Origin of the sequence: Rhodococcus sp. HNM0563, assembly GCF_012726195.1 — a bacterium.
GTDB lineage: Bacteria > Actinomycetota > Actinomycetes > Mycobacteriales > Mycobacteriaceae > Rhodococcus.
In genome coordinates, this window is sequence record NZ_JAASAF010000006.1 from 1 (window position 1) to 57,671 (window position 57,671).

The 57,671-nt window shown below is 65.9% G+C and carries 57 protein-coding genes (1 of these 57 running past the window's edge); 23 read left to right on the plus strand and 34 right to left on the minus strand.

Going from position 1 to position 57,671, the window contains the following annotated elements; all coding sequences use genetic code 11:
- Positions 1-401: CoA transferase subunit A (locus tag HCA61_RS14670; RefSeq protein WP_169688942.1), on the minus strand; the 401-nt coding region annotated here is incomplete at its 3' end.
- Positions 402-599: 198 nt separating this feature from the next.
- Here HCA61_RS14670 and HCA61_RS14675 point away from each other — a divergent pair.
- Positions 600-1,382: an IclR family transcriptional regulator gene (locus HCA61_RS14675; protein ID WP_169688943.1), complete on the plus strand. Its 783-nt coding sequence runs from the start codon at positions 600-602 to the stop codon at positions 1,380-1,382.
- A 29-nt stretch (positions 1,383-1,411) separates the two neighbouring features.
- Here the strand turns inward: HCA61_RS14675 and HCA61_RS14680 are convergent, their stop codons facing one another.
- The 5 genes from HCA61_RS14680 to HCA61_RS14700 are packed head-to-tail and all read right to left on the minus strand — an operon-like array spanning position 1,412 to position 7,497.
- On the minus strand, positions 1,412-2,230 hold the full coding sequence (locus HCA61_RS14680; protein ID WP_169688944.1) for a CoA ester lyase: 819 nt from the start codon (positions 2,228-2,230) through the stop codon (positions 1,412-1,414).
- On the minus strand, positions 2,227-2,709 hold the full coding sequence (locus HCA61_RS14685; protein ID WP_169688945.1) for a MaoC family dehydratase: 483 nt from the start codon (positions 2,707-2,709) through the stop codon (positions 2,227-2,229). Before HCA61_RS14685 ends, HCA61_RS14680 begins: the two co-directional genes overlap by 4 nt.
- Positions 2,706-3,893 carry an acyl-CoA dehydrogenase family protein gene (locus HCA61_RS14690; protein WP_169688946.1) on the minus strand — a complete coding sequence of 396 codons (1,188 nt, stop codon included), beginning with the start codon at positions 3,891-3,893 and terminating at the stop codon, positions 2,706-2,708. The genes HCA61_RS14685 and HCA61_RS14690 overlap by 4 nt, the downstream gene beginning before the upstream one ends.
- A complete protein-coding gene (locus HCA61_RS14695; RefSeq protein ID WP_169688947.1) occupies positions 3,890-5,896 on the minus strand; it encodes an acetyl/propionyl/methylcrotonyl-CoA carboxylase subunit alpha in 2,007 nt (668 codons plus the stop codon). Before HCA61_RS14695 ends, HCA61_RS14690 begins: the two co-directional genes overlap by 4 nt.
- Positions 5,897-5,901: 5 nt before the next feature.
- Complete coding sequence (locus HCA61_RS14700; RefSeq protein WP_169688948.1) at positions 5,902-7,497, minus strand: carboxyl transferase domain-containing protein; 1,596 nt, start codon at positions 7,495-7,497, stop codon at positions 5,902-5,904.
- A gap of 92 nt (positions 7,498-7,589) precedes the next feature.
- Between HCA61_RS14700 and HCA61_RS14705 the strand changes: the two genes are divergently transcribed.
- From HCA61_RS14705 to HCA61_RS14730, 6 genes are all read left to right on the plus strand, one after another.
- The gene (locus HCA61_RS14705; protein WP_169688949.1) at positions 7,590-8,210 is read left to right on the plus strand and encodes a TetR/AcrR family transcriptional regulator; all 621 of its coding nucleotides are present in this window, start codon (positions 7,590-7,592) and stop codon (positions 8,208-8,210) included.
- 16 nt (positions 8,211-8,226) lie between these two features.
- Complete coding sequence (locus tag HCA61_RS14710; RefSeq protein WP_169688950.1) at positions 8,227-8,997, plus strand: thioesterase family protein; 771 nt, start codon at positions 8,227-8,229, stop codon at positions 8,995-8,997.
- A gap of 71 nt (positions 8,998-9,068) precedes the next feature.
- Positions 9,069-9,851, plus strand: a complete 783-nt coding sequence (locus HCA61_RS14715; protein ID WP_169688951.1) for a type II CAAX endopeptidase family protein — start codon at positions 9,069-9,071, stop codon at positions 9,849-9,851.
- Between the two features lie 86 nt (positions 9,852-9,937).
- Positions 9,938-10,822, plus strand: a complete 885-nt coding sequence (locus HCA61_RS14720; protein ID WP_169689316.1) for a MoxR family ATPase — start codon at positions 9,938-9,940, stop codon at positions 10,820-10,822.
- 4 nt (positions 10,823-10,826) lie between these two features.
- On the plus strand, positions 10,827-11,930 hold the full coding sequence (locus HCA61_RS14725) for a VWA domain-containing protein (protein ID WP_169688952.1): 1,104 nt from the start codon (positions 10,827-10,829) through the stop codon (positions 11,928-11,930).
- Positions 11,923-13,044 (plus strand): XdhC family protein, encoded by a 1,122-nt coding sequence (locus HCA61_RS14730; RefSeq protein WP_169688953.1) that lies wholly within the window; start codon positions 11,923-11,925, stop codon positions 13,042-13,044. The genes HCA61_RS14725 and HCA61_RS14730 overlap by 8 nt, the downstream gene beginning before the upstream one ends.
- A 70-nt stretch (positions 13,045-13,114) precedes the next feature.
- Here the strand turns inward: HCA61_RS14730 and HCA61_RS14735 are convergent, their stop codons facing one another.
- A complete protein-coding gene (locus HCA61_RS14735; protein ID WP_169688954.1) occupies positions 13,115-13,927 on the minus strand; it encodes a mycofactocin-coupled SDR family oxidoreductase in 813 nt (270 codons plus the stop codon).
- A 158-nt stretch (positions 13,928-14,085) separates the two neighbouring features.
- Here HCA61_RS14735 and HCA61_RS14740 point away from each other — a divergent pair, with 158 nt between their 5' ends.
- The 4 genes from HCA61_RS14740 to HCA61_RS14755 are packed head-to-tail and all read left to right on the plus strand — an operon-like array spanning position 14,086 to position 18,542.
- The gene (locus HCA61_RS14740; protein WP_169688955.1) at positions 14,086-14,571 is read left to right on the plus strand and encodes a (2Fe-2S)-binding protein; all 486 of its coding nucleotides are present in this window, start codon (positions 14,086-14,088) and stop codon (positions 14,569-14,571) included.
- Positions 14,568-16,961, plus strand: coding sequence for a xanthine dehydrogenase family protein molybdopterin-binding subunit (locus HCA61_RS14745; RefSeq protein ID WP_169688956.1), 2,394 nt, complete (start codon positions 14,568-14,570; stop codon positions 16,959-16,961). Before HCA61_RS14740 ends, HCA61_RS14745 begins: the two co-directional genes overlap by 4 nt.
- Positions 16,958-17,812 carry a xanthine dehydrogenase family protein subunit M gene (locus tag HCA61_RS14750; protein ID WP_169688957.1) on the plus strand — a complete coding sequence of 285 codons (855 nt, stop codon included), beginning with the start codon at positions 16,958-16,960 and terminating at the stop codon, positions 17,810-17,812. Before HCA61_RS14745 ends, HCA61_RS14750 begins: the two co-directional genes overlap by 4 nt.
- A 31-nt stretch (positions 17,813-17,843) precedes the next feature.
- On the plus strand, positions 17,844-18,542 hold the full coding sequence (locus HCA61_RS14755) for an SRPBCC family protein (protein WP_169688958.1): 699 nt from the start codon (positions 17,844-17,846) through the stop codon (positions 18,540-18,542).
- 36 nt (positions 18,543-18,578) lie between these two features.
- On the opposite strand, the gene HCA61_RS14760 is transcribed toward HCA61_RS14755, so the two are convergent.
- Positions 18,579-19,532, minus strand: coding sequence for a LysR family transcriptional regulator (locus HCA61_RS14760; RefSeq protein ID WP_169688959.1), 954 nt, complete (start codon positions 19,530-19,532; stop codon positions 18,579-18,581).
- A gap of 264 nt (positions 19,533-19,796) precedes the next feature.
- Here HCA61_RS14760 and HCA61_RS14765 point away from each other — a divergent pair, with 264 nt between their 5' ends.
- A complete protein-coding gene (locus HCA61_RS14765) occupies positions 19,797-22,106 on the plus strand; it encodes an ATP-binding protein (protein WP_169688960.1) in 2,310 nt (769 codons plus the stop codon).
- 392 nt (positions 22,107-22,498) lie between these two features.
- Here the strand turns inward: HCA61_RS14765 and crcB are convergent, their stop codons facing one another.
- From crcB to HCA61_RS14785, 4 genes are all read right to left on the minus strand, one after another.
- On the minus strand, positions 22,499-22,867 hold the full coding sequence (gene crcB / locus HCA61_RS14770) for a fluoride efflux transporter CrcB (protein ID WP_206040139.1): 369 nt from the start codon (positions 22,865-22,867) through the stop codon (positions 22,499-22,501).
- A complete protein-coding gene (locus HCA61_RS14775) occupies positions 22,867-23,301 on the minus strand; it encodes a CrcB family protein (protein ID WP_169688962.1) in 435 nt (144 codons plus the stop codon). Before HCA61_RS14775 ends, crcB begins: the two co-directional genes overlap by 1 nt.
- A 43-nt stretch (positions 23,302-23,344) precedes the next feature.
- Entirely contained in the window at positions 23,345-23,524 is a 180-nt protein-coding gene (locus HCA61_RS14780) for a hypothetical protein (RefSeq protein ID WP_169688963.1), read from the minus strand.
- Between the two features lie 252 nt (positions 23,525-23,776).
- Complete coding sequence (locus HCA61_RS14785; RefSeq protein WP_240959568.1) at positions 23,777-24,634, minus strand: alpha/beta hydrolase; 858 nt, start codon at positions 24,632-24,634, stop codon at positions 23,777-23,779.
- A gap of 288 nt (positions 24,635-24,922) precedes the next feature.
- Between HCA61_RS14785 and HCA61_RS14790 the strand changes: the two genes are divergently transcribed.
- Entirely contained in the window at positions 24,923-25,753 is an 831-nt protein-coding gene (locus HCA61_RS14790) for an SDR family oxidoreductase (RefSeq protein ID WP_169689318.1), read from the plus strand.
- A gap of 4 nt (positions 25,754-25,757) precedes the next feature.
- Here the strand turns inward: HCA61_RS14790 and HCA61_RS14795 are convergent, their stop codons facing one another.
- The 4 genes from HCA61_RS14795 to HCA61_RS14810 all read right to left on the minus strand — a co-directional run bounded on the left by HCA61_RS14795 (position 25,758) and on the right by HCA61_RS14810 (position 31,609).
- The gene (locus HCA61_RS14795; RefSeq protein WP_169688964.1) at positions 25,758-27,056 is read right to left on the minus strand and encodes a glutaminase; all 1,299 of its coding nucleotides are present in this window, start codon (positions 27,054-27,056) and stop codon (positions 25,758-25,760) included.
- Between the two features lie 67 nt (positions 27,057-27,123).
- Entirely contained in the window at positions 27,124-30,306 is a 3,183-nt protein-coding gene (locus HCA61_RS14800; RefSeq protein ID WP_169689319.1) for an arabinosyltransferase domain-containing protein, read from the minus strand.
- Positions 30,307-30,430: 124 nt separating this feature from the next.
- The gene (locus tag HCA61_RS14805; RefSeq protein WP_206040140.1) at positions 30,431-30,574 is read right to left on the minus strand and encodes a hypothetical protein; all 144 of its coding nucleotides are present in this window, start codon (positions 30,572-30,574) and stop codon (positions 30,431-30,433) included.
- Between the two features lie 69 nt (positions 30,575-30,643).
- Entirely contained in the window at positions 30,644-31,609 is a 966-nt protein-coding gene (locus HCA61_RS14810; RefSeq protein ID WP_169688965.1) for a pirin family protein, read from the minus strand.
- A 250-nt stretch (positions 31,610-31,859) separates the two neighbouring features.
- Here HCA61_RS14810 and HCA61_RS14815 point away from each other — a divergent pair, with 250 nt between their 5' ends.
- On the plus strand, positions 31,860-33,422 hold the full coding sequence (locus tag HCA61_RS14815; RefSeq protein WP_169688966.1) for a hypothetical protein: 1,563 nt from the start codon (positions 31,860-31,862) through the stop codon (positions 33,420-33,422).
- A complete protein-coding gene (locus HCA61_RS14820) occupies positions 33,422-34,033 on the plus strand; it encodes a DUF305 domain-containing protein (protein ID WP_169688967.1) in 612 nt (203 codons plus the stop codon). The genes HCA61_RS14815 and HCA61_RS14820 overlap by 1 nt, the downstream gene beginning before the upstream one ends.
- 9 nt (positions 34,034-34,042) lie before the next feature.
- Here HCA61_RS14820 and HCA61_RS14825 read toward each other — a convergent pair whose 3' ends face one another.
- Positions 34,043-35,041 carry a 2-dehydropantoate 2-reductase gene (locus tag HCA61_RS14825; RefSeq protein ID WP_169688968.1) on the minus strand — a complete coding sequence of 333 codons (999 nt, stop codon included), beginning with the start codon at positions 35,039-35,041 and terminating at the stop codon, positions 34,043-34,045.
- Between the two features lie 15 nt (positions 35,042-35,056).
- Positions 35,057-36,364 carry an alpha-hydroxy-acid oxidizing protein gene (locus HCA61_RS14830; protein WP_169688969.1) on the minus strand — a complete coding sequence of 436 codons (1,308 nt, stop codon included), beginning with the start codon at positions 36,362-36,364 and terminating at the stop codon, positions 35,057-35,059.
- A 196-nt stretch (positions 36,365-36,560) separates the two neighbouring features.
- Here HCA61_RS14830 and HCA61_RS14835 point away from each other — a divergent pair, with 196 nt between their 5' ends.
- Entirely contained in the window at positions 36,561-36,971 is a 411-nt protein-coding gene (locus HCA61_RS14835; RefSeq protein ID WP_169688970.1) for an SRPBCC family protein, read from the plus strand.
- Positions 36,972-36,986: 15 nt separating this feature from the next.
- Here HCA61_RS14835 and HCA61_RS14840 read toward each other — a convergent pair whose 3' ends face one another.
- Complete coding sequence (locus HCA61_RS14840; protein WP_206040141.1) at positions 36,987-38,162, minus strand: macrolide family glycosyltransferase; 1,176 nt, start codon at positions 38,160-38,162, stop codon at positions 36,987-36,989.
- Between the two features lie 117 nt (positions 38,163-38,279).
- Here HCA61_RS14840 and HCA61_RS14845 point away from each other — a divergent pair, with 117 nt between their 5' ends.
- Complete coding sequence (locus HCA61_RS14845; RefSeq protein WP_169688971.1) at positions 38,280-39,221, plus strand: alpha/beta hydrolase; 942 nt, start codon at positions 38,280-38,282, stop codon at positions 39,219-39,221.
- 33 nt (positions 39,222-39,254) lie between these two features.
- Here the strand turns inward: HCA61_RS14845 and lipB are convergent, their stop codons facing one another.
- From lipB to HCA61_RS26355, 3 genes are all read right to left on the minus strand, one after another.
- Complete coding sequence (lipB, locus tag HCA61_RS14850; RefSeq protein ID WP_169688972.1) at positions 39,255-39,923, minus strand: lipoyl(octanoyl) transferase LipB; 669 nt, start codon at positions 39,921-39,923, stop codon at positions 39,255-39,257.
- 76 nt (positions 39,924-39,999) lie between these two features.
- Positions 40,000-40,602: a phosphoribosylanthranilate isomerase gene (locus HCA61_RS14855; RefSeq protein WP_169688973.1), complete on the minus strand. Its 603-nt coding sequence runs from the start codon at positions 40,600-40,602 to the stop codon at positions 40,000-40,002.
- Between the two features lie 10 nt (positions 40,603-40,612).
- Positions 40,613-41,305, minus strand: a complete 693-nt coding sequence (locus HCA61_RS26355; protein ID WP_169688974.1) for a TetR/AcrR family transcriptional regulator C-terminal domain-containing protein — start codon at positions 41,303-41,305, stop codon at positions 40,613-40,615.
- A gap of 250 nt (positions 41,306-41,555) precedes the next feature.
- Here HCA61_RS26355 and HCA61_RS14865 point away from each other — a divergent pair, with 250 nt between their 5' ends.
- A complete protein-coding gene (locus HCA61_RS14865) occupies positions 41,556-42,824 on the plus strand; it encodes a cytochrome P450 (RefSeq protein ID WP_206040142.1) in 1,269 nt (422 codons plus the stop codon).
- Between the two features lie 82 nt (positions 42,825-42,906).
- Positions 42,907-43,101: a ferredoxin gene (locus tag HCA61_RS14870; protein WP_169688975.1), complete on the plus strand. Its 195-nt coding sequence runs from the start codon at positions 42,907-42,909 to the stop codon at positions 43,099-43,101.
- 15 nt (positions 43,102-43,116) lie between these two features.
- On the opposite strand, the gene HCA61_RS14875 is transcribed toward HCA61_RS14870, so the two are convergent.
- The 8 genes from HCA61_RS14875 to HCA61_RS14910 form a co-directional block, all read right to left on the minus strand.
- Positions 43,117-43,728, minus strand: coding sequence for an AAA family ATPase (locus HCA61_RS14875; RefSeq protein ID WP_169688976.1), 612 nt, complete (start codon positions 43,726-43,728; stop codon positions 43,117-43,119).
- 147 nt (positions 43,729-43,875) lie between these two features.
- Positions 43,876-44,673 (minus strand): TetR family transcriptional regulator, encoded by a 798-nt coding sequence (locus HCA61_RS14880; RefSeq protein WP_346777564.1) that lies wholly within the window; start codon positions 44,671-44,673, stop codon positions 43,876-43,878.
- A complete protein-coding gene (locus tag HCA61_RS14885) occupies positions 44,670-45,536 on the minus strand; it encodes a hypothetical protein (RefSeq protein WP_169688977.1) in 867 nt (288 codons plus the stop codon). Before HCA61_RS14885 ends, HCA61_RS14880 begins: the two co-directional genes overlap by 4 nt.
- Entirely contained in the window at positions 45,530-46,501 is a 972-nt protein-coding gene (locus tag HCA61_RS14890) for an LLM class flavin-dependent oxidoreductase (RefSeq protein ID WP_206040143.1), read from the minus strand. The genes HCA61_RS14885 and HCA61_RS14890 overlap by 7 nt, the downstream gene beginning before the upstream one ends.
- Positions 46,498-47,037, minus strand: a complete 540-nt coding sequence (locus HCA61_RS14895) for a hypothetical protein (protein ID WP_206040144.1) — start codon at positions 47,035-47,037, stop codon at positions 46,498-46,500. The genes HCA61_RS14890 and HCA61_RS14895 overlap by 4 nt, the downstream gene beginning before the upstream one ends.
- Positions 47,034-47,231, minus strand: coding sequence for a hypothetical protein (locus tag HCA61_RS14900; RefSeq protein WP_169688978.1), 198 nt, complete (start codon positions 47,229-47,231; stop codon positions 47,034-47,036). Before HCA61_RS14900 ends, HCA61_RS14895 begins: the two co-directional genes overlap by 4 nt.
- Positions 47,232-47,265: 34 nt before the next feature.
- Positions 47,266-47,889, minus strand: coding sequence for an HD domain-containing protein (locus HCA61_RS14905; protein ID WP_169688979.1), 624 nt, complete (start codon positions 47,887-47,889; stop codon positions 47,266-47,268).
- 48 nt (positions 47,890-47,937) lie between these two features.
- Positions 47,938-49,311 carry an MFS transporter gene (locus HCA61_RS14910; RefSeq protein WP_240959576.1) on the minus strand — a complete coding sequence of 458 codons (1,374 nt, stop codon included), beginning with the start codon at positions 49,309-49,311 and terminating at the stop codon, positions 47,938-47,940.
- Positions 49,312-49,740: 429 nt separating this feature from the next.
- Between HCA61_RS14910 and HCA61_RS14915 the strand changes: the two genes are divergently transcribed.
- Together HCA61_RS14915 and HCA61_RS14920 are read left to right on the plus strand one after the other, a co-directional pair.
- Positions 49,741-50,484: a class II aldolase/adducin family protein gene (locus HCA61_RS14915; RefSeq protein ID WP_169689325.1), complete on the plus strand. Its 744-nt coding sequence runs from the start codon at positions 49,741-49,743 to the stop codon at positions 50,482-50,484.
- A gap of 84 nt (positions 50,485-50,568) precedes the next feature.
- Positions 50,569-51,819, plus strand: coding sequence for an amidohydrolase family protein (locus HCA61_RS14920; protein ID WP_169688980.1), 1,251 nt, complete (start codon positions 50,569-50,571; stop codon positions 51,817-51,819).
- 35 nt (positions 51,820-51,854) lie between these two features.
- Here HCA61_RS14920 and HCA61_RS14925 read toward each other — a convergent pair whose 3' ends face one another.
- From HCA61_RS14925 to HCA61_RS14935, 3 genes are all read right to left on the minus strand, one after another.
- Entirely contained in the window at positions 51,855-52,706 is an 852-nt protein-coding gene (locus HCA61_RS14925; protein ID WP_240959588.1) for a GntR family transcriptional regulator, read from the minus strand.
- Positions 52,707-52,819: 113 nt separating this feature from the next.
- Complete coding sequence (locus HCA61_RS14930) at positions 52,820-53,722, minus strand: 2-hydroxyacid dehydrogenase (RefSeq protein ID WP_346777565.1); 903 nt, start codon at positions 53,720-53,722, stop codon at positions 52,820-52,822.
- 81 nt (positions 53,723-53,803) lie between these two features.
- A complete protein-coding gene (locus HCA61_RS14935; RefSeq protein ID WP_169688982.1) occupies positions 53,804-54,907 on the minus strand; it encodes an MFS transporter in 1,104 nt (367 codons plus the stop codon).
- Between HCA61_RS14935 and HCA61_RS14940 the strand changes: the two genes are divergently transcribed.
- Both HCA61_RS14940 and HCA61_RS14945 read left to right on the plus strand, forming a co-directional pair.
- Positions 54,906-55,094, plus strand: coding sequence for a hypothetical protein (locus HCA61_RS14940; RefSeq protein WP_169688983.1), 189 nt, complete (start codon positions 54,906-54,908; stop codon positions 55,092-55,094). The genes HCA61_RS14935 and HCA61_RS14940 overlap by 2 nt on opposite strands.
- Before the next feature lie 112 nt (positions 55,095-55,206).
- On the plus strand, positions 55,207-55,794 hold the full coding sequence (locus HCA61_RS14945) for an HD domain-containing protein (protein ID WP_346777566.1): 588 nt from the start codon (positions 55,207-55,209) through the stop codon (positions 55,792-55,794).
- Positions 55,795-56,403: 609 nt separating this feature from the next.
- On the opposite strand, the gene HCA61_RS14950 is transcribed toward HCA61_RS14945, so the two are convergent.
- Positions 56,404-57,671, minus strand: the 3' portion of a protein-coding gene (locus HCA61_RS14950) for a non-ribosomal peptide synthetase (RefSeq protein ID WP_169688984.1). 583 nt of this gene lie beyond the right edge of the window; 1,268 of the gene's 1,851 nt are visible here — the last part of the coding sequence; the start codon falls outside the window, past its right edge; the stop codon is at positions 56,404-56,406.

The window sequence follows — 57,671 nt, forward strand, 5'->3', positions numbered from 1 at the left end:
GGCAACCCGCCCTCGGAGATCGGGGTACCCACACCCGCGGGGGTGAAGAACGCCGGAATCCCGGCGCCACCGGCGCGGAGCTTCTCCGCGAGGGTGCCCTGCGGTGTCAACTCCACCTCGAGCTCACCGGAGAGGTACTGGCGTGCGAATTCCTTGTTCTCACCGACGTACGACGCGGTGACCCTCCGGATCCGTTTCTCACCGAGAAGAATCCCGAGTCCGTGCCCGTCGACACCGCAATTGTTGGAAAACACCTCGAAATCGGTGGCGTCGCCCGCGGCGATCGCCTTGATCAACTCGTCGGGGATACCGCACAGACCGAAACCGCCGACGGCGAGCAGCGCACCCGACGGAATGTCCGCAACGGCGGCCTCGGGCGTCTCGAATACCTTGGAAGCCAAATCCAATACCTCTCCGGTCCATGGGACACATCGCCACCGGGCAGATGTGTCCGCTGAGTGAACACGCCTTCTTTGCTGTGTACCAATTAATAGTGTGGGTGATCACATTGCAAGGGCATCGCGGGCTGAAATTGCACATTGGTCGCTGAACGAACACGCCATCGGAGAGTGTTCACTCAGTGGACGTATGCTGAGCCTGTGACATCAGGCGCTCAGGGACAGTTGGTCGGGAGGGTTGCAGCACTCCTGCGGGCCGTCTCCGCCCACGAACCGGCCGGAGTGTCGACGTCCGACCTCGCACGCGAGACCGATCTTGCCAGGCCGACGGTCCACCGCCTGCTCGCCACGCTCGCCGACGAAGGACTGGTCGACAGGCACCGCGACAACGGGCGATGGACATTGGGCCCGGAGTTGTATCTGCTCGGTTCACTCGCAGCCGCGCGCTACGACATCGCGGAACTCGCAGGGGACGTCCTACGCGACCTCGCCCGGGAAACCGGGGAGAGCGCCTATCTTTCCGCACGGCGTGGTGACGAGACCGTGTGCCTGGCCGTCGAGGAAGGCAGCTTTCCGCTGCGTTCGCATGTGCTGCACATCGGGATCCGGTTCCCGCTGGGCGTGGCGTCGGCGGGGCTGGCGATCCTGTCGCATCTACCCGACCGGGACATCGACGCGTATCTGTCGAGAACCGATCTCTCAACGGAGTGGGGGCCCGACCACGCGAGAGGTGATATCGAGAAGCGCATCGCCGCTACCCGTTTGGCCGGGTACTCGGTCAATCCGGCGCTCATCGTCGAGGGCAGTTGGGGGATGGGCGCGGCGGTGTTCGACACACGCGACACCCCGACGTGGGCGCTCAGCATCACCGGCGTCGAAAGCCGTTTCCGCGACGACCGCCGCGCCGGCCTCGGCGAGTCACTGCTGAACCAGGCGCACCGGCTCACTCAACTGCTACGACGACGGCCGCAGCCGGGCCACTGACCCTTGCGGGATCAGCGGCCCGGCGAGTGTCAGTCCGCGCGGCTCGGGACCCGCTGAAGGAGCCGCTCGGCGTGCTTCAGAATCGGGCCGTCGACCATCTTGCCCTCGAAATCGAAGACGCCTCGCTGGCTTTGCGCGGCGGCAAGCACGCGCCGTGCCCAGTCGGCTTCTTCCTCGGTGGGCGCGAACGCACGGCGGATCACCTCGATCTGAGCGGGGTGAATCGCGACCTTGATGTCGAATCCGACAGCCACCGTGTCGAGGGATTCCTCGTACAACCCATCGGTGTCCTTGATGTCGAGGTATACCGAGTCCAGCGCCCAGCAGGCATGACCTTTCGCGGCGAGCAGCGACACCGACCGAGCATGCTGCGCGACAGCCCGGTAGGTTCCATCGGCGTGTCGGCTCGAGTTGCCGCCGAGCCCCGCGACAAGGTCTTCGGCACCCCACATGACACCGATCGTGTTGTCCGCCTTCGCGATCTCCTCGACGGCGAGCACTCCCAGCGGCGACTCGATCAGAGCAACGACCTCGAGCAGTTCGAGGGAGCGCACTTCGTCGGCGCTTTCACACTTCGGGAGCATCACCCGGGTGTAGGACGTGCGACGCAGCGCTTCGAGGTCGAGTTCGTGATCGGCGGTTCCCACCGGGTTGACCCGCACGACTGTGCGTTCCGGGTCGAGCGGGGTGGCGACGAGTGCGTCGCGGGCGGCCTGCTTGTCGCCGGCCGACACGGCGTCCTCGAGGTCGATGATGACGACGTCGGAGCGGTCGGCTGCCTTGGCGTAGCGTTCGGGACGGTCGGCCGGTACGAAAAGCCATGCGGGGCCGGGTAGTTCCCAAGTCATGAGGTGGGCCTCTTCTGTACGAGTGTTTTACGGACCGCGATGCCGACGACATCGCCGTGCTGGTTGCGGCCCGTGTGCTCGAGGGTGACGATGCCTTCGCCTGGGCGACTCTTCGACTCACGCTTGTCGAGGATCTTCGTCTCGACGTAGAGGGTGTCGCCGTGGAACAGCGGCTTCGGGAACGACACTTCGGAGAACCCGAGGTTTGCGACGATCGTGCCCTGCGTGAGCTGCGCGACGGACAGGCCGATCATCGTGGACAGGGTGAACATCGAGTTCACCAGTCGCTCACCGAAACTCGTCCCCGCAGCGTACGCGGCATCGAGGTGCAGGGCCTGCGTGTTCATCGTCTGCGTCGTGAACAGCGTGTTGTCGGCCTCGGTGATGGTGCGGCCCGGCCGATGCTCGTAGATCGCGCCGAGCTCGTACTCTTCGAACCACAGACCACGCTGAGTAATTCGCTTTTCGGTCTCGCTCACAGTCCCAGCCCCCGTGCGATGAGCATCAGCTGCACCTCGGTGGTGCCCTCACCGATTTCGAGGATCTTGCTGTCGCGGTAGTGCCGGGCCACGGCGTATTCGTTCATGAACCCGTAACCGCCGTGGATCTGCGTGGCGTCGCGCGCGTTGTCCATGGCCGCCTCGGAGGCAACGAGTTTCGCGATGGACGCCTGCTTCTTGAACGGCTTTCCGGCGAGCATGGCAGCCGCGGCGTCGTAGTAGGCGGTACGAGCGGTATGGGCACGCGCTTCCATCCGCGCGATCTTGAATGCGATGGCCTGGTTGTTGCCGATCGCGGTGCCGAACGCTTCGCGCTCCTTGGCGTACTTGATCGATTCGTCGACGCAGCCCTGCGCGGCACCGACCGACAGCGCCGCGATCGCGATGCGGCCCTCGTCGAGAATGCGCAGGAAGTTCGCGTAGCCGCGACCACGCTGCCCGAGGAGGTTCGCTTCGGGGACGCGCACATCGGCGAAGGTCAGCGGGTGGGTGTCGGAGGCATTCCAGCCGACCTTGTTGTAGGCGGGTTCCGCGGTGAATCCGGGGGTATCGGCGGGCACGAGGATCGTCGAGATCTCCTTCTTCCCGTTCGCGTCGGCCCCGGTGACCGCGGTGACCGTGACGAGAGAGGTGATGTCGGTGCCGGAGTTGGTGATGAACTGCTTGTTGCCGTTGATCACCCAGTGCCCGTCCTCGAGCTTCGCGGTGGTCTTGGTACCTCCTGCATCGCTACCGGCGCCGGGCTCGGTCAGGCCGAACGCCGCGAGGTTGCGGCCACTCGTGAGCTGCGGCAGCCATTCCTGCTTCTGCTCCTCGGTGCCGAAGCGGTAGACCGGCATCGCGCCGAGCGAGACGCCCGCCTCGAGGGTGATGGCGACCGACTGATCGACCTTGCCGAGTTCCTCGAGTGCGAGGCAGAGGGCGAAATAGTCGCCGCCCATTCCGCCGTACTCCTCGGGGAAGGGAAGACCGAACAGACCCATATCCGCCATTCCCTGCACCACTTCGTACGGGAACGAATGCTCGGCGTCGTGCTTGGCCGCGACCGGCGCGACGACGGTGCGCGCGAAGTCAGCGACGGACTTCTTCAGCTGTTCGTATTCGTCGGGGAGTTGGCCGGTGGCCAGGTACGACGGGGAACCGTGGTTTGTCGGCTCGGTCATGCCACATCTTCTTTCGTGTCGGCGTGCGGAGTGATGCGTGCGAGCAGTTGATCGACCTTGACCTGTTCGCCTGCGGCAGCGAACAGTTCGACGACGCCGTCGATCGGGGCGGTGAGCGCGTGCTCCATCTTCATGGCTTCGACGATTGCGATCGTCTGGCCCGCGGTGACCTCGGCGCCTGCGTCTACGGGAACGGCAATGACGGAACCCGGCATCGGGCTCGTGATATCGGCGTCGCCGGCCTGATCGTCGCCGCCACGCACGCTGGCCTCGCGGACCTCACGGACCGCGACGGCGCCGTGTCCGTCGGCGAGCCAGATCGCGTCGTCGACCTCCGCGACCCGGAACACCTGACGGCGGCCGTCGAGCACGACCGCGAGGACCGAACCGTCCAGGGTCGCGGACAGCGAATACTCTTTGCCATCTTCGACATTCACGATTCCGGAGACGGGGGTCCCGGTGAGCCGCACGTGCGCGGTGCGATCACCGGACGCAAGGCGATAACTCGTGGGCACATGCGGGCCCACGCGCCATCCGTCGGGAATGTCCCACGGGTCGGAGGTGTCGTCGGGCCAGTGCTGCAACCAGCGAAGCACGGCCGCAGCGACCAGGGCGGCATCGGAGGTCTGCGGTGCGGTGTAGTCGCCGAGCCGCCGATCGAGCAGGCCGGTGTCCAGTGCGCCTGCCACTACCTCGGGATCGGCCAGCAGGAACCGCGCGAAGTCGATATTGGTCACCACACCGAGCACCGCGGTATCGGCGAGCGCGCGATCGAGGCGCCGCAGCGCTCCGGCACGATCGTCGGCGTGCGCGATGACCTTGGCGAGCATCGGGTCGTAATCACTGCCGACGACGGTTCCCGGCTGCAGACCGGAGTCGACGCGCACTCCGGGACCGGACGCTTCGACCACGTCGGCGACGGTGCCGCCGGTGGGCAGGAACCCGCGACCGGGATCCTCGGCGTACACGCGGGCTTCGATGGCGTGACCGGTGAGGGCGATGTCGTCCTGGGTGAATCCGAGGGGCTCCCCGGCGGCGACACGCACCTGCCACTCGACGAGGTCGAGGCCGGTGACCATCTCGGTGACGGGATGCTCGACCTGCAGGCGGGTGTTCATCTCCATGAAGAAGAACTCGTCGGGGGCGTCGGCCGAGACGATGAACTCGACGGTGCCAGCGCCGGTGTAGTCGACGCTCCGCGCGGTGTTGCAGGCCGCTTCACCGATACGAGCGCGGGTGGCCTCGTCGAGCAGCGGTGACGGCGCTTCCTCGATGACCTTCTGGTGGCGACGCTGCAGGCTGCATTCGCGCTCGCCGAGGTGGACGACGTTGCCGTGGGTGTCGGCGAGGATCTGCACCTCGATGTGTCGCGGTCGCAGTACGAATCGCTCGAGGAAGAGTGTGTCGTCGCCGAACGACGACGCGGCCTCGCGACGCGCGGAGACCAGGGCGTCGGGAAGATCGGCGGGATCGTGCACCAGCCGCATGCCCTTGCCGCCACCTCCGGCCGACGGCTTGACCAGCACCGGGTAGCCGACTTCGGCGGCGCCGGCGATCAACTCGTCGTCGGTCAGGCCCGGTCGTGAGATACCCGGGACGACGGGGACATCGAACTCCGAGACCGCGCCCTTGGCCGTGATCTTGTCGCCCATGGTCTCGATCGCGTGGGCGGACGGGCCGAGGAATGCGATACCCGCCGTGGCGCACGCGGAAGCGAAAGCCGAGTTCTCCGACAGGAATCCGTAGCCCGGGTGGATCGCCTGCGCACCGGTTTCGACTGCCGCGGCGATGACCTTGTCGATCACCAGGTAGCTCTCGCGGGCCGCGGCGGGCCCGAGGAGTACAGCGGTGTCGGCTTCGCGCACGTGCCGGGCGTCGCGGTCGGCCTCACTGAACACTGCGACTGAGCGGATGCCCATCGACCGCAGCGTGCGGATGACGCGGACGGCGATCTCTCCGCGGTTGGCTACCAGTACTGTATCGATGCGTTTCGTGTCACTCATCTCGCTCACATCCGGAAGACGCCGTAGGAGACCGGCTCGAGCGGCGCGTTCGCACACGTCGAGAGTGCCAGTCCGAGAACTTTTCTGGTGTCGGCGGGGTCGATGATGCCGTCGTCCCACAACCGAGCGGTGGAGTAGTAGGGGTTGCCCTGGTCTTCGTACTGTTCACGGATCGGGGCCTTGAACGCTTCTTCGTCGTCGGCCGACCACGGCTTGCCCGATGCGTCGAGCTGATCCGAACGCACGGTCGCGAGGACCGATGCGGCCTGCTCGCCACCCATCACCGAGATGCGGGCATTGGGCCACATCCACAGGAAGCGAGGCGAATACGCGCGCCCGCACATCGAGTAGTTGCCGGCGCCGTAGGAACCGCCGACGACGACGGTGAGCTTGGGAACGCGGGCGCACGCGACGGCGGTGACCATCTTCGCGCCGTGCTTGGCGATCCCGGCGGCCTCGTAGTCGCGGCCGACCATGAATCCGGAGATGTTCTGAAGGAACAGCAGCGGAACGGAGCGCTTGTCGCACAACTCGATGAAATGTGCGCCCTTGAGCGCAGATTCACCGAAGAGCACACCGTTGTTGGCGATGATGCCGACGGGGTGGCCGTGGATGCGCGCGAATCCGGTGACCAGGGTCTTGCCGTATTCGGCCTTGAACTCGTGGAACGAGGAGCCGTCGACCACCCGGGAGATGACCTCGCGCACGTCGTACGGGGTGCGCGAATCGGTGGGGACCACGTCGTAGAGTTCGGCCGGGTCGGCGTCGGGTTCGGCGGTCGGTGCGACGTCCCACGGGCGCGGGGTGCGCGGTCCGAGGGTCGAGACGATGTTGCGCACGATGCGCAGGGCGTCGCGGTCATCTTCGGCGAGGTGGTCGGTGACGCCGGAAACCTTCGAATGCAGGTCGCCGCCACCGAGCTCTTCGGCCGTGACGACCTCACCGGTCGCGGCCTTCACCAGCGGCGGGCCGCCGAGGAAGATGGTGCCCTGGTTACGGACGATGACGGCCTCGTCGCTCATCGCGGGCACGTAGGCGCCGCCGGCGGTGCACGAACCGAGGACCGCCGCGATCTGCGGGATCCCCTGCGCGCTCATCGTCGCCTGGTTGTAGAAGATGCGGCCGAAATGCTCGCGATCGGGGAAGACCTCGTCCTGCCGGGGCAGGAAGGCGCCACCGGAGTCGACGAGGTAGATGCACGGCAGCTTGTTCTGCAACGCGACTTCCTGCGCGCGCAGATGCTTCTTGACGGTGATCGGGTAGTAGGTGCCGCCCTTGACCGTGGCGTCGTTCGCGACGATCACGCACTCGCGACCGGCGACGCGGCCGATCCCGGTGATGACTCCGGCGCCGGGGCACTCGTCGTCGTACATGCCGTTCGCCGCGAGCGGGGACAGCTCGAGGAACGGGCTTCCGGTGTCGAGAAGCTCGTCGACGCGGTCGCGGGGGAGCAGCTTCCCTCGCGCGACGTGGCGTTCGCGGGATTTCTCGCTGCCCCCGAGGGCTGCAGCAGCAAGCTTCTCCCGGAGTTCCCTGACCAATTGTTCGTGCTGGTCACGGCTAGTTTTCGAGAGAGCGTGAGCGGTTGTCACGGTCACCATCCTCGGTTGTTTGACCTAATCACCATTAACTGAAAGACTAGGTTAGTCATGATTAACCGAGTTGTCCACACCACATCGAGTGGAGTTTCCGCATGAACCAGGCCACCGACGTGGATCAGGCCACGCTCACGCCGCGGTCACTCGCGAAAGCCGAGCGGCGACGGCAACTACTGGTGGCCGCTGCGAGACTGATCGCCGAGCGCGGCTTCACCGGCGTGCGGCTCGAAGATCTCGGGGCGGCCGTCGGCATCAGCGGACCAGCGGTCTACCGGCACTTTCCCAACAAGGACGCACTGCTTGTCGAGATACTCGTCGACATCAGCCGACGCCTGTTCGCCGGCGGCACTGCGGTCGAGGAGCGCACCTCCGATCCCCGCGAGACACTCGAGGGCCTCGTCGACTTCCACCTCGACTTCGCGCTGGGAGAACAGGACCTCATCCGCGTCCAGGACCGCGAACTGCACTCACTCACCGAAGAGGGACGACGCCAGGTCCGTACCCTGCAGCGCCGCTACGTCGAGATCTGGGTGGGCGTGCTGTGCCGTATCGATCCGGCACTCGCCGAATCCGACGCCCGCACCATGGCGCATGCGACCTTCGGGCTCATCAACTCCACACCACACAGCGCCGACCCTCGGTCACCGCGCAGCACCCGCACCGTGCTGCGACGGATGGCACTCGCAGCACTCGACTCCACACGTGTGGATAAGTAGGACAAGGAGATCGGTCATGAGCTACTTCGAACGCACCGGGAAGCACTCTTTCCGCGCAACCGAGCATGTGGGTGGCGCATGGAACATCACGGAACAGCACATCGCGCCCGCCTTCGGACTGCTCGCGCACGTCGTCGAATGCGACCGCGACGCACGGCGCAACGACGGCCTGGTGATCGGCCGCCTCTCCTACGACATCCTCGGGGTCCTTCCGATCGGCGATATGGATGCCGAGGTGACGGTGCTGCGTCCGGGCCGCACCATCGAACTCGTCGAGGCCGTGCTCAGCCACGGCGGACGTGCCGCTGTGCGACTGCGGGCGTGGCTCATGGCTCCGGGTGCCACCGATGCACTCGAGGGCACATCGCTACCCCGGATCGTCTCGCCGGACGAGATGAAACCCTGGGACGCCTCGCAGGTGTGGCCGGGCGGGTTCATCGAATCTGCGGAGGTCCGGCGAGATCAGGTAGAGCCTGGACGAGCCTCGTTCTGGGTGCGTACCCCGATTCCGCTGCTCGCCGATGAGAAGGTCAGCGACCTCGCCCACGCTGTCCGGCTCTTCGACATCTCCAACGGCATGACCGTGCGCGCCGACCCGAAGGCCGTCGCCTTCCCCAACCTCGATCTGACCGCCCATCTGTTCAGGCAGCCGCAGGGTGACTGGGTCGGCTTCGACACCACCGTCTCGTTCGGGGCCGACGGCATCGGCCTGACCAGCAGCGTCCTGCACGACACCGCCGGACCGGTCGGCACGATGTCGCAGATCCTCACGGTGCGCCCCAACTGAACTCTGCTCCACACCACCGATTCCCGTACCGTCGGGTCGACGATCCTGTACGACGCGACAAGGAGAATCGGGTGAGCAGGACCGCGGTACACGACATCTCGCGCCCCCTGCTGTGGCGTGCAGTCCTGCTCTGGATCGTCGTGTGGGCAGTGTGTGGGCTCGCCGCCCCGATCGTGCAGGACGCGACCGGCCTGTCCACGGATGTGCTGGCGCTGGTCATGCTTGCGCCTGCCCTCGCGTCGGCCGTCGTGTGGCTCGCAGTGCGACGCGACCTTCCGGCGCCGTGGCCGCCAGTGGCCACCCGCGCGATCGTGTGGCCCACCGTGCTCGCCCTCGTGTGGATTGCAGTGTTCACCGCGGGACTCGTCGCAGCCGGCTTCTCGTTCGGCTCCGGAATCGGTGTCGCCGGAGTTCCGCTCGCGGTGGTGCTGGTGGCGCAAGCCGTCGGGGCCCTCGGCGAGGAGATCGGGTGGCGCGGCACGCTGCAGCATCTCGCCGAATCACGGATGTCCCGATGGGTAGCTGCCCTGCTTCTCGGCGCAGTGTTCGGCGCGACCCATGTCGGCTACTGGTCGGAAGGCCCCCTGTTCGTCGCGGGATTTTCCCTCTCGACGGCACTGATGGGGCTCGCAATGGTGCTGATCGCCCGGGGCAGTTTCGCGCAGCGCATGATCCCGGCGACGCTCATCCACCTCGGCCTGAACCTGGTGACCGCCGACGCCGGCGGCTTCGACGACCCGTGGCTCCTCATCGCACCGGCCGCAGCAGCAACCGCGGTCGTTCTCATCGCCACGCGGATGACGAATTACGATCCGGCGCGCATCCCGCGGCCCGCATCCGTCCCAACCGAGTGAGTGAGGTCCTAGGCTCCCCACCGAGTGAACGAGGTTCTAGGCTCCCCACCGAGCGAACGAGGTTCTAGGCTCACAGAATGGCAGACATGACGGTGGATATTCGATCCCTCGAGGACCTGACGGCCGCACTCGAATCGACCGGTTACCTCGCCGACGAGGGTGTCGCGATGTCGGCGTTCCTCGCGCTCCGCATGGGCAGGCCTCTGTTCTGTGAAGGAGAGCCCGGCACGGGAAAGACCTCCCTGGCCGTCGCACTTGCAGAAGCACTGAACCTGCCGTTGATCCGGCTGCAGTGCCACGAGGGCATCGATGCGTCGCAAGCACTGTACGACTGGGATTTCCCCCGGCAATTGCTGCACCTACGCACGCTCGAAGCCGCCAGCGAAGGAAGCTTCGACGCCGACACCGCCGAACGCTCCCTCTACACCGAACGATTCCTGCTCGCGCGTCCACTCCTGCAGGCACTCACCGACGCGCCATGTGTGCTGCTCGTCGACGAAATCGACCGCGCCGACGACGAATTCGAAGCCTTCCTGCTGCAGATTCTCGACGAGAACTCCGTGACCATCCCCGAACTCGGTGAGATCCGGGCAAGCGTTCCGCCCCTCGTCGTACTCACGTCCAACCGCACTCGTGAGGTGCACGACGCGCTCAAACGACGCTGCCTCTACCACTGGGTCGAGCACCCCGGCCTCGATCGCGAGATCGGGATCCTGCGTAGACGTCTGCCCGGAATCGATGCGGCACTCGCTGAACAGATCGCCCGTGCCGTTCACGCTCTCCGCGACGCGGATCTGCTCAAACCCCCGGGTGTCGCCGAATCCCTCGACTGGGCACGGGCGCTGATCGAACTCGACCGCGACGTGCTCGACACCGCGACGGCTGCCGCAACCCTCGGCGCTGTCCTGAAGTATCGCGAAGACCTCGAACGGGTCGCGCGCGCCGGACTCGACCGGATCCTGGCAGGCTGAACACATGGGCGACGGTGCGCTCGTCGGCGTTGCAGGGTTCGCGCGAGCCCTCGAAGAAGCCGGCCTCCCGGTCACACTCGACGCCACGCACGCCTACGTTCGTGCCCTACTCGAAGTGGATGCGAGCAACCCGGCGCACGTGTACTGGACGGGTCGCACGACCCTCTGCCGCGACCCCGACGACATCCCCCGCTACGACCTCGCGTTCGAAGCGTGGTTCGGCGGCGACCTGCCCGTCATCTCCCGCACCACCGGACAGCAGCAGCGCACCGCCACGGTTGCCGCGCTCACCTCGCCGGGTGGGTCCGACAGCGAAGGCGACGACTCGCCACGACTCCAGGTCGCCGCCGACGACACCGAGATCCTGCGGCACCGCGACATCGCCGAGCTCACCCCGGCCGAACGCGCCCACCTCGACGAGATGCTCACGCTGCTCGAACCCCGCCCACCGAGACGACCCGCAGCGCGCCTGCGGCCGTCGCGACGCGGCACCGTCGACCCGCGGCGCACCCTGCGTGCCATGCTCGCCGCGGGCGGTGAAGCAGTGCGGCCTGCCCGGCATAGTCGCGCGACCCGCCCGCGCCGGGTGGTACTGCTCATCGACGTGTCCGGCTCCATGAGCCCCTACGCAGATGCACTCCTGCGTTTCGCGCACGTCGTCACCCGCAGCAACCCTGCTGCCACCGAAGTGTTCTCCCTCGGCACACGCATGACCCGCCTGTCGCGTGCGATGCGTGCCCGCGACCCCGAACGCGCGCTGGCCGCGGCATCGAGCACCGTTCCCGATTGGGCAGGCGGCACCCGGCTCGGCGACACGTTGCGTGCGTTCCTCGACCGTTGGGGCCGACGAGGCATCGCCCGGGGCGCTGTCGTCGTCGTCTTCTCCGACGGCTGGGAACGCGGCGACACGTCTCTGCTCGCCGAACAGATGGCACAACTGCGCCGGCTCGCCCACGCCGTACTGTGGGTCAACCCCCATGCGGGCGCCGACGGCTACGAACCCATCCAGTCCGGGATCTCGGCCGCACTCCCGCACCTCGACCGACTGCTCGCCGGGCACAGCCTTGCGACGTTGGAGGAACTGCTGAAGGAGGTCCATCGTGCGTGATGTTCTCGACGAACTCGAGCGCCGCTACCGCGCAGGAGAAACCGTCGCATTGGGCACCGTCGTCTCGACGTTCCGGTCCGCGCCACGCGAGGCCGGCGCATCGATGCTCGTCGCGGGCGACGGCACCGTCACGGGCAGCGTGTCCGGCGGATGCGTCGAGGGCGCGGTCTACGAATTGGGCCGAGACGTCATCGGCGACGGCAACGCCGTGCTGCAGCGATACGGGGTGTCCGACGACGACGCCTTCGCGGTCGGCCTGACCTGCGGCGGCATCATCGACGTCTTCGTCGAACGCATCGACCCCGCGGAGTTCACCGCGCTCGGCGACGTCATCGACTCGATCCACGCGAGCGAACCCGTCGCGGTCGCCACCGTCACCGAACATCCCGACCCTACCGTGATCGGGCGCCGCATGGTGGTGTGGCCGGACCGGTCCGACGGCGAACTGCCGTCTGCCCGCATGACGGACGCGATCACCGACGATGCGCGCGGCCTGCTCGATGTGGGCCGTTCCGGGACCCTGCACTACGGACCCGATGGTCAGCGACGCGGTGAAGGTATGTCCGTGTTCGTCAACGCATTCCAGCCGCGACCCCGGCTACTGGTGTTCGGGGCAATCGATTTCGCGGCCGCGATGGCCACGCTCGGTGCCTTTCTCGGCTATCGGGTGACGGTGTGCGACGCGCGCGGTGTGTTCGCGACCCCCGCACGTTTCCCGTCGGCCGACGAGGTGGTCGTCGAGTGGCCGCACCGCTATCTCGCCGCCGAACACGAAGCGGGCCGGGTCGACAAGCGCACGGTGATCGCGGTGCTCACCCACGACCCGAAGTTCGACGTACCGCTTCTCGAAGTGGCGCTACGAATCGATGTCGCCTACGTGGGAGCGATGGGCTCACGCCGCACGCACGACGACAGGCTCGCCCGCCTGCGCGAGATCGGTATCACCGACGAAGAGATCGCCAAGCTGAGCTCGCCGATCGGCCTCGATCTCGGGGCCCGCACCCCCGAAGAGACCGCGGTGTCGATCGGCGCCGAGATCATCGCGCTGCGGTGGGGCGGACAGGGGCAACGCCTCGCGGACCGGCAAGGGCCGATCCACACACACGACAGCTGATGACCGAATGTCACCTTCGTACAGTCGACGTGACTGAAGGTGACATTCGGCCGTCGGCCGAAAGCCGTTCTCAGAAGTACTGGGCTCCGCCGTCGATCGCCAGACTCTGCGCGGTGACGAACGCCGATTCGTCGGAGGCCAGGAACGCGACCATGTTCGAGATCTCGTCGGCCTCCGCCATGTACTTGTTCAGGAACGGCATCGTCATACCGCCGAGGCGCGGATTGGACTCCGCGGTCTGCGCGATGCGTTCACGCATACTTCCCGACCCCATCGGGGTGTTCACCGCGCCGGGATGGATGCTGTTGACGCGGATGTCGTGTTGCCCGAGCTCTGCCGCGAAAGCGCGGGCCATGCCGACGAGCGCGTGCTTGCTGGTGGTGTAGTGCACCATGAACGGCTGCAGCTTCACCCCGGCCAGTGAGCTGGTGACGACGATCGACCCGCCGCCGCGGGTGATCAGGTGCGGCGTGGTCGCGGTGATCGTGTTCCACACACCGGTGACGTTGATGTCGAGGGTGTCGCGGAAGCTCTCGGGCGTGACCTCGTCCCACGTCTGCGGAATGCAGATACCGGCGTTGGCGACCACCACATCGAGACCGCCGAACTGCGCGACTCCCTCCTCGACCACCGCTTTCATACCGTCGAGATCGCGGACGTCGCACTGCTTCAGCTGCGCCTTCGCACCTTCCGACTCGACGAGCCGCCGCGTTTCCTCCAGGTCGTCGAGGGTGGCGGAATCGTAGGGGACGCCGGGTAGCGGGCCTGCGAGATCGATTCCGACGATCTGCGCGCCCTCACGGGCCAGCCGTACGGCGTGGGCGCGGCCCTGGCCACGGGCAACTCCGGTGATGAACGCGATCTTGTTGTCGAGCCGGGCCATGTGCAGTTCCTCTCGCGGTCGGAGCTTCGGCCGCCGGCGCTGCTGCGGCCGAGAGATTTCCGTCAATCACCTCCTTTCTACGCGCGGGATACAGGAAGCTGGCAGTGACTCATATCACTGGCATACACACGGGATTGCGGAAAGCACTGGGAGGTCCGATGCGCATCGTGGTCACGGTCGACGGAGCGGTCTACACCGACGACGTCGAACCCCGGCTCCTTCTCGTCCACTACCTGCGGGAACGACTCGGCAAGGTGGGCACTGTCGTGGGATGCGACACCAGCAACTGCGGTGCGTGCACCGTCCTGCTGGACGGCAAGAGCGTCAAGTCCTGCTCGGTGCTCGCCGTGCAGGCCGACGACAGGGCTGTCACGACGGTCGAAGGCCTCGCGAAGGACGGCGCGCTCCACCCCGTCCAAGAAGCCTTCCGCGAGAAACACGCGCTGCAGTGCGGGTACTGCACGCCCGGCATGATCATGGCGACCGTCGACCTGCTGAACGAGAACCCCGACCCCGACGAGGAGCAGGTCCGGCTCGGCCTCGAAGGAAACCTCTGTCGTTGCACGGGATATCAGAACATCGTGGCCGCCGCGCAGGACGCTGCCCGGCGTATGCAGGGAACCCGGACGGAGGATGCCCGATGACCACCACCGAATCACGCAGCGCCAGCGGGGTGGAGCCCGAGATCGGGCAGTCCCGTCGCCGCAAGGAGGACGAGCATCTCCTCACCGGCCGGACCCGCTGGACGGACAACATCGTTCTCCCCGGCATGCTGCATGCCGCGATCCTGCGCAGTCCCTTCTCCCACGCCCGCATCACCGGCATCGATGTGGAGGGGGCGAAGACACTGCCCGGCGTCATCGCCGTGTACACGGGCGCCGACCTCGCCGAAGAGCAGGGGAGCCTGCCGTGTGCGTGGCCGATCACCGAGGACCAGCTGGCTCCGCCCGCGCCGTCACTGGCCGTCGACACCGTCAACTTCGCCGGTGAGGCAGTCGCAGTCGTGGTGGCACGCACCGCCTACGAGGCACACGACGCACTCGATTCCATCGACGTCGACTACGAGGACCTACCGGTGGTGCTCGACCTCACCGACGCGGCAGCCGATACCGAACTGGTGCACCCCGACCTCGGTACCAACCGCAGCGCCACATGGACATTCGACTCCGCCGAAGCAGGCAGCGGGGGCAATGTCGAGGACGCGATCCGCGACGCGGAAGTTCTCATCGAACGCACCTTTCGTCAGCAACGCCTGATTCCTGCGTTCATGGAACCCCGATCGGTGGTCGTCGATCCGACTGCCACGCAGATCACCATGTGGTCGGCCACCCAGGTGCCACACGTGCTCAAGCTGATGCTGGCGATGTCGCTCGGCATTCCCGAGCACAAGTTGCGGGTGATCGCACCCGATGTGGGCGGCGGCTTCGGTGGCAAGCTGCAGGTGACTCCGGAAGAAGTACTCACGCTGCTCATCGCGCGCAGACTCCACAAGCCGGTCAAGTACACCGAGTCGCGTAGCGAGTCGATGGTCGCGGCGCATCACGGCCGCGACCAGGTTCAGAAACTTACGCTCGCCGCCCGGCGCGACGGCACCGTCACCGGTTTCAAGGTCGAGCTGCTCGCCGACATGGGCGCCTACCTGCGTCTCGTCACGCCCGGGGTGCCGATCCTCGGCGCGTTCATGTTCACCGGAATCTACAAGTTCGACTCCTACCGCTTCACCTGCACGAACGTGTTCACCAACAAGGTGCCCACCGACGCATACCGCGGTGCGGGGCGCCCCGAGGCGACGTTCGCGATCGAAAGGATGATGGACGAACTCGCCGTCGAACTGTCAATGGACCCGATCGAAGTACGTGAGAAGAACTGGATCAAGCACGAAGAGTTCCCGTTCGATTCGGTGGCGGGCCTGACCTACGACTCGGGCAACTACGAAGCGGCCACTGCGAAGGCCCTGGAACTGTTCGACTACGACGGCCTGCGCCGTGAGCAGGCGCAACGGCGTGAATCGAAGGATCCGATTCAGCTCGGCATCGGGGTGTCGACGTTCACCGAGATGTGCGGTCTGGCACCGTCTCGAGTCCTCGGATCGCTGTCGTACGGAGCAGGCGGGTGGGAGCACGCGGCTGTCCGCATGCTGCCCACAGGGAAGGTCGAAGTGGTCACCGGGTCGTCGGCCCACGGCCAGGGACACGAGACCGCGTGGAGCCAGATCGTCGCCGATCAGCTGGGAATTCCGTTCGACGATATCGAGATCCTGCACGGCGACACCCAGTCGTCGCCCCGTGGACTCGACACCTACGGGTCACGCTCGCTCGCTGTCGGTGGTATCGCCGTGGTCAAGGCTGCCGAGAAAGTCGTGGCGAAGGCGCGGCCGATCGCGGCGCACCTGATGGAATGTGCGGAAGACGATCTCGAATTCACCGGCGGCCGGTTCAAGGTGAAGGGCACCGAGAAGTCCGTTGCGCTGACCGACGTCGCACTCGCCGTGTTCGCCGCGCACGACCTACCCGACGGCGTCGAGCCGAATCTCGATTCCGAAGCGACGTACGATCCGGACAACTTTTCGTTCCCGCACGGCACACACCTGTGTGCGGTGGAGATCGACACCGAGACGGGGCACGTACGCATCCGCAAGTACGTATGCGTCGACGACATCGGGCACGTTGTGAACCCGCTCATCGTGGAGGGTCAGGTGCACGGTGGTCTGGCCCAGGGGATCTCTCAGGCGTTGTACGAGGAGGCCGTCCACGACGAGTCCGGAACACTGCTCAGCGGCTCGTTCGCCGAATATCTGCTGCCGACGGCGGTGGATCTCCCGAGTTTCGTCACCGACCGCACCAACACACCGGCTCCAGGAAACCCGCTAGGAGTCAAGGGAGTCGGTGAAGCAGGCACGATCGCGTCGACACCCGCCGTGGTCAACTCCGTACTCGACGCGCTCCGGCCCTTCGGGGTTCGTTCCATCGACATGCCGTGCACGCCCATGCGGGTCTGGCACGCCCTCCGTTCCGCCGAGGAGACAAACCGATGATTCCCGCTGAATTCGAGTACGCCGCTCCCACCACACTCGACGAGGCCGTCTCGGCACTGAACGAAGCCGGTGAAGACGCCAAGGTGCTGGCCGGAGGCCAGAGCCTGATGCCGGTACTGCGGCTCCGGATGGCAGCACCGACCACCATCATCGACCTCGGTCGCGTCTCTGACCTGCGCGGTATCCGCGAGGACGGCGATACCCTGGTGATCGGCGCGACCACTACGCACTACGAGGTGCTGCACGATCCGCTCGTCGCCCGGCATGCACAGTTGCTGGCGGAGGCCACCGCCACCGTCGCCGATCCGCAGATCCGCCACCGCGGAACGTTGGGCGGTGCGCTCGTGCATGCCGATCCCGCAGGGGACCTGTCGGCTCCTGCTCTGGCGCTCGACGCGGAATTCGTCGTCGTCGGCGCGTCCGGTACACGCACCGTCACGGCGTCGGACTTCTTCGAGGACTACTTCACGACCGCAGTTCGGCCCGGTGAAATCCTTGCGGAGATCCGCATTCCCAAGCACACGGGGTGGCAGGCACGCTATGAGAAGTTCCATCGTGCAGCGCAACAATGGTCGATCGTGGGTGTCGCAGCGACAATCGACATCGACAATGGCACGATCCGACAAGCGAAGGTCGCCCTGACGAACATGGCGGCGGTGCCCGTACGGGCCCGCGCGGTCGAAGAAGCACTCGTCGGGCAAGCGGCCACCGCCGACACGATCGCGTCAGCCGCCGAACACGCGGCAGACGGGACCGATCCGATGACCGACGGCAATGCCGACGCCGAGTATCGAAGCCACCTGGCGACGGTCCTCGCCCGGCGAGCCGTGACGACCGCGGCGGGACTCTGAGTAGCCCCGCAGAAACGACGCAGGAGAATCGATGCAACTCGAACACCAGCTGTCCGTACCGGCACCCGTCGACGAGGTGTGGGCCGCGCTGCTCGACCCGGAGAAGGTCGCTCCCTGCATGCCCGGGGCAACACTGACCGGTGTGGACGGTGACACCTTCACCGGCACAGTGAAGGTCAAGCTGGGCCCGGTCGCGCTCACGTACAAGGGCACCGGCGTCTACGTCGAGAAGGACGAGTCGGCCAGGCGAGCAGTCATCGAAGCGAACGCGAAGGACGCGAGGGGCAACGGAACCGTCAGCGCCACCATCACCATCGTGCTCACCGGCGAGGGCGACCACACCGACGGCACCGTGACCACCGACATGACCATCACGGGCAAGCCGGCGCAGTTCGGCCGCGGCATGATCTCGGACGTCGGCGGCAAGATCCTCGAACAGTTCGCAGCGTGCCTGTCCGAGAAGCTCGGCCCGGGAGCAGCCGAGCCCGAGGAGGCTCCTGCCGCAGGCGCGAGCGCTTCCACTCCGGCGACTGCTGCTCCGTCGACCGCTCCTTCGGCACCGGCGAGCGCACCGAAGCCGCAGGCACCGGCGGCGCAGCCCGAAGCCGAGCCGCTCGACCTCATGCACTATGCGAGCGGTTCCGCCGTGCAACGCATCGCGCCGGTCGTGGGGATCGCCGCAATTCTCGCGGTGATCCTCGTGGTGATCCTCCGCAAGCGCTCGAACTGACCGCACCGCTCGCTCTCCGCGGTGACCGGAAGACCTTCAGGTCACCGCGGAGAGGCGTGTGGTGTGGAGTCCGGCAGCCAGATCGGGTGTGGCGATCACCGACAATTCGGTGCGCAGCCAGCGGTGGCCCGGGTCGTCGTCGAACTCCTCGTGCCACACCGCCCACTCACGGACGGCGGGCAGCGAGAAGTTCGGTTCGAGGATCCGTAGCTGCGCCACACCGGCGATCCGCCGTGCCATGCGCTCGGGAATGATCGTCACGAGGTCGGTCATCTCGAGCACGTACGGCAACACCGCGATGTTGGTGGTCGTCGCGGACGGCCTCGTACCGATCCCGGCCCGGGACAGGGTTCGGCTCAGGCTCTTGTCGCCGCCGTACTGCAGATAGGACAGCAGCGGGTAGCCGGCGAGCACATCCGCGGTGAGTTCGATACCTGCGTACGGATGTCCGCTCCACACGACCCCGACGTATCGGTCGTGGAGGACGACCCGGCGACGGCACTGTTCGAATTCGGATGTGGCGAGAAGTTGTTCCGGCACCACGGCGAGGTCGACCTCGTGGCTGTGGAATGCCTCGATCCCGGCCATCGACAGTGGGTGCATGTCGAACCTGATGCCGTGTGATCGGTACCGATTCCGTCTCAGGAGATTCCGGAGCAGCGTCACCTCCGAGTAGTCCCCGGTCAAGAGCGTGAAGGCACGCTCGGCTGTCGCGGGATCGAACTCGGGGACAGTGAGGATCGAGCGTTCCACGGTGGACAGCACGCGGCGGAGCGGTTCGGCGAGGGCGAGTGCACGCGGCGTCGGCCGCAGTGTTCGTCCGCTCTTGACGAGAAGTGGGTCGTCGAACTGCTTGCGCAGGCGCGCAAGCGCGGTGCTGGTGGCGGGTTGCGACATGTTCAGTCGGCGTGCAGCCTTCGTCACATTGCATTCGGTGAGGAGGACATCGAGGACGACGAGCAGATTCAGATCGACTCGACGCAGTTCCACCGCATTTCTCCTCTTCATGGGGGATTGCTCGGCCTGGGGGATCCTATCCCAGTCGCCCGTTACATACTGAACGTCCGGTATCTGTTACATCGAATACCTGATATCCAAATCGGACATGCAATTTGTATAAACGCATGACACGGCCCTAATCTGGCCCAGATCTCACTGGTTGAGTGTTAGATTGCCGATCTTTTGTCAGGGGAAGGTCCCGATTTCGGCCCGGCCGGTGTGAGACACGGATCAGAAAGGCCAGACCCACCCCCCATGAGCCTCTTCCGCAACCTACGGCTGCCGACACCGGACAACTGGCGCCTGTGGCAGAAGGTCACGGCGGTTGTCGCTGTGCCCCTCATCGCAGCCTCGCTCTACGGCGGACTGCGCGTGTACGACACCGTCCAAGAGGCGACGCACTACTCCGAGCAGGCCGAGCGGGTGACGATCATCCCCACATTGGCACAGTGGAGCATGGGCGTCGCAGGCGCTGCGCTGGCAAACATGATCCACCTGCCCACCGACAACGCCGCGGCGATCATCTCCGAGAACGAGCCGGCGCTCGACGCGTTCCTCGCCGACAACGAGCTGGATCCCAAGATCATGGGCGCAGTGTCGCGCGCTGTCCAGGAAGGCGAGGCCCTCTACCAGAGCGCCACTCAAGGCGGAGTATCGCGTGAGGCTCTCCACGAACAGGTCCAGGGATTCGTCTCCCGGATCACGCTGGTATTCCGCACCATCGTCGACTCGACCGGTGACTCCCAGGTGCTCGACGATGCCGGCCTGCTCCTCTCCACCTGGGACACCCAGTGGGAGATCATCGACCAGATCGTCGCGTTCGGGGCGCTCATGGACGGGTCCGAGGCGGCGAGCCTCATGTTCACCAACGCGCAGGCCGCCGAGGCGGGCAAGCTCGCGCTGTTCCTCGAGAGCGTCAATGATCCCGAGCTGGCGAGCCAGCTCAATGGACTGATGGACCAGCGACGAGCCCTCATCGCGGGTATCGACGACGCGTCCACCGACGTCTCTGCACTGCGCAACTCCATCTTCGCGACCCTGACCATGTACCAGGAGGTCGTCGACGGGGCAGGTACCCGCATCGTCGCGACCCTCGACGATCTCGCGTCCACGGCCAAGCGCGACGCCTGGGGAACGGCCATCGGCGTGACGGTCATCCTCACGCTTGCCCTCGCCCTCGCCCTGCTTGTTGCCGCTTCTCTGATCCGGCCGCTACGACGCCTCCGCAACGACACCCTCCGTGCTGCCGAAGTCGGCCTGCCGGAAGCGATCGCGACGATCAAGAACGGCGCCGACATCGAAACGGTCAATCTCGATCCGGTCCGCGTCACCACGCGTGAGGAGATCGGTGAGGTCGCCCGCGCGGTCGACAACATGGGTGCGGGTGCGCTCCGCCTCGCAGGTGAGCAGGCAGCACTTCGCCGTCAGGTCAACGAGATGCTCGAAACCCTTGCGCGGCGGAACAAGACCCTCGTCGAGCAGCAGCTCACGCTCATCGACTCGCTCGAGCACGAAGAACGCGACCCCACACGACTCCAGAACCTGTTCGCGCTCGACCACCTTGCAGCACGTATGCGACGCACCGGCGATTCGCTGCTCGTGCTCGCAGGCACCCGTCAGCGCATGGGACGCGTGCCCGACACCCCGTTGAGCGACGTGCTCCGCGCCGCGGTCTCCCAGGTCGAGAACTACCAGCGTGTCGATTTCGGTAACGCACCGGAAGGCAGCCTGCTCGGCAGCTCCGTGACCGACATCGTGCACCTCGTCGCCGAACTCCTCGACAACGCGCTCCGCGCCTCCCCACCGGACAGCACTGTCGCATTCGCGTTCTCCCGCGCGGTCGACGGTGGGCTGCTGCTCGAGATCGCCGACCGCGGAATCGGCATCCCGAGCGAGGAACTGATCGACGTCAACGATCGACTCTCGAGCGACGACGAGGGCAGCTGGGGCGCCGCCCGACGCATGGGTCTGTTCGTGGTCGCGCGCCTCGCTGCGCGTAACGGGATCACGGTGCGCCTGCGCCCGACATTCGACTCCACGACCAACGCCGGCATCACCGCGAGCGTCTATCTGCCCATCCGACTGCTCAAGGGCGTGGGCAACTCTGTCAGCGACACGTACCAGATCGACCGTCCGCGGCGGCTGCAGCGATCGGCGACCGAGACCGAGCATGCGATCAACCCGTACCCGCTCGCACAGGAGATTTCCGAACGGCCCGCAGGACAGCAGCCGCCGAGGAATTCGTTCTCCGAGAACACAGGGCAGTACGACTCGAGCCCGCAGTACGACCCTGAGGCTCAGTTCGATCCTGAGGCGCAGTTCGATCCTGAGCCCCAGTACGGCTCCGACTCTCAGTACAACTACAACTCCGAGGCCCAGTACTTGCCGGAACCCCAGTACGGTCAGGGCCCACAGCACGGGCAGCCGTACGAGGGTGGTCAGGGGCAAGACGTCGACGGTGAGTGGCAGCAGGATCCAGCACCGCGCTCGCAGAACTCCGGCACGAGCCCGACCATCCAGCGCGGCCGCCTCCACGAGCGGTGGCCGAGCAGGCGCGAGGACTGAGCCCGGGCTCACCGCGAGCCACCGATACCGACATACGTGCGGCTGACGACATTGTCGTCGGCCGCACGTATGTCTACAGCGTCCGACTCGGTCCGACATGCCCCTCCGGATCGTGATCTTCTCGCAATCATCACCGAAAAAAGTGACGGCAGACACTTATTTCAAAGAATACCGTTCGGTCTCCCGGTTGCCGGATTCCAACTCCTACCAGCAGAAATAGTGGCGGACCCCGTAGCCTGCACCGGAAATGGCCGCAATGAAGACGTGACCTTTCCGTTATATTCGCCTACGGTCGTGGTAATCCCGGCAACGGGAGTAACAGACCAGCGGCGCCGGGCCGAAACGCACCCGTCGGGGGTGGCCCGGCGTCGCGCCCCTCAGGGCGCTCGCCGTCACGACATGAGCCGGACGGCTCCGAATCCAGCGGCCGCTGCCACCACCGCGAGGACAAGGGTCCCCAGGGCCCCGAAAAACGCAGCGCGGTACCTGCCCTCCTCGAGCAGCCGCACCGTTTCTACGCTCACCGTGCTGAATGTGGTGTATCCGCCGCAGAATCCGACGCCGAGGACGACTTCGAGTCGCCGATCCGCGTCGTGGAGCAAGACGAGGCCCATCAGAATCCCGAGCAACAACGATCCCGACACGTTGACCACGAGCGTCGACCATGGGAACTGCAGGCTCCGACGATTGCGAATCTCCCCGTCCACCACGAATCGCGCCAGCGCGCCGAGGCTTCCCGCAAGAGCCACCCACAGGGACATCACGACGCGCCACGCCGGCCAAGGCGCGCACCCACCGCAATGCCCATACCCGCCGCACAGACGCCCAGAATCACCGAGAGAACCGCGTAGGACGCAGCGAGCACGAGATTGCCGTCACGCCCGAACGTCGTCACTTCGACGGCGAAGGTGCTGTATGTCGTGAATGCGCCGAGCAGGCCCGTCCCCGCGGCAAGGCGAAGCAGGTATCGACGACCCGTATCAGGCCCTGTTCGCAGCAGAGCCTCGAGCAACAAACCGAGAGCAAAGGCTCCCACGACATTGACCGCGAACGTGGCGGTCGGCCAGCCGTGCGGCGAGGAAGGAAACACGAGGCCGGCGTAGTAACGACCGAGCGTCCCGAGCGCACCGCCGACGGCGACCGCCGCGAGCGCGGACGGGCGGCGATATGCGGCGGCACCTCGGTCGTCGACCACAGGTCAGTTCCTTCCCGTGAGAAGTAGGAACCTACCGCCGAAACTATGAAGCGGCCACTCGCGCAGCTCGGGCCTCGAGCTCGTCAGCGTCGACCTCTGCACCCCACGCCCGCAGCGCCGACGCGGTCACGCGCAGCGACTCCGCCGACGGCGTCGTGGACGACACTGCCGGTGCGGGACGACTCTTGCGTCCGGCCAGGGGGAACATCGCGCTGAAGAGCATGCTTGACCTTTCGTGCGGATCTGCCAGATAGTGCGCACGGCCGAGCGCCCACGACGGAGCTCCCGAACACACAGGTTGTCCGTTACGGGTCTACCACCGAGTAACTTGGATGTGAATGCGAAGTGAGTCACATCGCCGCGCGCGGCAGCGGACCCGACAGGTCACCGCGTGGGGCACACGACCCCGATACCCATGAGTGAGCGAAATCATGACGTTCACACAGGGATCCGCGCGTCCAGCACACTGCCCGACTCATCGGATCGGCGCGAACATCTCCTCGGCAAGCAGCGCCGGCGCCTCGAGCGGGAGCAGGCGGCCCGCACCCTGCACGACCTCGACAGTTGCGCCGATCTCGCTCGCGATCTTCCTCAGCGGGGCGACCTGCACGAGCGGGTCCTGATCTCCCACCACGAGCTCCACAGCGCGGCCGTTCCACCGCTGCCACAGCGACCGGCCGATACGAGGCATCCCCGCCAGCGACGTGCAGTACGCACCGACGCGGCACGACCACCGCAGTGTGGCCTCGTCCGGCTCGAAGCCCGAACCCGCGAGAGCGCGGAGGTAACGCTCGGTGTTCTCGAAGTTCGGCTCATTGCGCCATTGGAGGCCCGGAATCAGTGCGCGGTGCCAACGCGCACGCGGTACCAGTCCGAGGGGCGCGGCGAGGACGAGTTTCTCGACCCGCTCCACGTCGGTGATCGCAGCAGCAACCGACGCAGCCCATCCGAGCCCCAGGATCGGTGCCACGCCGATCTCCAGCAGATCGAGGATCTCCGTGAGCCATCGGCCGTACGCGGCGTGGACGTTGCCCTCAGGGCGGGTGCATGCGCTGGCCCCCGGCAAGCCGGGCAGGTCGACGAGCAGCACTCGCCGGGACGGATCGAACGAGTCGGCCAGATCGCGCAGGCCCGCAGCAGGGAGGTCACCTCCCGCAAGGACGACGATCGGATGCCCCGTCGCGGGCCCGACGCTGAGCACGTGGGTCTCTCCGAGGGACGTACGTGCTACCTGCTCGTCGACGGGCCTCGGCCAGTGCGACAGCATTCCTGCACACGCGTGATGGATGACGCTGTCATCGCCGGGACAACGGTACGGGGACTTGGTGAGCATTCCCAGTCACCCACCGATCCGGACCAGAGCTGCATCTTCACAGGTGAACGGCATGTTTGGATCTTCTCTCGTACGTACGACACATCTCTCGCCGACCAGACTTCCGGCACACCGCAGGACACCGTAGCTCACTGTTCGGCACTCACGCCAGCAGGGCTTCTCAGAGCACGCACACCAGTACCAATCTCCCCATCAGCACCATCGGCGAGTATCGTTCCGATCACGTTGTGGCCTCTGCCACAGCACCGTACGGTCTTGACCTTCAGCAGATCTCGCGAAAGGAACATGATGGACATCGACGTACTGGTCGTCATCGGCGTCGGCGGAATGGGACTCGCGATTGCGCGGCGACTCGGCGCAGGCCGCACCGTTCTACTGGCAGACTTCGACGAGGAAACCCTCGGCAACGCCGCAACTACCCTCCACGGCGAGGGCCACACCGTGAAGACGCACGTCGTCGACGTGTCCGATCACAATTCGGTTGCCTCGCTCGCCGATTCTGCGGCCGGACTCGGACGCGTCACTCACGTTGCACACACCGCCGGGGTGTCGCCCGAGCAGGCGCCCATCGACACAGTCCTGAAAGTGGATCTCCTGGGTGTCGCACTCGTCCTCGACGAGTTCGCCCGGGTCATCGCTCCGCGCGGGGCCGGCGTCGTGATCGCCAGCATGGCCGGCCACATGGGAGCCCTACCTTCCGAACACGAGACGGCGCTCGCTGTCACGCCGGCAGCCGAACTACTCGACCTTCCCTTCCTCGACCCCGAGAAGCTGGGACACCCCGGAATCGCGTACACCGTCGCGAAACGTGGAAATGCCCTGCGGGTGCAGGCAGCGGCGGCCGCATGGGGAAAGCGCGGGGCGCGAATCAATTCCATCAGCCCCGGCGTCATCTCCACTCCCATGGGCAGGCAGGAACTCTCCGGTGAATCCGGGCAGCGCATGCAATCGATGGTGGACATGTCGGCAACCGGCAGACTCGGCACCCCCGATGACATCGCAGGTGCAGCTGCGTTCCTCCTCGACCCGCAGGCCGGTTTCATCACCGGCACAGACCTTCTGGTCGACGGTGGCGTGGTCGCCGCGGTCCGTGCTGTTCAGCAGGCAGGAACGAACTGACCGGTCAATCAGGCAGCCCGCGTCTCCATTGCACATCCATCGGCAACTCGCCGATCGACTCCAGCACCGAGGGGCGGTAACCGCCGCCGACCTCGGGATCCGGGAAATGTTCCTCGGGATCGATGAACATCACCTCGATCCCGTCGAGGTGAAGTCGACGGACCATCTCGAGCAGAACCCTTCTACCCGCCGGGAACACCGAGCGGACGAGGGCCAGGTCGAGCACGAGCCGCGGGGTGACGATCGGTTCGTCGATCAGGTCGCGCACGATCGTCTCCACGTTCGTGAACTGGAGGTCGCCCTGCAACACCAGCAGGGTGACGGCGGTATCTCCGTCTCCGAATTCCCTGCGGCGACGCAGAACCGAGTGCGCCACCATGGGTGCGTCCATGAGATGCAGATTCATGTCTCGTGAAAGACGTTCGCAGACTTCGACTCCGCGAGCACTGGTACCGTGCGAATCGAGGCGCGGCGAGAAAACCGAAATCCCCAACTGTCCCGGGAGGATTCCGATGATCCCGCCGGATACACCGCTCTTGGCGGGGATCCCGATGTTCGTCAGCCAGTCCCCTGCCGCGTCGTACATTCCGCACGTTGCCATCACCGACAACACTTGACGCACCACAGGTCTGGAGAATATCTGCTCGCCCGTGCGCGGCTGAACTCCACCACTGGCAAGAGTTGCAGCCATCATCCCGAGATCGGCGGTCGTCACACGCACCGCGCACTGTCGTACATACCCTTCGACCACAGCGCGCGGATCACCGGTGAAGACGTCGTAACTGCGAAGAAGATTGGCCAGAGCGAGATTTCGGTAACCGTTGTCCAGCTCCGATCCTGCAACCTTGTCATCGATGTCGAGTTCGCGCCCGGCCAACGACGAGAGCAGTTTCCGGATCTGCTCGACGCCGGAATCCGCCGACGACGCGGATGCTACGAGGGCATGCGTCGCGAGCGCACCGGCATTGATCATCGGGTTGAGCGGACGACCGGTGTTCCGCTCGAGCGAGATCTCGCTGAACGCCTCACCGGACGGTTCCACACCGACATGGTCGAGCACAGCCTCGAACCCGAGGGTCTGGAGTGCGAGACCGTACACGAACGGCTTCGAAATCGATTGGATCGTGAACATGTCCGCGTAGTCGCCGACCGAGTACGCGTCGCCCTCCGCGGTCACCAGCGACAGCGCGAACCGATCGGGGTCGACCGTTGCCAACTGCGGAATGTAGTCCGCAAGCTCACCCGAATCGGCCGCGCACGTCTCGAGTACCTCGTTCAGATAATCCGGGATCGGGGACCGCATGGCCTCATTCTGGCCTACCCGGCCGCTCGGGGCGAGCGAAGCGACGGGAGACTCCCCGCCCGCCGACTCAATACGAGGTCTCGATCGGTCCGGGCGTCCACCACCCGGTCCGGGTCCTCTCCTCCGTGTCGATGTGCGCCGGCTCGGCCGACGCGTCGAGCGGACGGTACTGCTCGACCGAACCCCAGTCGCGGTCCCAGTCGTTGTCGAGGTACGAGGAGATCGTGCGGCCACCGAGCAACATCTCGGTCCAGCCGAGCGGGCCGCCACCGTAGTGGTCCTGCCACAGGTTCGTCGAGATGGCGCCGACGCGGTCCGGGAGGACGCGGAACTCGGGGATCTCGGCGACACCGTTGCTGTGCAACATCTGATGCTGGCACGGGAAGTTCAGACCGACCGCCCAGTCCAGCAGGACCGGGGACTCGGTGCCGAGAACGGCCTGCGCCGTCTGTGTCTGCGGCACACGGGGTGGTGTGAACGCGAGCCACTGTTCCGGCGCCAGATCGTGGTCGTGCGCGACGATGCGCACCGTGTCGGTTTCCGCGGGAAGGGTGTCGAGCGGCACCCGCAGGTTCCTCCACGACGGCGCCGGTCCGATGTCGATCGGGAGGGTGGATCCGAGTGTGCGCACGGTGTCGCCCTCAGCGACACCGTATTCGAGTTCGATGCGCTGCCCGTAGGTTTCGGTGCCGTCGGCGTCGACCGAGAAAATGCGTCCGGCCGCCGATATCGACACGATGTCGCCGCGCGAGCCCGCCGCATCCGGTTCGGGCAGGCGGTACCAGTCGGTGGTGACGTTCCCGGTGTTGCCGCCGTAACTACCCAGGACCGGGGTCGTGGCGGGATCGAGTCCGAACGGCAGCGCGACGATGCTGCCGTTTGCACCGGCCTGACCGGTACCGCCCTGGGTACCTGCCGTGCCACCTGCCGTCTGGTCGTTGTCGGAGTCGACGGTGTTCGCGGTACCCGCGTCGGCGGATTCGTCGTCGGCGGTCAGGTCGTCGGCGACACCATTGGGGCTGAAACCATCGCCGCCGCCTGCCACCAGTGCGTTCGCGATGTCGCCACTGACCGGCGTCAGCACTCCCGCGTTGGGATCCATCTCGAGCAGGACGTCGTTCGCGAGGCCGCACGCCGAACCGGTGAGCGCATCGATGTTGGACCTGGCCACCGAGTAGCCCGGGTACTGCGACACCGCGCCCTTCGCGAGGGAGAGCACCTCGAACAGCACCATTGCGGCGGCCGCGACCGTGAGCGGCGGAATCGACCAGAGTCGTGAGGGTGTATCGGTGCGTCTGGAGGCGACGGGGTGGATGTGCCACCACGCCGCGAGCAGCAGTGCGAGCACTGTCAGGCCGAAGAACACGGTGGAGAACCCGAACCCTGCGATGGACGGCGGTTTGTCCCACCACGGCACGCCGTAGCTCGACACGTACCACCAGCCGTTGGGGCCGATGAACGACATCGTGAGCGTGAACAGCACCGCAGCGGCGAAGAGGGCACGATTGCGGCGCGACCGCAGCACCATCGGTCCCACGGCGACCGCCGCGACGATCGCCACCGAGGCGGCCAGGCCGGCATAGATCCCGAAGTGGTGCGTCCACTTCGTGGGGGCGAACATCATCAGCACCATCGCGCCGAGGGTGATGCCCACGATTCGCCGGGACGGCCCCTGCGCCGCGCCGGGTACCTTGCCACCGCGGCGCATCAGCGCCAGAATGACCGTGACCAGGCACAACACCATGGTGAATACCGCGAAACGCCGCGCGAGCGAGCCGTCGACGGTGATCTGCAGCAGATACTGATAGCGAAGGTATTCCTGGAACCAGGGCACACTCGGGCCGACGACATGCGCGGACTGCATCTCCAGCACCGCGGCGAGCGTCTGATCGGCGAACACGGCAGCGAGGATCACGACCCCCGCTGCGACGATCGGTGCGAGCACGACGAAGAAGCCGAACTCTCGACCCCGCGCCAGGATGATGCGGGCGATCGGCCGCGCGCCGGCGATCAGTGCCGCGAAACAGATGATGCCGGAGGGGCCCGCAGTGACCGTGACGGCGCCGATCAGGACGGCCACCGCGGCGGGGAACAGTCGCCGGGTGGCGATGGCGCGCTCGACCGAGCACCAGGTCAGCAGGACACCGGTCGCGACGATCGGCTCGGGACGCAGGCCGTTGTTGAACGGCAGCCAGAACGCCAGGAAGACGAAGGCGCCGGTCCACAGCGGTATCGAGTTCCGGCGGACCGCGGCGCCGATCCGCGGCGCGACCTCGCGACTGATCACCCACCACGCGAGCAGACCTGCGACGAGGCCGGGCAGTCGCATCCAGACGCTCGACGTGGACACGTGGGTCATGAGCGCGAGCACGTCGTAGAAGGGTGTGCCGAACGGCGACTCCGGTACGCCGAACCACCTGAAGTAGTTGGCCATGTAACCGGCTTCGCCTGCCGCCCGGGCCATACCCAGTTGGTAGCCGTCGTCTGCAGTGTTCGCGCCGATGATGTGCCAGAGCAGCAAAGTACCGACCACAACGCCGTCGACCGGGCGGAACGACCACCACGATGCGGGCAGGATGCGACGGGAACGTCGGCCGTCGGTGGTGTCGAGGCGGTGCAACGACCACAGCGACAGCGCCGTGGCGAGCACCGCGACGATCATCGCGATGAGCTTGAGGTAGGTCGGGGACGACGTGAAGCGGGTGTCGAGGGTCGCGTCGACCGAGAGTCCGGCGGGAAGCTCGCCCGTCAGGCCGGTGAACACTCCGACCATCTGCGGGCGGAGGTCACGATCGAACACCTGTTCCGTGTCGGAGCCGCCCGCGCCGGTCACCGAAGCAACCGTGCGGGTGGGGGTCGAGTTCACCGTGACCGCACAGCCGGTGCCCAGCTCGTCGACGGGCACCGAGAGCAGCATGGTGTTGCGTGCGATCACCTCGAGGGTGGCCGGGCGCGCGTCGGAACCGGTCGTGACCCGTGCAACGAGCCCGTACCGCTCGGCGTTGGGCGCACCCTGCGGGGAGGTCGAGACGATGGTCGCGCCTTCGGCGCCCCCCGCGACCGCGCAGGGGATGGTGATATCCAGTTCGACAGGCGCGTACGACACCAACGGCGCGGTGACACTCGCGCTGCCGTCCTGCGGCCAGCTCAGCGTCCCCTGCGTCTGAGTCACGGGAAGGAACGGAATCGCCAACGCGGCGACGATGCCCACCAGCGCACCCACCAGGGCGATGAGCCGGGCTCGCGTCACCTCGGATCGGGTCGCCGACGGCTCGACTGCCGGTGGTCGGACGGGGTCCTCGGTCGTACTGGCCTCACTCACGCCACGCGATGCTATCCGAGATGGGGGCCTGCCCCTATTTCACCGTGCCGTTTCACCGCGCCGAAGTCGTTTCGGTACGGGTCTCGGACGGCCGCACTTCGTCCGCAAGAAAGATCATCTGAGCCATCATCTTGTAACCCGACGTCTCCTCACGGAGCACTTCGATGGATTCGTCGGGATGCACCGAGTCGATCACAGCGTGCTCACCGATCGCACCGACGAAGCGTTCCGAGACGACGTCCTCACTCCGCTGCCTCAGTGGCGTTCAGTCCACTGTTTCACGGGCAGCGGGGATCGAACCGAGACGACCTGCCTGGAAGTCCTCGAAGGCCTGGATCACTTCCGCCCTCGTGTTCATGACGAACGGTCCGGCCATCGCGACCGGCTCACGGATCGGCTTGCCGCCCAGAATGAATACTTCGACCGACGCTGTACGCGAGTCCTGGGTATCGGCTGCGGCAATCGTGATCGTCTCACCACGCCCGAACACTGCCAGCTGACCTTCGCGCACAGGACGCCGCTCACTCCCGACCAGACCACTCCCGGCCAGAACGTAGGCGAGCGAATTGAATTCGGGATTCCACGGCAGCGTCACGCGTGCACCGGGCGCGATGGTGGCATGCAGCAACGTGATCGGAGTGTAGGTGGATCCGGGACCCTGGTGGCCGTCGAGTTCGCCCGCGATGACGCGGATCAGTGCGCCACCGTCCGGGGAAGAGAGCAGCGCTACCTTGCTACCGGCGATGTCCTGATAGCGAGGAGCCACCAGCTTGTCGCTCTTCGGCAGGTTCACCCACAGCTGCACGCCATGAAAGAGTCCGCCCGTCACGACGAGTTGCTCCGGCGGGGCTTCGATGTGCAGGACACCACCGCCGGCTGTCATCCACTGGGTGTCGCCGCCACTGATGACACCACCGCCCCCGTTCGAGTCCTGATGCTCCATCGTCCCGTCGATCATGTAGGTGACGGTCTCGAAGCCACGGTGCGGATGCCAGGGTGTGCCCTTGGGCTCTCCGGGTGCATAGTCGACCTCGCCCATCTGATCCATGTGGATGAACGGGTCGAGGTGCTCGAGGCCGACACCCGCGAATGCGCGGCGGACCGGGAAACCTTCGCCTTCGTAACCGGTGGGTGCGGTGGTCACCGACAGGACCGGTCGCGCGACGGCACCCTGTGCGGGTTCCGTGACGCGCGGTAGCGCAAGGACGTTGTCGACGCTCACGGCAGGCATTAGCTCTCCTCGGAGTCATATAGTTGATTTATCAACTATCTCAACACGGGTAGCCGAGAAGTATTCCCCACCCCAGGACCGTTACACCGGCGTGCCCCTGACCTTCCAGCTCGATTCCGTGCTCGGTGCCGGCACCGAAGACCAACCGGTCACCCCATAGGACATTTCGACCCACGCCGGTACATTCGGGCGGCGTGCCCGTGCCACTCCGCCCGGATGCCGGGGGACAGACGATTCGAAAAGAGAACACATGCGGACGAGAACACGCAGGCGATCGGCGTCTGCCGTCGCCTTAACGGTACTCGCCACCTGCCTCGGCGGTGTGGCCGCGGCCGGCCCTACGGTCGCACCGACGATGCCGGTACTCGAGAAGTACGACGTCCACGACGTCGCCGCCGGTCGTGCCGAGTGCGGATCGGGGTCACATCCGGAAACCGGTCTGCAAGGCGATGTTCCGGCGGACGACCGAGCAAGCGGCCGCAGCACCGAGGGGTACCGGTGCAACATGTCACAGATCGGCGGGTTCGATGGCGGTGGCTCCGGAATTGTCTCGGCGAGCTATGGCCACTGCGCCTACATGGGATCGGTGTTCCCGTCCACATTGATCGGAGATTCGGCGGGGGTGCGCGTCGTCGATGTGTCCCACCCGGCCTCACCGACTCTCAGCGCGAATCTCACCGAGCCCGCGATGCTCGCCGGCACATGGGAGAGCCTCAAGGTCCACGAAGGACGGAAACTGCTGGTGGGAACCGGTGTTCCCGCGAACTTCGGAGCCGGGCTCCTGTCGGTATACGACATCACCGACTGCGCTCACCCTCGACTGCTCAACCCGGGGCCGGGAAGCAGCCTCCACATGCCACTGCCGATCACGGCCCACGAGGGCGGGTTCTCTCCGGACGGGATGACCTACTGGTCGACCGGAAACGAGGGTGTGGTCAGCGCCGTCGACCTCTCCGATCCCACGAACCCTCGAGTGGTGTGGCAGGGCTGGCCCGGGATCTCCGCGCACGGATTCGGATTCAGCCCCGACGGCAACCGGATGTACCTGGCGAACAACTTCGGCGGCCTCACGATCCTCGACACCAGTGCAGTACAGCGACGTGATCCCGAACCGACGGTGCCGCAGATATCGCAGATGTCGTGGACGGATGGCTGGGCCACCCAGCACAGCATTCCTGTCACCTACGACGGCCGGCCCTACCTCTTCACCATCGATGAAGGCGGTTCCGGCGGAGTCAAACTCATCGACATAGATGACGAGACATCCCCGGAGGTCGTGAACTCGATCAAACTCGAGATCAATCTGCCGGACAACATCGACAGCCAGGTCGCGTCCGCGATGGGCGGTTCGATCTTCTCGTACGAGGCGCATTACTGCAGCGCCGACCGCCCCGCGAATCCTACGGCTCTCGCGTGCGGGTGGTTCGGTTCGGGTATTCGTGTGTTCGATGTCAGCGATCCATTCGACGTGCGCGAGATCGCCTACTACAACCCGCCGGCGTTCACCGGCCGCGCCGACGAACGTCCCAACTCGTCGCACGCCCTGCTATCGATCATTGGGGTTCCCGTCCTCGGCCTGCCCGCGGTCGCGCAGTCCGCCGCGGCCGGGCAGTTCGATCCGGCCGAGGCACTGAGCGACCGGACCGGAATGGTCCTCGGCGGCGACCTGTCGTCCGACTGGTGCGTCTCGCCGCCCGCGTGGCGCGGCAACGAACTGTGGGTCACATGTGCCGACAACGGGTTCCTGACGCTGCAACTCGACCCGGCCGTCTACACGCCGCCCGCCGATCAGCAGACCACGATCGGATCCTGATGCGCAGGACGGTCCAGATCGCCGGATTCGGATCGCTGGCGTTGCTCCTGCTGGTCGTGGGGGCGGCGCTGCGTCCGTTGATCGTGCCCGAGGTGTCGCGGGTCAAACCGGTGCTCGATGCCGTGGAGATCGGGTTCGTACAGGACATGGCCGAACACCATCAGCAGGCCCTGGCCATGACGATGCGTCTGTCGCCGGATGTCGACCCGGCTGTCGCTGCACTCGCCCGGCAGATCGGCGACTCCCAGCGTACCGAGATCGGGATCCTCACCGGCTGGCTGCAGCTCGCCGACGCACCACCGACGAATCCCGAACCCATGTCGTGGCACGAAACGCCCGGACACACCCACGGCGGCGCCGTTCCCGACGAGTCGATGCCGGGAATGGCGACCACCGCCGAGCTCGACGCACTTTCGGCCGCGACCGGACGTGACGCCGAGGTGCTGTTCCTGCAGCTTATGCACCTCCACCACCTCGGCGGCATCGAGATGGCGCAGACCGCCGACGCCCTGCTCGCGAGCGGTCCCGTCGACCGTATGGCGCGCAGCATGGTGCAGGAACAGAGCCAAGAGGCCGGGCTCATCTCGATACTTCTCGCGGAACGGTCGTGATCCACGCGATCAGCAACCAGTGAGCACTGCTAGCAGTTCGGGACCCGACCAATTCCGGCGGCCACCGCGCTCCGCGTCGCGGATCAGTTCGACGAGCCGGTCGTTGACCGGTGTCGCGACGCCGTACTCACGGCCGAGCCGCACGACTTCGCCATTGATCCAGTCGACCTCGGTGACACGACCGGCCTCCAGGTCCTCCCACATCGACGATCGGGCGAGCGGATCGATCGCGAGCATCGACGACGCAACGTTGCGGAACACGATGTCCGGCACCGTCAGTAGACGCGGGATCCATGCCGGCGGCAGCGGCGTGAGGCGCGCCGCGATGCGTCCCGCAACCTTCCCTACGGCGAGCGCTTCGCGCTGCGCCGCAGCGAGACAACGACGGTAGGAACGCTGCGACAGTTCGGTCTTCAGGGGCAGACCCGACAGTGCGTTGATCGGGTTGTTCAGATTCAGGAGCAGCTTCGCCCACAGCACCGCGTCCATGTCGGATCTGACGGTCAGCGGTAGTCCGGCCACATCGAAAAGGCTCAGGTAGGGGGCGAGCAGGCCGCTGTCCTCGACCTCGATGCCACCCTCGGATCCCTGGTGGAACCACCCCTTGCCCTGTGCCACGACGTTGAACGGCACCATCCCCGCGAGCACCGGCCGGTCGATCTGCTCCCGCAACACCGACGCATTGGACAGCCCGTTCTGCAGGCCGACCACTACGGCGGCGTCGTTCAGCAGGGGAGCAATCGTTTCGGATACCTCCTCGGTTGCAGACGATTTCACCGTGACCAACACGAGTGTCGCGTCTGCGACGACGTCCGGCTCGGTCCGGTACTCCACTCGGTCGACGTGCATGTCGGCACCGTCGAGATCGGTCAGGCGCAGGCCGTGTTCACGCACCTCGTCGGCGAGCCGCTTCCGCCCCACGAACACGACCTCCGCACCGGCCGCTGCCAACCGTCCCCCGATATAACAGCCGATACTTCCCGCGCCGTACACCACAATGGTGGGCATCTACCGAAACTCCTGTCAGAAAGATGGATTGGGCCGTACGAAACGCTCGTCGAGATCCGCGATCGAACGCGCACCGGTCAGAGCCATCGTGAGATCGAACTCGGCGACCACGTTGCGGATCACCTCCTCGACACCGCGTTGCCCCGCGATCGCAAGCCCGTACATGTAGGGGCGGCCGAGCAGCACCGCGTCGGCACCGAGTGCGAGCGCGACGAATACATCCGCGCCGGTGCGTATTCCACTGTCCAAAAGCAGTGTCGGCTCACGGCCGATCGCCGCCCGGATCTCGAGGAGCGCATCGAGCGACGCGATCGAGCCGTCGATCTGACGTCCGCCGTGGTTCGACACGACGACCGCGTCAACCCCCAGGTCGACGGCCCGGCGCGCATCGTCCGGATGCAGAATCCCCTTGAGCACGATCGGCAGTCTCGTCCGGTCGCGGAGTGTCGCCAGGTGCTCCCAGCTCAGTCCCGGATTCGAGTAGATGTCGAGGAAGGTCTCGGCCGCAGCGCGCGGCACAGGGGAGCGCAGGTTGTCGAGGAACTTGCCCGGATAGTTGCGTGTCATCGATATCAGAGTGCGGATTGCACCGAGCGTGACGTCGGGTCGCTCGGTGACCATGTCCCGGGCCGCGACGATCCGCTGCCGCACGATGTCGCGGAAACACGGATCCGACGTGTACTGCGCGATGCCCTCGCCACGCGCGAACGGCAACGACCCCAGGTTCAGGTCCTGCGGACGCCACCCCAGCATCGTCGTGTCCAATGTGACGACGACCGCCTCGGCGCCGCTCGCCTCGGCCCGATGCAGCAGACTGTCGACGAGTTCTTCGTCGGAACTCCAGTAGAGCTGGAACCAGCGGGAAGCCGAACCCATCGCAGCGGCGCAGTCCTCCATCGGGTTGCAGCCCTGGTTGGAGAAGATATACGGCACGCCCGTCGCCGCCGCGGCCCGCGCGATCGCCAGATCGCTGTCAGTAGCCATCAATGCGCCCGCACCCACCGGAGCCAACAGCAACGGCGACGGCAGCGATGTGTTCACGACGGTGGTGCTCAGGTCGCGTTCGGTGACGCCGTGCGCCATGCGCGGAACGATCGCCCACCTGTCGAATGCGCGACGGTTGTTACGCATCGTGCGACCTTCGCCTGCACCGCCCGCGACATACGCCCAGGCGCGCTTCGAACTGGCGCTCTGCGCCGCCCGCTCGAGATCGCCGAATGCCGTGGGCACCGCAGGCCTACGGCCGAGCGCACCGTCGCGGTAGACGGTGCCCTGACGGTCACGACCAGGTCCGGCGGCCGCGGCAGCAGCGGTTTCGGTCACGAGTTCCCCTCTCTCGAGCACGGTGGTGCACCGAATCCTTCCTCACAACGGGGGATCAGGGAACCGGGATCCTCCGAATGTGGTGGCGTGCACGTGGGAACGCCGGAGTAATTCGCCTGCTGTGCAACTGATCGTTCCGGACGGCTGCCTCGACCTGGGGGAGACAACCGCCGTTCAGCGCAATAGCGTTTCGCTCATGAGCAACGATCCGAACACCCTCCGCAGCCGCCACGTCAGTCAGGTCATCGCATGTCCGCCCGCACAGGTATACGAGTTCGCTGCGAATCCCGACAACCTTCCCAGGTGGGCATCGGGCTTGGCACAGAGTCACGTCGAGCGCGACGGCGACACCCTCCTGGTGGACTCGCCCATGGGTCGTGTCACGGTGCGGTTCACATCGCGCAACGACCTGGGCGTACTCGACCACGACGTCACTTTGCCGTCGGGTACGACGGTGAACAACCCGGTACGGGTACTCGCGCACCCGAACGGCTCCGAGATTCTCTTCACCGTTCGCCAGATCGACCTGTCGGACGAAGAGTTCGATAGGGACACCGCGACGGTCGCGAAGGATCTCGAACGCCTCCGCGACCTCCTGGAGCGGTAGGCGCACCGCGCCTGTTCAGGACAACATGTCTTCGATGAGGTCGGCGGCACGCGAGGTGCCTCCTTCTGCCAGCGCGTCGGCACGCAACCGCGCCGAACGTGTGCGCACCTCCGGATCATCGACCAGATCGACCAACGCGGCCCGCAGGTTCTCCGGCGTAGCGTCCTCCGTGTCGATGCGGCGGGCAACACCGAGCTCGACGAGCTTGTCGGCGTTCATGAATTGCTCGGCGGCCTGCGGCACCGCGATCATCGGCACACCTGCCAGCAGTCCTTCGCCGCAGCCGCCCATACCTGCGTGGGTGACGAAAGCGTCCGCCTGCTCGAGAATGGCCCGCTGCGGAACCCAGGAGTGCACCTCGACGTTGGGTGGGATGTCGCCGAGTTCCCGCGCATCGGTGTACTTGCCGATCTGGAGCACGACGTGCCAGCCGGGCAGATTGCCGTAGGCCGCCAGACACTGCCTGTAGAACTCCGGCTGCCGGGTGTATGCCGAGCCGAGCGAGATCAGCAGCACGTTCTTCGCGTCGACCGGACGAGCCCAGGCGTCGGGCTCGGCGCGCAGGTCGAAGCAGGGGCCCACGAAGGTCACCGTGTCGGTGTCGACTCGGTCGGCGTGCGGCTGCATCGCCCGCGTGATCAACGCCAGAGCATGGGTGGGACGGTTGGGGAAGATATCCACGTCGGTAGTGGTTGCCCCGCACTCCGCGAGCCATCGTGAGAACTTCGACCTGTATGCGTCGGCACCCGGCAGTTCCCACAACTGGGCCGCGACCTCCTGGTCGTATCCCTCCCAGGAGACGAATGTCGGCGACAGCTGCATGAGGGGTCTGTCCTGCGATTCCGCGAGGGCACGCGCAGCGTAGGCGCCGATGTCGTACAGGTACAGGTCCGCCGGATCATCGCCGTAGGCAGCATGCAATCGGGGGAGTGTCCGGATCGCATCGTCGAGGAACAGGGTCATCGCAGCGATGGGATCGTCGGGCCAATCATTGTCGGCCACCGGCAATTCGGATGACACGGGAACGAATTCTGCGCCGGCGCCCTCGATCAGCCCGGACACTGCCGAGTCGTTGGCGTATGTCACTCGGTGACCACGGGCAACCAATTCGCGGATGATCTCGAGACTCGGCAGGACGTGGCTGACGGCGGGGACACCGACCATTGCAATGTGGGCGCAACGAAGGGGCATGGACGCGAGGGTAACCCGCGCTCCGGGCTCACGCATCCGAATAAAATCACCGAGTTCGGGCCGGTCGATCGCCGCATACACTCGTCACACCCCATCACCGAGATGCAAGGAGACTGCATGCGGTTCGACCTGGAAGCCCTGTCTGCAGTCGTGCCCGTGGATCAGCTCGACGAAGCCCGGAACTTCTACGCCTCGAGACCTTCCGGGCATGGCCCCACCAGTTTCGACGAGTTGACGGAGATACGGGCGAGGACCCCTGCTCCGGCGCCGGCCGAACCACCGGCGCTCGAGGAGACGGTCGATCGCGACGACCTTCGCGTCCCGGTACGGATCACGCTTCCTGTCAGCGGTCGGATCCGCGGTGTCTATCTGAACATCCACGGCGGTGGCTTCTACATGGGTTCCGCGGCCAGAGATGATGTGTCCAACCGCGAACTCGCCGATGATCTCGAGATTGTCGTCGTCGGTGTCGGATATCGACTGTCACCCGAATACCCGTGGCCCGCCGCCCCCGACGACTGCGAAGCGGTCGCGGCATGGCTGGTCGAGAATGCAGCGTCCCACTTCGGGTCGTCACGGTTGATCATCGGGGGACGTTCGGCGGGCGCATCGCTCGCCCTCACCACCCTGATCCGGCTTCGGGACAAGGGAGTTGCCGATGGGTTTGCGGGTGCCGCCTTGCAGTTCGGTACCTACGACATGAGCGTGCAGACCCCTGCCGGGCGCCTGATCGCCGACGAGTACTTCCTCCGCGCCTACGTCGGTCACGTCGCCGACCGCACCGCCCCGGACATCTCCCCGATCTATGCAGACCTGCACGGCCTACCGCCCACGCTGATGGTGGTCGGGCGTGAGGACGTGCTCTTGGAAGACAACCTCGCGATGGCCGGCCGACTGTCCGCAGCAGGCAACGACGTCGAGATCCGGATCTATCCCGAGGCGCCACACGGGTTCACGGGCCATCCGCTCGCACTTGCCCGGACGGCGCGACGCGGTATCGATGCGTGGATGCTCGAACGGCTCGGAATCAGCGATGCGGAACAGCAGGTCCCCTCGTAATCCCTTGGAGCAGCGTGCGGTAACTCGCAGGTGTCAGGATGCGGCCTGGAACGCCGCCGCCAACGCGGCACGCGCCTTCTCGAGCCCCGGGGAGGCGAGCCCGATCTCGGCCAATTCGGTTTCGACGTTGGTCATCTCGACATCCGGAAGTCCGCATGCGACAGCTTGGTGCCAGGGCTGCATGTCGCCTTCGACGTTGAGCGCGAACCCATGGGTGGTGATGCCGCGGCCGGACCGCATCCCGATGGACACGATCTTCCGGCCGGTCTTCTTCGTCCACACCCCCGTGAGCAGGTCGGCGCCCCGCGGGGTGTCGCGCCGCTCGGCAGGAACTCCCAACGCGTCGAGCGCGTCGACAAGGCGGTGCTCGACCTCGCGGACATAGTCCACGACGCCCTCACCCGCACGAAGCTCGACGATGAGGTATCCCACGATCTGGCCCGGACCGTGATAGGTCAACTGGCCGCCGCGACGTGTCTCCTTGACCGGAATGCTGCCGTCCAACGGGAGGTGTTCGGGCTTCGTCCGGGCTCCGACCGTGAAGATCGACGGGTGGCTGAGCAACCAGAGTGTGTCGGGTCGCTGCGACCCGCGGCGCTCCTCGTACATTTCCTGCATTCGCGCCATCGCCACGTCGTAGTCGACCGGGTCCTCGTCGACCACGAGATGAAGTGGACGATCGACCAACAGTTTCTCGCTCATGTCCCGCTCTCACTCGATCCGTGGGCCACCTCGACGGCCACACCCAGCCACTTTAGCGACCGCGCCGACGGTCCCGTTATTTCCCGGCACCTCGTACCGCATCGGCGAATGCTCTCATCATCTCCGGATCCTTGACACCCCGGCTCGACTCGATACCGCTGGACACATCCACACCCCAGGCACCTGAGGTCGCCAATGCCCGCGCCACGTTGCCGGCGTTCAGGCCGCCCGCGAGCACCCACCGGCCCGACGGCAGAGCGCTGCGGTCCTGCCAGTCCCAGGTCTTCCCGGCTCCGGCGATCGCGCCGTCGACCAGCAACAGGTCGGCGCCGAAGTCGTCGGAGAGCGACTCCGCGCCACCCGAGTTGACGGCGCGAATCACCGTCAGCCCCGCGTCGTGCAGGACGCGCACGTCGTCGGCCGAACGGAGATCGTGCACCTGCACATGCTCGAGGTCTGCGGTCTTCGCCGTCGCGATGATCTCGTCGAGGGGGATCCGCACGTACACTCCGACCGCGAGTGTGCCCGCGGGCAACCGCGTCCGCAACCGACCGGCCTGCTCCGCCGACACTTTGCGAGGACTGTCGGCGAACACGAAACCGACTGCATCCACACCGAGTTCTACGGCAAGATCGACCGTCGACTCGTCCTGCAGCCCGCACATCTTGATGAACGTCATCCCACACCTTTCATCTCGCGCGCTCCTCGAGGCGCCTGTCCAACCCGTCGACGATGAGGTCCAGTTCGAACTCGAACTGTTCGACGGCGCGGGACTGCGCTTCACGGCTCAACGCGAACCTGTGAAGCAGCGGCAGGTCGCCGGTAGATCCGGCTTCCACCGTTCGTACGACATTGTCGACCTGCGGATCTGCGGCACCCGACGCCGCGGCGATGTCCTCTCGTGCCGACGCATGCGCGATCACGGCGAGGAGAGTGATCACACGTCCCGCCTCCTCGGCGTCGAATCCTGCGTGCACCAGGCGTTCCATGATTCGCTCCACAGTCGCGAGTGCGCCGAGATCCGTCATTCCATCGAATCTGACGTAGACGATGAGAACGCCTGCGGCCGTCAGCGCCTCCTTCATTGCTCGCGCACAGGATCGCAGCACCTGGCGCCAGTCCTGGCTTTCCGGTGTGTCGACGCTGCGGATCGCGGATTCGAAGACATCGAGCGCGACCAACTCGAGGAGGCCCTGCCGGTCGCTGACGTAGTAGTTGAGAGCCTTCCGGTCGACCCCCAGTTCGTCTGCCACGGCCTGCATCGTGAGCGTGTCGGGAGCAAGCGATCGTGCCGCGGAGACGATCCGCTCGCGGCTGATCTTGCTCGGACGGCCACGGCGCCGTCGCGTGCCCGCACTGCGGACGATCTCCTCGCTGCTCACCCGGCAAGCCTACGATCTCCGGCCACTCCGCAGGATCCCTCTCCTACCGTCACGCTGTTTCAGCTCCCTGACCTGTATGCCCGTTGTTGCGATGAACGCGGATAGTTATTCTTCCCATGCGGGAATTAATACCGTATTCTCTCAATCGGATATCCGGTTCCGCACGGCACAGCCCCGCCGTTCACCGCAGGCCGTGCTGAAGATCCCGTGTGCGACGACGCCGTTGCGCACCCCTGAAGAGGAGGCAGACTTGACCGGTTTCGACGAGATCGATTTCTTCACCGATGTATCCCTCGTTGAAGATCCCTACCCGTATTTCGAGCATCTGCGTTCGAAGTGCCCCGTGACCCACATGCCGCACCACGGGGTGGTGGCCGTGACCGGCTACGACGAAGCCCTCGAGGTGTACCGCAACCACGAGGTGTACTCCTCGGCCAACGCCTTCCTCGGGCCGTTCCCGCCACTGCCGTTCACCCCCGAGGGCGACGACATCACCGATCAACTCGCCGCACACCGCGACCAATTGCCGTTGAACGAGCACATGGTCACGATGGATCCGCCCGACCACACGGCCCAGCGTGCCCTCCTCAAACGACTCCTGACGCCGAAGCGGCTCAAGGAGAACGAAGAGTTCATGTGGCGACTCGCCGACAAGCAGATCGACACGTTCTTCGGCAGTGGCCGGATGGAGCTGCTCGACGACTACGCGAAACCTTTCGCGTTGATCGTGGTCGCCGACCTGCTCGGCGTTCCGGAAGAAGACCACGACCAGTTCCGCGACAAGCTGCTCTCCCAGACCGCCCGCACGCTCAACCAGGACGAAGAAGTCGAGGTCAATCCGCTCGAGTGGCTCGACGCCCAGTTCAGCGGCTACATCGAGGACCGCCGCAAGAATCCTCGCGCCGACGTCCTGACCGACCTCGCGACCGCCACCTACCCCGACGGCACCCTGCCCGAGGTCATCGATGTGGTGCGCTTGGCGACCTTCCTGTTCGCCGCCGGTCAGGAAACCACTGCCCGACTGCTCAGTTCGTCCATCCAGGTCCTCGCCGAGCGGCCCGACATCCAGAAGCAACTGCGCGACGACCGCGAACTCATCCCCGCGTTCATCGAGGAAACCCTCCGCGTGGAAAGCCCGGTGAAGACCGACTTCCGGCTGGTGCTCAAGAACACCACACTGCGCGGCATCGACCTTCCCGCAGGCACTCCGGTGGCCATCCTGCCAGGAGCGATCAACCGCGATCCGGATCGTTTCGAATGTCCCGCCGAGTTCCGCGTCGACCGCGAAAACCTGCGCGAGCACATCGCTTTCGGCCGCGGCGTGCACTCCTGCCCGGGCGGACCGTTGGCGCGCGTCGAAGCGAAGGTCAGCATCGAGCGGTTCCTCGACCGCATGGGCGACATCAAGCTCGACGAGACGGAACACGGCCCCGAATCGGACCGCAAGTTCACCTGGGAACCCACCTACCTCCTGCGTGGGTTGAACAACCTGCACCTGCAGTACGACCCGATCGGCTGATCACCGAAACTCGAGGAATGTCCGGCGCAGCAGCCCTCGGGGGGTCTGCGCCGGGCTCGACACCATCCCCCTTGGAGAGCAGATGAAGGTCACACTGGACACGGATCTCTGTGAGGCACACGGCCTGTGCGAGGCGAGTGCCCCGGAGTTGTTTCAGCTCGGCGACGAGGACATCGTGACAATCCTCGACGACAATCCCGCACCGGAACATCACGACGCCGCGCGCAGGGCAGCGGGAAGTTGCCCACGGATGGCCATCCAGATCGCGGAAGACTGACGCCGGGCCCCTTGCTCACACCCTGATGTGACGGACACCGACTGCCGCTCGCCGCAACTGATAGCGGACGGGCGGCAGTCGGTCGTGGATGAGATCCAGACCCGCGCGCGTCGCGATGTCTTCGACAACCTCGTCGATCGCGCGGCCATCGGTGTCGACGTGTTCAGTGAATCGTTCCGTGGCAAGCGCAGTGACACAGCGCGGGATCTGCTGCATGGCCCAGGTCTCGTCCCGTCCGACTACACGACCAAGCCAGTAACCGGTGCGGGTCTGCAGTCGGCTGCGGAGGGTCTCGGGTGATGCGACAAGGGAAAAATGCCGGACGTCGACCCTCTCGGTAGCCAGGCCTGCCATGATCTCGTCGAAATAGTCCGGTTCGACCAACGTCATGGGCACGATGACTGGGCCATCGTGGGCAGCGACCGCGTCGGCGAGCGTTGCGATGACAGCCGATCGCCATTGGGGGCGGTCCTGAAAATCGCCTCGCGCAGACGCGGGCAGCATTTTGTGGACCGCGAATCCGATGAGTTCGGGATCAGCGACGTGCGAACTCGGGGCGCGTCGATTCAGCTCGAACGCCGTCTGCGTCTTTCCCGCACCGAACGCCCCGTTGATCCAGATGAGCATTTCGCCGAGCATAGTGGTGCGCTGGCCGCGTCGTTGCTCCTGGAGTCACGTGTGGACTTTCCTCCGGTACCACGGGTTTCCGTTGCCGCACGACCAACGGAAACCCGCACAAGCGGAGGAGGTCTCGAGATCCCCGGTACCACGGCGTCAGCCTTCGGCTGCCGTACCGCCGTTCGCGATGTGCGACTTGGACAAGGACTCCATCAGACTGCGCATGGCACGCATGTCGGAGCGTAGTTCGTCCATCTCGGTGCGCAGGTCATCCAACTCGCCAGCGGACGAATCCGGTTCGGGCACCGCGACGGGTGCCGGTTCACGCGCCGGTTGAGTTCGGGTCGGTGCTGGCGTCGGATCGGCCGACCCTGTGCGTGCCGGGGCGAACCCGTCGAGGAAAACCGACGTGACGGTGGCAGTGATCGACTCGATATCGGCGGCGAGGGTGTCCCGATGCCATCGGACGGACTGGAACACGCACTCCCGCATCATTCGTTGGAACTCGAATGTATTTATGCCGGAATTGAATTCACCATTTCGCACACCCTCGTCGACGACCTCGAGCCACGCCCGGTGCGACGACTCGACAGCACCAGCGATCTCCGCGTACTCCGGTAGCGCACCGAGATTCTCGAACTCGTTCTGATAGATCTCGGTGGCGTACGGATGCTTGTCCGCGACTTCGAGCGAGACCCGGACCATCAGCCCGACGCGATGGCGGGCTGTCTCGACTCCGGCCAGGACGTTCGCGTAACTGCCCACCAGGTCGGTCAGGAAGTTCCTCAGGATCTCGGAGACGATCGCGTCCTTGGAATTGAAGTAGTGGTACAGCGTCCCGGAGTTCAGACCCACCGCGTCGGCGATCTCACGGATCGTGGTGGCCGACATGCCTCGTTCGGAGAAGAGCCGAGCCGATTCGGCCAGGATCATCTGACGCCGGCTGGCTGTCACTGTTCACCTCTCGTGTACGGACGGACGATCTGCCTCTGTGGTGTACCCGAGGCTAACAGCAGGTCAAGGCCATTTACATGAGCGAGGTCGGGAAGGGCAGCGTTGTCTGTCGGGCCGAACGAGCATACGCCGTCCGGTGAGACCGCAGCCCCACCCGGTCGGGTGAAGGCGCGGCAACCTCGTCTCACGAGTCGAACCATGACCAGTTCCCAGGGTTCAATGGTGCGCAGCAACCCGGAGAACAGCAGTTCGAACTCGTGATCGGAGGGCTTCGGCTCGAGATCGACGTCGCGCCGCGTCCGATCGGCCCGATACCGGACGAGGTCTCCGTCGAGGAACACCATCACGATCGGCACCTCCCCCGGTGAGGTGCCGACATCCTCCGCGAACGTCACGCCGTCGTCCGCGTCGCGTCCGGCGTCGAGTGTGGTGTTCTCGTTCACGAACGCCCAGACCCCGGCCACCCCCTCGCATTCCATCAGGGCGGGTATCACCTCGCGATCCTGCCGGGCGAAATACTGCTCGCTCTCAGCGCTGCCAGGGTGGCACAGTCGTGTCGCGACCAGTGCGATCCCCCGGTTCGGACAGATCGGCAGCGCGTCCGCACCGATCAGGCAGCGCGGGTTCACGTAACCTTTAACCGGCATGACGGCGCCCATCGCCACGCGGCGGCTGACCCGGACGTCGGGGCGTCGTCCCTGGTGGAACGTCCGGACCGCGAGGTCCTGCCACTGGGCGAAACACTCGTCGACCGGGTCCCGGAACCAGTAGCTGTTGTCGAGCTGGCGCCAGGCGTTGTACTCCGCATGGGCCGCCGGGTCCGTCACCTGGGTGAACGAGAGGAACGCCCTGCGGGCTAGCACGGTGTCGCCTCGGCCAGTGCCGGTGCGACGCGGGTGAACAGGAGTTCCATGTGGCGATCGACCAGCGTGTCGGACATCCCGGGGAGTCCTGCCCACAGATAGGCGTGCTCGACGGGCATGTGCCGGTTTCGGGCCCGGATTTCACCGGCGGCGGCCTCGGCTGTGGCGACCGTCAGTCCGGGCACCGAACGGTTCCGATCGAACTCGGCAGTCAACTCGATCTCCAGGTCGGCGACGGTCCGCGTATCACCACGCCGGCCCAGGTAGGTGGCCTGTCGGTGCGCCAGATTCGGGATAAGCTGTCGTGCAGTCGATTCCGGGTCGTCTGCCACGATGATATCGATCACGCCGCCGCGTCGGGCCGCGCCCGCGGGGTGACCGCCTTCCTCGAGACCGGCGAGGTACGGTGCCGACAGCGCGGGATCGAGAGACAACAGTCCGGCCCCGAGTCGTCCGGCGCGGGCGGCACCGCGGGGCCCTTGATATCCGAGCCACATCGGGACCGGATCCTGAACCGGTCCCGGTGTGACACCACCCTGCGACAGCAGGTTCCGCACCGCCGTGAACACCGAGTCGGTGACGTCGTACCGGGCGCGAAAATCCGATCCGAATGCGTCGAACTCCTCCCGGGACCACCCGGCTCCGAGTCCGAGTTCGAGTCGGCCGCCCGAGACCAGGTCCACGAGGGCCGCTTCTTCCGCGATATGGACGGGATGCCGGTGGGGGGCGAGCAGCACGGCTGTACCGATCCTGACGCGTTCGGTCCGCGCGGCGATCGCGGCCGCGAGGGTCAGCGGTTGTGGCAGGTAGCCGTCCTCGAAGAAGTGATGTTCGGTCAGCCACACCGAGTTCGCGCCGAGTTCCTCGGCCCGGGTGACCCGATCGAGCATCACACCGTAATGCTCGGCGCCGGGACGCTCCCAGCGGGCCGGGTTGCGCATGTCGAGGAAGAGTCCGAGTTTCACGAAGGAAGCCGTGTCCTGTCGGTCGGTGCGGCCGGGTGAGTGGCGCGGACCGGAATGGCAGGCCCGGTAATGCGGAGGAGCAGCGCCGCCGGAGGTGCGACCCGCGCTACGCGGGTGTCGTCGCTGTCGTCCTCGTCGTGTGCATCCAGATCGGCACAGTCACGCGCGTCCTCGATGTCGGCCCCCCGGCCGATCTCGGTGTCGAACGTGATGTTCCACCGGGCGAGCTGCTCTGCGGTCCAACCGAACCGGGTGCGCTCGCAGAGCAGCTGATCGGTGATCCTCGCGACCATCGAGACTCGGGTGGCAACCTCCGCACCGACCTGCGCGAGGATGTCCGCCGGGGTCAGCGGGCGTGTCTTCGTGCGATAGTGCGCCCAGGTGGCTTCGAGCGCGTCGGATTCGGAGCAGTCCCTGAGCAACTCGGCCCAGTAGTACTCGCCGAATCCGTCCGGGGCCATGTATTGCTCGACTCCCGAACGGATCCGGAGGATCTCCCGGCACGTGAAGATGTCGACAGTCTTGACTCTGGTCATGATGCGACCGCATCCGACGACGCAACCGCAACGGATTCGAGCGCCGACATGCGGAGCCGCCAACCACCCTCGAGCGTGGCCGCCGCACCCGCCGGCCGCGCCCGGAGAGCACGCTGCGCACGACTCCCGTATCGCGCGGTGGAGACGGGCTGCTCGGGGGTCTGCAGCGCCGTTGCTTCATCGATCACACACATGAACCGGTTCCTCCTGTGCGGGGTGGGTATCGGACTACGCCGACTGCGGGTCCGCGGAGGTCTCCCTCGACCACACCAGGTCCTGGTCGCCCCACGAGCGCGGCGGGCGTGAGAAGACCTCTTCGAGCATCGGCATGAAGAACTCGAGGGGTTCGGTGTCGTAGCCGGGGTCGAAGGACTCCTGGTCCCATGCTGCGCAGAAGTGTGCGCAGGTATCGAAATACGGGGAGTCCCGATACCGGTCACGGCTGTCGGTGGGAATACCGAGTTTCTCGCCGTAGTGGTAGGTCTGGAAGACGCCGTGGTGCTTGACGACCCACACTGCCTCCTCGTCGAGCACCGGCCGCAGGATCGCGGCGGCGACCTCGCTGTGATTGTCCGGGCAGAGATCGTCGCCGATGTCGTGCAGCAGTGCCGCGATGACCAGGTCGACGCGGGCGCCCTCCCGGTGCGCGCGGGTCGCGGACTGCAGCGAGTGCTCGTAACGATCGACGCGATAGCCGAAGGAGTAGCCCTTCATCGACTCGAGCAGGCGCACGATCGTTTCGAGCCAGTGGTCGCGACGGTGGATCGCGGCCTCGTCTCGGATCAGTTCCATCTCGGCTGCGGTCGCTTCGTCCATTCGGGTGAAGTCGACGGTACGGGTGTTGTCGGCCATGTCAGCTTCTCTCGGTCTCGGTTGTTCCGGGTGCAGGGGCTTCGGTGGTCACGCCACGCCGGCGCGGACCTCTCGCGGAGTGTCCGTCTCCGACGTCAGGGCGATGCCCTTGGTCTCCTGTGTGAAGTAGGCGGCGGCGGCGACCGCGAGGGCGAGCACGATGACGTACCAGGTGAACAGGTCGGGCGTGCCGCGGGAGGTCAGCCACGAATTGAGGTACGGCGCGGTGCCTCCGAAGATCGCAGCCGCGAGCGATACGGCGATGCCCGTACCCGCAGCACGGGACTTCGTGGAGAACAGTTCGGCGAACCAGGCGACCTGGGTGCTCGCCGCGAGTGCCTGGACGACGAGCGCCAGGCACATCGTCACGGCCAGGGTGCGTGCCGAGCCGTCGAGCATCCCGGACAGGGGGAAGGCGAGCAGGGCCACCAGCACTCCCCACGCGATGTTGTTGGGGCGACGTCCGAATCGGTCCGCGAGACGTGCCGCGAGCGGCAGCGCGGCGATGAAGACGATGTTGGCGACCACGCCGGCCCACATCGCGAGCTTGTCGTTCACGTGGTGGAAGCTGATCGCGTACGCGGGAGCATTCACGGACCAGGTGTACGAGAACACCGAGGTGCCGCCGACGAGGAGGACGACGCGCAGGATCGACGTGCGCTGTGCCCAGATGTCGCGGAGCGCCGATCGGGCCGAGGACGGTGTCTGGTTCTCGGAACGATTGGCGTGGTCGACGAAGGCGCCGGATTCTTCGAGGCCGCGGCGCAGGTAGAGCGCGAAGAATCCGAGCACACCGCCGATCAGGAACGGAATGCGCCAGCCCCAGTCGGCCATCGCCTCGGAGTCGATGACGGAGCGCATCACCGCGCCGAGGAGCGTGGCGAGCACCGTTCCGCCGACGGTGGACATGATGACCGTGGAACCCCACAGTGCGCGGTTGTCGGGTCGCGCCACCTCGGCGATGTATGTGTAGGAGCCGCCCTGTTCACCACCGTGCGCTACACCTTGGATGCATCGGACGACGAGTAACCACAACGACGCGAACACCCCGATCCGGTCGTACGTGGGAGCGATCGCGATGAGGACGCTCGATGCCGCGACCAGCGACATCGTCAGCACCATGACAAACTTTCGCCCGCGGCGATCGGCGACGAGTCCGAAGAGCAGGCCGCCGATCGGGCGCATCACGAACCCGACGGCGAACACCGCCATAGTCGAGAGCAGGTTCGACACCTCGTTGGTGGAGTGGAAGAACTGGTTGGAGAAGTAGACCGCGAAGATCGCAAAGACGGTCCAGTCGAACCACTCCAGCGTGTTGCCCATGTTGACGGCCAGGATCATCCGCGCTCGGCCGCGGACCTCGGATCGGGTCGAATGCTTCGGACTTTCCGCGGGACCGTTCTGTGTCGGTGCGTCGGTCATGCCGGTTCTCCTTGTCGGGAGGGATGCGGGAGGGCAGAGGGAACGGCGGGGCAGGCTCGGCGTTCGTGGGCGGGCCGAGGGGGAACTCGGTGCTGCCGTGTGGGCTTCATCGGTCGTCTCCCCCTGTGTGTGGTCGGAGTCGGGGGACCGACCGGTGGCACGAGAACGCTGAGGATGGGCAAAGTATGTCGCGGATCACAAATCTAGGTCGCTCTGCCCAACCTGTCAATCAAGCGTATGGCTGGCTCTGTATTGCCGCGGCACTCCTCAGAGGAAGGGGCGGCGCCGGTTCGACTGAAGGCTTACATCTGTATCTTTTGTAAGATAGAGTTTCGCCTCGTTCGACAATATGACCCCAATCTCATCCCGTCCGGAGGCGCTGTGACCGTGTACGACGAATCGACGGCGATCGGAAGCGGCCCGGATCCGATGGGTGGGTGGCGTCCGCGCGCCACGCCCCCGATCGGGGTCGACCTCACCGGTGAGCAGAAACTCGCGTGCGCATTCCGGATCCTCGCGCACGCCGGATTCAGCGAGAACATGGCCGGCCACATCACCTGGGCCGACCGCGACGACGACAGCCTCCTGATCAACCCGTGGGGGCTGTGGTGGGACGAGGTCTCGGCGTCCGACGTGTGCCGAGTGGACTCGAACGGTGCTGTGATAGAAGGCAAATGGGACGTCACACCCGCCTATCACATCCATACCGAACTGCACCGGCGTCGTCCGGACGCTCGGGTGGTCGTTCACAACCACCCGTACTACGTGACCCTGTTGGCAGCCGTCGGCGTGCTTCCGATGATCGCGCACCAGACCGGGAGTCTGTACGACGACGACCTGTCCCTCGTCGAGGAGTACGGAGGCGAAGTCGACGACGCCGAACTCGGCAGGGATCTCGCCGACCGGATCGGCGACCGCAACAACGTGATCCTCGCCAGCCACGGCATCATCACCACCGCCGACACGATCGAGCTCGCGGTCTACCGTGCGGCATCGATCGACAGGTTCTGCCGACTCGCTTACGACATCCTGCTGCTCGGAAAAGACCCCTTGCCGATCGAGAAGAGCGTCCGGGCTGCGATGCAGAAGGCACTCGTCGAGCGCGCGGCCGGGGTCTACTGGGCCGGCGCGGTCCGCAAGCTGCTCAGGACCGATCCCGGCGTTCTCGACTGAGTCCGTTCACCCCCCCAACCCTTCGCGGTTACGCATGTAGCGCAGCCGTATTCACCGACCCACGAAACTCGAGGAGTGTGCGAGATGGCCGATCTCGACGAACTGATCCACAACACCGACTTCACCCGGAACGTGAAGGGAAAAGTCACCTTCCTGCCCGAGCCGCAGAAGGCGCACCGGCCCTTCCCGTTCATCTCGGTCGATGATCACATCGTCGAGCCGAAGGACACCTTCGAAGGCCGCCTGCCGGCGAAACTCGCCGAGCGGGCACCCAGGGTCATCCACCGCGACGGCGCGGACATCTGGGTGTACGACGGCAAGGAGATCCCGAACGTCGGCTTCAATGCGGTCGTCGGGCGTCCCGTGGACGAGTGGGGTTTCGACCCGCAGCGCTTCGAGGACATGCGGCGCGGTTCGTGGGACATCCACCACCGGGTCAAGGACATGAACCTGTCGGGTGTGTATGCGTCCCTGAACTTTCCGTCCTTCCTCCCCGGGTTCGCGGGTCAGCGCCTCCAACTGAGCACGAACGATCGAGAGCTTGCACTCGCCGCGACCCGCGCCTACAACGACTGGCACCTGGAGGAATGGGCGGGCCCGTACCCGGACCGCATCATCCCCTGCCAGATCCCGTACTTCCTCGACCCGGAGATCGGTGCGCAGGAGATCTACCGCAACGCCGAGCGTGGATTCAAGGCGGTGACCTTCTCCGAGGGGCCCCATGCCCTGGGCCTGCCGTCGGTGCATTCGGGCCACTGGGATCCGATCATGCGGGCCTGTGAGGAAACCGAGACCGTCATCAACCTGCACATCGGTTCGTCCAGCACGTCGCCGAGCACGTCGGAAGACGCCCCGCCGGACGTGTCCGGAACGCTGTTCTTCGGCTACGCCATGTTCGCGACCGTCGACTGGCTGTTCTCGAAGATCCCGGTGCGCTTCCCGAACATCAAGATCGTGATGTCGGAAGGCGGAATCGGCTGGGTTCCCGCGCTTCTCGACCGGCTCGACCACATGACCACCTACTCGTCGATGTACGGCACGTGGGACGGTATCGACATCTCGCCCGCGGACGTGCTCAAGCGGAACTTCTGGTTCTGTGCCGTGGAGGACCCGTCGACGATGGTCCTGCGTGACCGGATCGGGATCGACCACATCCTGCTCGAAGAGGACTACCCGCACAGTGACAGCCTGTGGCCGCGGACGATGGAGGTCGTCAACGAGTCCATGAAGGGGCTGTCGGCCGACGAGCTGCGGAAGATCACCTGGGAGAATGCCTCCACGCTGTACCGGCATCCCGTGCCGCAGAGTGTGATCGACGATCCGAACAGTTTCTGACCGAGGGCTGAGCGGACCCGGCCCGCCGGGCCCGCTCAGCCGAAGAACAGGCGGTCCCGCGCGACCGCGGGATCGAGGGGGACGACGGCTCTCGCCGGGTCGTGGGGGTAGGTCTGCACATCCCGGAGATGCCGGGCGGCAATCACCCGAGCCGATGCGGCGTCGCCGTCCTCGATGCACTGCAGGATCTGTCCGTGCACGGCCAGCGCCTGTGCCCGTTCGGCCGGCGGAATCCGCTCCGGGTCCGCCCGCTCGCTCGCCCAGTCCGTGACATGGCTCGACCACAGCGCCTCGAGTGCTCCCGCGAGCACGATCAGCGACCTGTTTCCGCACAGTTCAACGACCGATTCGTGGAATCGGCGCGAAAGCGTGGTCGCCGCAACAAGGTCGTCGATCTTGGACAGTGATTCCTCGTGCAGGGCACGCAGGACCGGGACCACTTCGGTGGCGCGGTCCTCGCGCTCCGCGCACAGGGCGGCGCACATCGGTTCGACCTCGTGCAGGGCACGGCCGACGTCGTCGATGTCCGTACCCGACATCGCGAGCACCATCGAGAGACTGTAGGCGACGTTCCCCGGGGTGGGCCGGTGCACGACGGCGCCACCCCGATTGCCGCGGCGGACACGGACGAGGCCCTCGGCCTCGAGGATGCGGAGCGCCTCGCGCAGGGACTGGACGTTCACCGGGTACTGCTCGCGGAGTTCGGCCTCCTTCGGCAGGATCTCACCCTCGCCGAGGTCGCCGCGAAGGATGCGCTCGCGGATCTGGTCCGCCACCATCTCGGCAAGCCGCCGCCAGCGCAGGCTGCCCGGACCTGGGACCTGCGACTTCCGGTCCTGTCCCTGTGCGGGCACTGCCGTCACATCCTTCTGTCCACGGGCGTCCATGATGTGCAAAGTTACCAAACTTACCGAAATTGGCCCCGGACCGTCCGTGCATTTCCGGCGGACAGAGACATGCCGCCCCGCCTCGGCCCGCCACACTGCGAAGGCGGGCGAATTCACCGCAGTGTCCAGTGCGGGGCTTCGTTGCGGCACACCCGGGCCACATTGGCCGCGGTCATCTCGAACATCCGCTCGCGCGCCGACGAACTGCCACCCGCGACGTGCGGGCTGAGCAGGACGTTGTCGAGGGCTAACAAGGGACTGTCGGCCCCCAGCGGTTCGCCGGCGAAGACATCCAGCGCGGCGCCGGCCAGCGATCCGGTCCGAACGGCCTCCGCGAGTGCGATTTCGTCGACGACCGGGCCGCGGGCGACGTTGACCACCAGTGCTTCCGGTGGAAGCAGCGCCAGCTCGCGTGTGCCGATCAACCCGTGGGTCTGCGCGGTGAGCGGGACCGCGACGACAAGCACGTCCGAGCGCGCGAGGAGAACATCGAGGGGCCGGTGCCGTAGCGGGGACTCCGGGTGGGGGCGCCGCGAGCTGTACGCGACATCGCATCCGAATGCCCGGAACAGCGCGTCGCAGCGCCGGTTGATGTCGCCGAAACCGACGAGCCCGACCCGACGGTCGCCGAGATCCCGGCACTCGCGCTGCAGGATCGACGCCTGCGGCCATCGTCCGGCACGCATCTCGGAGTCGGCCCACCCGATCGAGCGGCACAGATTCGCGGTGGCCGCGACAGCCCACTCCGCGACCGACGCGGCATTGCCTCCAGGTGTATTGGCAACCGGTACACCGACTTCGGACCAAGCATCGAGGTCGATGAACGAGACGCCGACCCCGGGTTGCTGGATCAGCCGCAGATGCCCGCCCACCGCGGCCTCCGCGGGTCCGAGCACCAACTGCCCGCTCCAGTCCGCAACGACGATGTCGGCGCCCGGCAGCAGGTCCCGCACCTCGTCACCGGCGCGGACAGCGGGTACGGCTACGGACGCGGTATCGCCGACGGCGAGGCGCACCGCCACCTCGACCGCCGGATCCCATGAGGATCAGGACGCGGTCGGTGTGACGGTGCGCCTCGTGCCGGCGTGATGCCGTCGTCATGCCTCGGCGGGCTCACCGGCTCTGGCGGGCAGCCGCGTCGCCGCCAGGCCCCCGACCACCGCGCAGACGGCGACCAGCGCGTACGCCCACTGGAATCCCATGCCCTCGTACACCGGCCGTCCGGCGACGATCGTCTGGATGTTCGCGTTGAGGACCACGAACACCACGGTCGTACCCACGCCGGCCATCAGGGTGCGGCTGACCTCTGTCATGCTGGCGCTGACCACCTGATTGTCGGGTGGCACCGCCGCGATGACGAGATTCGGGATGGCGGCCCCGCCCAGCCCCACACCGAGGTGGACCAGGCCGGTCGCGGCGAGCACGATCAGTTCGTCGCCGCGGCCGATACCCATCGTCAGCGCGCCCACCGCGACGGTGACGGCAGCCGCGATCATGTGCGCTCTCGCTCCCAGCCGACGCACGGTGAGTCCGACGATCAGGCCACCGGCCACGATGCCGATCCCGTTGACGACGCCGAAGACCGCGTACTCGCTGGCGTTCATCCCGAACCCGTAGTCGCCGCCCGCCTCCCGCGGAGTCATCGCCATGATCGCGAGGATCGAGCTGGTCGTGGTTCCGACACCGTAGACCAGGCCGGACGCGAGCACCGTGTACAACAGTGCCGGACGCCGCAATTGGTGCAGATCGACCAGTGGTTCGCGGACCTTGCCCGCCTGCACGATCCAGGCCGCGAACAGTCCGCACCCGACCGCCAGCAGGCCGAGGGTTCCCGTGCTGGCCCAACCCCATTGCGGCGCCGAGCTCACCGCGACCAGGACTGCCGCGACCGAGCTGCCCAGCAGGAACGCGCCGACCAGATCGGGACGCGAATCCGCGGACCGTACCGGGGATTCCGGGACCACGAGCAGTGCGGCCACGGCCAGCACGGCGGTGAGCACGGTGACGAACCAGAAGGCGCCCGCGACACCGTGATTGTCGATGAGCCAGCCCGCGAGGAACGGTTGCAGTACGACGACGATGCTGGCCGTGGGGCTTCCGGACGACGTCTTCGGCGAGCGGGTCTGTGTCGTGGTCAGCGGCAGTTCTGCCGGCGGGCTGACGTTGCCCGATTTGACCGCGTTTCTGGCCGGGCACGGCATGACCAAGGAATACCTGCCCGAGTTTCTGCTCGTGGTCGACGCATTGCCCCGGTCGTCGGGAGGGAAGCTGGCGAAGGGGCAGGTTCGGGACCTGGCTCTGGCCGCGCTCGCCGCCGGTGAACTCGATGCTTCGGCGGGTCCGGCAGTGCGTCCGCGACCGAGTTCGTTCCCGGTAGGGCAGCCGTGAAGATTCGGCCCGGTGAGAGAGACGACCGATTGCCGTGTCACGGTCACGCCGGTAGGAAGGCAACACACCCCGCGGGTCCCGATTCCGTATCCGTGAAGGACAGGAGATCCATGTGACCGAGATCGATCAACCGAACCGCATGGTCGGCTTCACCAGAATGGACGAATCGACGAAGGAGGACATCGCACTCATCTTCACCGAGTCGAAGAAGTTCCTGAACGATCGCCTCGTCGACACGATGATCGACCTGCTGGACTCGCTCGAGGGGCCGACGCTCGGTTACCAGGTCGACCGCTACGAGCACTCGCTGCAGACTGCGTCGAGGGCATATCGAGAAGGTGCCAGAACTGATCTCGTCGTCGCGGCTCTGCTGCACGATGTGGGCGACGCGATGGCACCAGCCAACCACGCGGAACTTGCGGCGTCGATCGTCCGTCCGTACCTCGACGCGGAATCGACCTGGGTCGTGCAGCACCACGGGATCTTCCAGGGCTACCACTACTGGGACCGGCTCGGCCTCGACACCAATGCGCGTGAAAAGTTCCGAGGTTCACCGTATTTCGATACATGCGCCCACTTCTGTGCGGAATGGGACCAGGTTTCCTTCGACCCGGCGTACCCGACCCTGCCGATCGACCACTTCGTACCGATGCTGCGTGAGGTGTTCACCCGACCGGCATCGGGGTTCGGGGCCGACTGATCCGCCACCGGCGGCCGATCCACAAACAAGCGTGCCGGTCGCGCCGGAATCTGAGACGAGCACCTGCGGAAAGAGGGGCATCGAGACGAACTTGAGCGCGTAAGATGAGACAGATTAAATAAGGTAAGCCTCCCCTTCGTTCGACTCGGTGTCGGTCGACTGCACTGTGGCATTGCAGTAGTACGGCAGAGATAGCCCGGGTCTCGCCCTCTTAGCAGAACGACGTGGCCGGGCGTGCCCAGTTCGTGTCCCACAGAGATGAAGTCTCGGACTCACCGGGGGCGATGCATCAGTATCGCCGCCGTACAGATTGAACGCCCGCCCTCGGCCTTCCGCTTGGAAATGCGGCGGAGCCCTCTCGGTCGTGCTTCCTGCCGGTCGTGCGTGCATGCACCCCACGCGAGAGGGCCCTACCCGCCACGAATGGCAGGTGCGCCTCCTCCTCCTCCTCGGCGGCCCGGTTTCCGGGCAGCTACGACTACTCCCCAACAGGAGCTTCGTGCATAGTTCCACACGACCCTGCCCCCCAAAGATAGATGCCCGCCGAACTAGACACCTTCAAGCGGAGTCGTCATGCCTGACTTCAGATTTCACTGGCGAGTAAATCGATCATTGTGGAGCGGTTCTCACATACTCGGCGAGGGAACGAGCGGTTAGCGTCGAGGCGTTCATCTGCCGTACCGGCAGCTTGACGTCGAAAGCCCGCTGGACCGCCATCACCAGCTTGACAATTCGGAGTGAATCTGCGCCCAGTTCGACGAATCGGTCCATCGGAGCAATCACACCGGTCAGGCCGAGAACCTCACGGGCTATATCGACGATGGCGGCTTCATCTGAGGTCATCAACTGGTCCGCAACGTGAATGACACGTTGACGGGCGACGAGATGGTCCTCAGTGACCTCCGGAAGCCGCTTCTTGTCGATCTTGTCATTGATCGTCACCGGTATTGCGTCAACGCGGACTAGGTACGTGGGCACCATGTACTCCGGAAGCAGGTCTTGGAGCCGTTCAAGTCCATCGGCCACGCCCGCATCCGGATCGATCACCACGAAGGCGACGATCGCCGTTGAATTATCGCCCTCCTCGCGGATGCCGCAATGTGCACGGGCGCCGAACGCTTTCTCGACGGCCGCCTCGACCTCGCCGAGTTCGACGCGTAGGCCTCGCACCTGCACCTGGTCGTCGGCCCGACCTTCGAATCTAAGGATTCGGTTCTCGTCGATACGCGCCAGATCGCCTGTTCGATACATGACCGGGTGTGCATCGTCGAGCAGTTCGTTTGCGACAGGATTGCGGACAAATCGGCGCTCGGTTTCATGCGGATTCGAGTCGTATCCGCGCGCCAGGACGTCGCCCGAGATATAGATCTCGCCCACCTCACCGAACGGGACCGGCTTGCAATCCGGGTCGAGCAAGAAGACGTGATACCCCGGCATCGGTATACCCAGCGGGGCGAATCGGGAACTATCGGACGGATCGAACTCGTGAGTCGTGACTGCCACCGTCGCCTCGGTCGTTCCATACCCGGCGCGGATGTTCAGTCGCGGTATGAGCGAACGTAGTCGACGAAGTTCAGAGTTCGGAATCGGCTCACCGCCGGAAATAAGGTATCGCAGGGGAACGTCGATTTCCGCCTGTTCGAAGTACGAGGCCACGCCCTCTAGCAGCGCCGGCGACAAGATCGCGAATGCGATGTTGTCCTGCAGGATCTTCTCAGCAAGCGTTGCCGTGTCGCAGATGTCGTTGGGGTCGAACACGAATACTTGGCCGCCCGAATTCAGCGGGATGAAATGTTCCAGGAACGAGCTGTCGAAACCATAGGAGGCAATGAGTGCGCCGCGCAGGCCGGGCAGATCGTAGCCAAGCTGACGCCAGC

Coding starts and splice junctions, on each gene's coding strand:
- HCA61_RS14680 (WP_169688944.1), bottom strand. CDS start 2,230: ATGACTTGGGAACTACCCGGCCCCGCATGGCTTTTCGTACCGGCCGAC.
- HCA61_RS14690 (WP_169688946.1), bottom strand. CDS start 3,893: ATGACCGAGCCGACAAACCACGGTTCCCCGTCGTACCTGGCCACCGGC.
- HCA61_RS14695 (WP_169688947.1), bottom strand. CDS start 5,896: ATGAGTGACACGAAACGCATCGATACAGTACTGGTAGCCAACCGCGGA.
- HCA61_RS14700 (WP_169688948.1), bottom strand. CDS start 7,497: ATGGTGACCGTGACAACCGCTCACGCTCTCTCGAAAACTAGCCGTGAC.
- HCA61_RS14705 (WP_169688949.1), top strand. CDS start 7,590: ATGAACCAGGCCACCGACGTGGATCAGGCCACGCTCACGCCGCGGTCA.
- HCA61_RS14710 (WP_169688950.1), top strand. CDS start 8,227: ATGAGCTACTTCGAACGCACCGGGAAGCACTCTTTCCGCGCAACCGAG.
- HCA61_RS14720 (WP_169689316.1), top strand. CDS start 9,938: ATGACGGTGGATATTCGATCCCTCGAGGACCTGACGGCCGCACTCGAA.
- HCA61_RS14725 (WP_169688952.1), top strand. CDS start 10,827: ATGGGCGACGGTGCGCTCGTCGGCGTTGCAGGGTTCGCGCGAGCCCTC.
- HCA61_RS14735 (WP_169688954.1), bottom strand. CDS start 13,927: ATGGCCCGGCTCGACAACAAGATCGCGTTCATCACCGGAGTTGCCCGT.
- HCA61_RS14740 (WP_169688955.1), top strand. CDS start 14,086: ATGCGCATCGTGGTCACGGTCGACGGAGCGGTCTACACCGACGACGTC.
- HCA61_RS14745 (WP_169688956.1), top strand. CDS start 14,568: ATGACCACCACCGAATCACGCAGCGCCAGCGGGGTGGAGCCCGAGATC.
- HCA61_RS14750 (WP_169688957.1), top strand. CDS start 16,958: ATGATTCCCGCTGAATTCGAGTACGCCGCTCCCACCACACTCGACGAG.
- HCA61_RS14755 (WP_169688958.1), top strand. CDS start 17,844: ATGCAACTCGAACACCAGCTGTCCGTACCGGCACCCGTCGACGAGGTG.
- HCA61_RS14765 (WP_169688960.1), top strand. CDS start 19,797: ATGAGCCTCTTCCGCAACCTACGGCTGCCGACACCGGACAACTGGCGC.
- crcB (WP_206040139.1), bottom strand. CDS start 22,867: ATGTCCCTGTGGGTGGCTCTTGCGGGAAGCCTCGGCGCGCTGGCGCGA.
- HCA61_RS14780 (WP_169688963.1), bottom strand. CDS start 23,524: ATGCTCTTCAGCGCGATGTTCCCCCTGGCCGGACGCAAGAGTCGTCCC.
- HCA61_RS14785 (WP_240959568.1), bottom strand. CDS start 24,634: ATGCTCACCAAGTCCCCGTACCGTTGTCCCGGCGATGACAGCGTCATC.
- HCA61_RS14790 (WP_169689318.1), top strand. CDS start 24,923: ATGGACATCGACGTACTGGTCGTCATCGGCGTCGGCGGAATGGGACTC.
- HCA61_RS14795 (WP_169688964.1), bottom strand. CDS start 27,056: ATGCGGTCCCCGATCCCGGATTATCTGAACGAGGTACTCGAGACGTGC.
- HCA61_RS14810 (WP_169688965.1), bottom strand. CDS start 31,609: ATGCCTGCCGTGAGCGTCGACAACGTCCTTGCGCTACCGCGCGTCACG.
- HCA61_RS14815 (WP_169688966.1), top strand. CDS start 31,860: ATGCGGACGAGAACACGCAGGCGATCGGCGTCTGCCGTCGCCTTAACG.
- HCA61_RS14820 (WP_169688967.1), top strand. CDS start 33,422: ATGCGCAGGACGGTCCAGATCGCCGGATTCGGATCGCTGGCGTTGCTC.
- HCA61_RS14825 (WP_169688968.1), bottom strand. CDS start 35,041: ATGCCCACCATTGTGGTGTACGGCGCGGGAAGTATCGGCTGTTATATC.
- HCA61_RS14835 (WP_169688970.1), top strand. CDS start 36,561: ATGAGCAACGATCCGAACACCCTCCGCAGCCGCCACGTCAGTCAGGTC.
- HCA61_RS14840 (WP_206040141.1), bottom strand. CDS start 38,162: ATGCCCCTTCGTTGCGCCCACATTGCAATGGTCGGTGTCCCCGCCGTC.
- HCA61_RS14845 (WP_169688971.1), top strand. CDS start 38,280: ATGCGGTTCGACCTGGAAGCCCTGTCTGCAGTCGTGCCCGTGGATCAG.
- lipB (WP_169688972.1), bottom strand. CDS start 39,923: ATGAGCGAGAAACTGTTGGTCGATCGTCCACTTCATCTCGTGGTCGAC.
- HCA61_RS14855 (WP_169688973.1), bottom strand. CDS start 40,602: ATGACGTTCATCAAGATGTGCGGGCTGCAGGACGAGTCGACGGTCGAT.
- HCA61_RS14870 (WP_169688975.1), top strand. CDS start 42,907: ATGAAGGTCACACTGGACACGGATCTCTGTGAGGCACACGGCCTGTGC.
- HCA61_RS14875 (WP_169688976.1), bottom strand. CDS start 43,728: ATGCTCATCTGGATCAACGGGGCGTTCGGTGCGGGAAAGACGCAGACG.
- HCA61_RS14895 (WP_206040144.1), bottom strand. CDS start 47,037: ATGACCAGAGTCAAGACTGTCGACATCTTCACGTGCCGGGAGATCCTC.
- HCA61_RS14900 (WP_169688978.1), bottom strand. CDS start 47,231: ATGTGTGTGATCGATGAAGCAACGGCGCTGCAGACCCCCGAGCAGCCC.
- HCA61_RS14905 (WP_169688979.1), bottom strand. CDS start 47,889: ATGGCCGACAACACCCGTACCGTCGACTTCACCCGAATGGACGAAGCG.
- HCA61_RS14910 (WP_240959576.1), bottom strand. CDS start 49,311: ATGACCGACGCACCGACACAGAACGGTCCCGCGGAAAGTCCGAAGCAT.
- HCA61_RS14915 (WP_169689325.1), top strand. CDS start 49,741: ATGGGTGGGTGGCGTCCGCGCGCCACGCCCCCGATCGGGGTCGACCTC.
- HCA61_RS14920 (WP_169688980.1), top strand. CDS start 50,569: ATGGCCGATCTCGACGAACTGATCCACAACACCGACTTCACCCGGAAC.
- HCA61_RS14925 (WP_240959588.1), bottom strand. CDS start 52,706: ATGGACGCCCGTGGACAGAAGGATGTGACGGCAGTGCCCGCACAGGGA.
- HCA61_RS14940 (WP_169688983.1), top strand. CDS start 54,906: ATGACCAAGGAATACCTGCCCGAGTTTCTGCTCGTGGTCGACGCATTG.
- HCA61_RS14935 (WP_169688982.1), bottom strand. CDS start 54,907: ATGCCGTGCCCGGCCAGAAACGCGGTCAAATCGGGCAACGTCAGCCCG.